The organism is Nonomuraea sp. NPDC050202 (assembly GCF_040656115.1).
In the GTDB taxonomy this organism is placed as follows: Bacteria; Actinomycetota; Actinomycetes; order Streptosporangiales; family Streptosporangiaceae; genus Nonomuraea.
Genome location: NZ_JBFALF010000016.1, coordinates 1 through 54779, shown reverse-complemented (window position 1 = coordinate 54779; position 54779 = coordinate 1). Strand labels below are relative to the sequence as shown.

General features: G+C 71.5%; 57 protein-coding genes, 1 pseudogene and 1 other annotated feature (1 of these 59 running past the window's edge). Of the genes and pseudogenes, 32 read left to right on the top strand and 26 right to left on the bottom strand.

The features are described from left to right. Positions 1–479: the 5' portion of a peptidase gene (locus AB0I79_RS34295; RefSeq protein WP_357882073.1), read on the bottom strand. Its footprint begins 580 nt before the window's first position; only the first 479 of its 1059 coding nucleotides appear in the window; its start codon is at positions 477–479; its stop codon lies beyond the left edge, outside the window. A gap of 322 nt (positions 480–801) precedes the next feature. On the opposite strand from AB0I79_RS34295, the gene AB0I79_RS34290 reads away from it, so the two are divergent. After that, positions 802–1422: a hypothetical protein gene (locus AB0I79_RS34290; protein WP_357882069.1), complete on the top strand. Its 621-nt coding sequence runs from the start codon at positions 802–804 to the stop codon at positions 1420–1422. Between the two features lie 305 nt (positions 1423–1727). Here AB0I79_RS34290 and AB0I79_RS34285 read toward each other — a convergent pair whose 3' ends face one another. After that, complete coding sequence (locus AB0I79_RS34285) at positions 1728–2933, bottom strand: serine hydrolase domain-containing protein (protein ID WP_357882066.1); 1206 nt, start codon at positions 2931–2933, stop codon at positions 1728–1730. A 162-nt stretch (positions 2934–3095) separates the two neighbouring features. On the opposite strand from AB0I79_RS34285, the gene AB0I79_RS34280 reads away from it, so the two are divergent. The 8 genes from AB0I79_RS34280 to AB0I79_RS34245 all read left to right on the top strand — a co-directional run bounded on the left by AB0I79_RS34280 (position 3096) and on the right by AB0I79_RS34245 (position 13159). After that, a complete protein-coding gene (locus tag AB0I79_RS34280) occupies positions 3096–3674 on the top strand; it encodes a hypothetical protein (protein ID WP_357882063.1) in 579 nt (192 codons plus the stop codon). A gap of 23 nt (positions 3675–3697) precedes the next feature. Further along, positions 3698–4858 carry a histidine kinase gene (locus tag AB0I79_RS34275; RefSeq protein WP_357882060.1) on the top strand — a complete coding sequence of 387 codons (1161 nt, stop codon included), beginning with the start codon at positions 3698–3700 and terminating at the stop codon, positions 4856–4858. Next, on the top strand, positions 4855–5523 hold the full coding sequence (locus tag AB0I79_RS34270) for a response regulator transcription factor (protein ID WP_357882057.1): 669 nt from the start codon (positions 4855–4857) through the stop codon (positions 5521–5523). The genes AB0I79_RS34275 and AB0I79_RS34270 overlap by 4 nt, the downstream gene beginning before the upstream one ends. Before the next feature lie 147 nt (positions 5524–5670). Beyond that, entirely contained in the window at positions 5671–6891 is a 1221-nt protein-coding gene (locus AB0I79_RS34265) for a trypsin-like peptidase domain-containing protein (protein ID WP_357882055.1), read from the top strand. 197 nt (positions 6892–7088) lie between these two features. Next, entirely contained in the window at positions 7089–9182 is a 2094-nt protein-coding gene (locus tag AB0I79_RS34260) for a PQQ-dependent sugar dehydrogenase (protein ID WP_357882052.1), read from the top strand. Between the two features lie 11 nt (positions 9183–9193). Continuing rightward, positions 9194–10093 carry a sugar phosphate isomerase/epimerase gene (locus AB0I79_RS34255; RefSeq protein WP_357882049.1) on the top strand — a complete coding sequence of 300 codons (900 nt, stop codon included), beginning with the start codon at positions 9194–9196 and terminating at the stop codon, positions 10091–10093. A gap of 110 nt (positions 10094–10203) precedes the next feature. Continuing rightward, entirely contained in the window at positions 10204–11007 is an 804-nt protein-coding gene (locus AB0I79_RS34250) for a glycerophosphodiester phosphodiesterase family protein (RefSeq protein WP_357882046.1), read from the top strand. Between the two features lie 283 nt (positions 11008–11290). Next, entirely contained in the window at positions 11291–13159 is a 1869-nt protein-coding gene (locus tag AB0I79_RS34245; protein WP_357882043.1) for an MFS transporter, read from the top strand. On the opposite strand, the gene AB0I79_RS34240 is transcribed toward AB0I79_RS34245, so the two are convergent. Beyond that, positions 13134–14699, bottom strand: coding sequence for an ATP-binding protein (locus tag AB0I79_RS34240; protein WP_357882039.1), 1566 nt, complete (start codon positions 14697–14699; stop codon positions 13134–13136). The genes AB0I79_RS34245 and AB0I79_RS34240 overlap by 26 nt on opposite strands. A gap of 204 nt (positions 14700–14903) precedes the next feature. After that, positions 14904–15095 (bottom strand): FxSxx-COOH cyclophane-containing RiPP peptide, encoded by a 192-nt coding sequence (gene fxsA, locus AB0I79_RS34235; protein WP_357882036.1) that lies wholly within the window; start codon positions 15093–15095, stop codon positions 14904–14906. Positions 15096–15390: 295 nt separating this feature from the next. Between fxsA and fxsT the strand changes: the two genes are divergently transcribed. Continuing rightward, entirely contained in the window at positions 15391–17853 is a 2463-nt protein-coding gene (fxsT, locus tag AB0I79_RS34230) for an FxSxx-COOH system tetratricopeptide repeat protein (protein ID WP_357882033.1), read from the top strand. 4 nt (positions 17854–17857) lie between these two features. Here the strand turns inward: fxsT and AB0I79_RS34225 are convergent, their stop codons facing one another. Next, on the bottom strand, positions 17858–19075 hold the full coding sequence (locus tag AB0I79_RS34225; RefSeq protein WP_357882030.1) for an FxsB family cyclophane-forming radical SAM/SPASM peptide maturase: 1218 nt from the start codon (positions 19073–19075) through the stop codon (positions 17858–17860). A 240-nt stretch (positions 19076–19315) separates the two neighbouring features. Between AB0I79_RS34225 and AB0I79_RS34220 the strand changes: the two genes are divergently transcribed. Next, positions 19316–19693: a helix-turn-helix transcriptional regulator gene (locus AB0I79_RS34220; RefSeq protein ID WP_357882028.1), complete on the top strand. Its 378-nt coding sequence runs from the start codon at positions 19316–19318 to the stop codon at positions 19691–19693. Positions 19694–19746: 53 nt separating this feature from the next. Here AB0I79_RS34220 and AB0I79_RS34215 read toward each other — a convergent pair whose 3' ends face one another. Continuing rightward, positions 19747–20715, bottom strand: a complete 969-nt coding sequence (locus AB0I79_RS34215; protein ID WP_357882026.1) for a zinc-binding dehydrogenase — start codon at positions 20713–20715, stop codon at positions 19747–19749. A gap of 114 nt (positions 20716–20829) precedes the next feature. Between AB0I79_RS34215 and AB0I79_RS34210 the strand changes: the two genes are divergently transcribed. Beyond that, a complete protein-coding gene (locus AB0I79_RS34210; protein WP_357882022.1) occupies positions 20830–21786 on the top strand; it encodes a D-alanine--D-alanine ligase family protein in 957 nt (318 codons plus the stop codon). Between the two features lie 5 nt (positions 21787–21791). Further along, positions 21792–23156: a UDP-N-acetylmuramoyl-tripeptide--D-alanyl-D-alanine ligase gene (gene murF, locus AB0I79_RS34205; RefSeq protein ID WP_357882683.1), complete on the top strand. Its 1365-nt coding sequence runs from the start codon at positions 21792–21794 to the stop codon at positions 23154–23156. A 1-nt stretch (position 23157) separates the two neighbouring features. Here murF and AB0I79_RS34200 read toward each other — a convergent pair whose 3' ends face one another. From AB0I79_RS34200 to AB0I79_RS34190, 3 genes are all read right to left on the bottom strand, one after another. Then, on the bottom strand, positions 23158–23853 hold the full coding sequence (locus AB0I79_RS34200; RefSeq protein WP_357882019.1) for an aspartate/glutamate racemase family protein: 696 nt from the start codon (positions 23851–23853) through the stop codon (positions 23158–23160). Between the two features lie 63 nt (positions 23854–23916). Next, a complete protein-coding gene (locus AB0I79_RS34195) occupies positions 23917–25068 on the bottom strand; it encodes an MFS transporter (protein ID WP_357882016.1) in 1152 nt (383 codons plus the stop codon). A gap of 47 nt (positions 25069–25115) precedes the next feature. Beyond that, positions 25116–25580 carry an Rrf2 family transcriptional regulator gene (locus AB0I79_RS34190; protein ID WP_357882680.1) on the bottom strand — a complete coding sequence of 155 codons (465 nt, stop codon included), beginning with the start codon at positions 25578–25580 and terminating at the stop codon, positions 25116–25118. Positions 25581–25693: 113 nt separating this feature from the next. Between AB0I79_RS34190 and AB0I79_RS34185 the strand changes: the two genes are divergently transcribed. Both AB0I79_RS34185 and aroQ read left to right on the top strand, forming a co-directional pair. After that, the gene (locus AB0I79_RS34185) at positions 25694–25858 is read left to right on the top strand and encodes a hypothetical protein (protein ID WP_357882013.1); all 165 of its coding nucleotides are present in this window, start codon (positions 25694–25696) and stop codon (positions 25856–25858) included. Between the two features lie 158 nt (positions 25859–26016). Continuing rightward, the gene (gene aroQ / locus AB0I79_RS34180) at positions 26017–26745 is read left to right on the top strand and encodes a gamma subclass chorismate mutase AroQ (protein ID WP_357882010.1); all 729 of its coding nucleotides are present in this window, start codon (positions 26017–26019) and stop codon (positions 26743–26745) included. Between the two features lie 471 nt (positions 26746–27216). Here aroQ and AB0I79_RS34175 read toward each other — a convergent pair whose 3' ends face one another. Further along, a complete protein-coding gene (locus AB0I79_RS34175) occupies positions 27217–28839 on the bottom strand; it encodes a protein kinase (protein ID WP_357882007.1) in 1623 nt (540 codons plus the stop codon). Positions 28840–28870: 31 nt separating this feature from the next. Then, positions 28871–29527: a TetR/AcrR family transcriptional regulator C-terminal domain-containing protein gene (locus AB0I79_RS34170; protein ID WP_357882004.1), complete on the bottom strand. Its 657-nt coding sequence runs from the start codon at positions 29525–29527 to the stop codon at positions 28871–28873. A gap of 346 nt (positions 29528–29873) precedes the next feature. Here AB0I79_RS34170 and AB0I79_RS34165 point away from each other — a divergent pair, with 346 nt between their 5' ends. Then, positions 29874–30083 carry a hypothetical protein gene (locus AB0I79_RS34165; protein ID WP_357882001.1) on the top strand — a complete coding sequence of 70 codons (210 nt, stop codon included), beginning with the start codon at positions 29874–29876 and terminating at the stop codon, positions 30081–30083. 148 nt (positions 30084–30231) lie between these two features. Next, entirely contained in the window at positions 30232–31065 is an 834-nt protein-coding gene (locus AB0I79_RS34160) for an SAM-dependent methyltransferase (protein WP_357881998.1), read from the top strand. Between the two features lie 9 nt (positions 31066–31074). Here the strand turns inward: AB0I79_RS34160 and AB0I79_RS34155 are convergent, their stop codons facing one another. Continuing rightward, the gene (locus tag AB0I79_RS34155) at positions 31075–32301 is read right to left on the bottom strand and encodes a cytochrome P450 (RefSeq protein WP_357881995.1); all 1227 of its coding nucleotides are present in this window, start codon (positions 32299–32301) and stop codon (positions 31075–31077) included. Between the two features lie 113 nt (positions 32302–32414). Between AB0I79_RS34155 and AB0I79_RS34150 the strand changes: the two genes are divergently transcribed. Beyond that, positions 32415–33254 (top strand): helix-turn-helix transcriptional regulator, encoded by an 840-nt coding sequence (locus AB0I79_RS34150; RefSeq protein WP_357881992.1) that lies wholly within the window; start codon positions 32415–32417, stop codon positions 33252–33254. A 44-nt stretch (positions 33255–33298) separates the two neighbouring features. Then, positions 33299–34054 carry a glucose 1-dehydrogenase gene (locus AB0I79_RS34145; protein WP_357881990.1) on the top strand — a complete coding sequence of 252 codons (756 nt, stop codon included), beginning with the start codon at positions 33299–33301 and terminating at the stop codon, positions 34052–34054. On the opposite strand, the gene AB0I79_RS34140 is transcribed toward AB0I79_RS34145, so the two are convergent. After that, entirely contained in the window at positions 34044–35327 is a 1284-nt protein-coding gene (locus tag AB0I79_RS34140; RefSeq protein WP_357881987.1) for an acyltransferase, read from the bottom strand. The genes AB0I79_RS34145 and AB0I79_RS34140 overlap by 11 nt on opposite strands. A gap of 158 nt (positions 35328–35485) precedes the next feature. On the opposite strand from AB0I79_RS34140, the gene AB0I79_RS34135 reads away from it, so the two are divergent. Then, positions 35486–36232, top strand: coding sequence for an SDR family oxidoreductase (locus AB0I79_RS34135; RefSeq protein ID WP_357881984.1), 747 nt, complete (start codon positions 35486–35488; stop codon positions 36230–36232). A 118-nt stretch (positions 36233–36350) separates the two neighbouring features. Here AB0I79_RS34135 and AB0I79_RS34130 read toward each other — a convergent pair whose 3' ends face one another. Further along, positions 36351–36710 carry a hypothetical protein gene (locus AB0I79_RS34130; RefSeq protein WP_357882677.1) on the bottom strand — a complete coding sequence of 120 codons (360 nt, stop codon included), beginning with the start codon at positions 36708–36710 and terminating at the stop codon, positions 36351–36353. Here AB0I79_RS34130 and AB0I79_RS34125 point away from each other — a divergent pair. Continuing rightward, positions 36595–37017: a TetR-like C-terminal domain-containing protein gene (locus AB0I79_RS34125; protein ID WP_357882674.1), complete on the top strand. Its 423-nt coding sequence runs from the start codon at positions 36595–36597 to the stop codon at positions 37015–37017. The genes AB0I79_RS34130 and AB0I79_RS34125 overlap by 116 nt on opposite strands. A gap of 12 nt (positions 37018–37029) precedes the next feature. On the opposite strand, the gene AB0I79_RS34120 is transcribed toward AB0I79_RS34125, so the two are convergent. Next, on the bottom strand, positions 37030–37629 hold the full coding sequence (locus tag AB0I79_RS34120) for a helix-turn-helix domain-containing protein (RefSeq protein WP_357881981.1): 600 nt from the start codon (positions 37627–37629) through the stop codon (positions 37030–37032). Positions 37630–37740: 111 nt separating this feature from the next. On the opposite strand from AB0I79_RS34120, the gene AB0I79_RS34115 reads away from it, so the two are divergent. Together AB0I79_RS34115 and AB0I79_RS34110 are read left to right on the top strand one after the other, a co-directional pair. Then, positions 37741–38760, top strand: a complete 1020-nt coding sequence (locus tag AB0I79_RS34115) for an aldo/keto reductase (RefSeq protein ID WP_357881978.1) — start codon at positions 37741–37743, stop codon at positions 38758–38760. 30 nt (positions 38761–38790) lie between these two features. Continuing rightward, the gene (locus tag AB0I79_RS34110) at positions 38791–39663 is read left to right on the top strand and encodes an LLM class flavin-dependent oxidoreductase (protein WP_357881975.1); all 873 of its coding nucleotides are present in this window, start codon (positions 38791–38793) and stop codon (positions 39661–39663) included. A 114-nt stretch (positions 39664–39777) separates the two neighbouring features. Here the strand turns inward: AB0I79_RS34110 and AB0I79_RS34105 are convergent, their stop codons facing one another. After that, entirely contained in the window at positions 39778–42936 is a 3159-nt protein-coding gene (locus AB0I79_RS34105; protein ID WP_357881972.1) for an amidohydrolase family protein, read from the bottom strand. A gap of 267 nt (positions 42937–43203) precedes the next feature. On the opposite strand from AB0I79_RS34105, the gene AB0I79_RS34100 reads away from it, so the two are divergent. Next, the gene (locus AB0I79_RS34100) at positions 43204–43854 is read left to right on the top strand and encodes a DUF4386 domain-containing protein (protein WP_357881969.1); all 651 of its coding nucleotides are present in this window, start codon (positions 43204–43206) and stop codon (positions 43852–43854) included. Between the two features lie 14 nt (positions 43855–43868). Next, positions 43869–44465: a hypothetical protein gene (locus AB0I79_RS34095; protein WP_357881966.1), complete on the top strand. Its 597-nt coding sequence runs from the start codon at positions 43869–43871 to the stop codon at positions 44463–44465. A gap of 11 nt (positions 44466–44476) precedes the next feature. Here AB0I79_RS34095 and AB0I79_RS34090 read toward each other — a convergent pair whose 3' ends face one another. From AB0I79_RS34090 to AB0I79_RS34075, 4 genes are all read right to left on the bottom strand, one after another. After that, positions 44477–45382 (bottom strand): type II CAAX endopeptidase family protein, encoded by a 906-nt coding sequence (locus AB0I79_RS34090; RefSeq protein ID WP_357881964.1) that lies wholly within the window; start codon positions 45380–45382, stop codon positions 44477–44479. Between the two features lie 137 nt (positions 45383–45519). Beyond that, positions 45520–45792, bottom strand: coding sequence for a hypothetical protein (locus tag AB0I79_RS34085; protein WP_357881962.1), 273 nt, complete (start codon positions 45790–45792; stop codon positions 45520–45522). A gap of 225 nt (positions 45793–46017) precedes the next feature. Further along, positions 46018–46143, bottom strand: a complete 126-nt coding sequence (locus AB0I79_RS34080) for a hypothetical protein (RefSeq protein ID WP_357881959.1) — start codon at positions 46141–46143, stop codon at positions 46018–46020. Between the two features lie 333 nt (positions 46144–46476). Beyond that, complete coding sequence (locus tag AB0I79_RS34075; RefSeq protein ID WP_139637865.1) at positions 46477–46683, bottom strand: cold-shock protein; 207 nt, start codon at positions 46681–46683, stop codon at positions 46477–46479. 280 nt (positions 46684–46963) lie between these two features. Here AB0I79_RS34075 and AB0I79_RS34070 point away from each other — a divergent pair, with 280 nt between their 5' ends. The 3 genes from AB0I79_RS34070 to AB0I79_RS34060 all read left to right on the top strand — a co-directional run bounded on the left by AB0I79_RS34070 (position 46964) and on the right by AB0I79_RS34060 (position 49385). Continuing rightward, positions 46964–48208: a cytochrome P450 gene (locus AB0I79_RS34070; protein WP_357881956.1), complete on the top strand. Its 1245-nt coding sequence runs from the start codon at positions 46964–46966 to the stop codon at positions 48206–48208. A 319-nt stretch (positions 48209–48527) separates the two neighbouring features. Continuing rightward, positions 48528–49025, top strand: a complete 498-nt coding sequence (locus AB0I79_RS34065) for a DUF5994 family protein (protein ID WP_357881953.1) — start codon at positions 48528–48530, stop codon at positions 49023–49025. Positions 49026–49061: 36 nt separating this feature from the next. Continuing rightward, entirely contained in the window at positions 49062–49385 is a 324-nt protein-coding gene (locus tag AB0I79_RS34060; RefSeq protein ID WP_357881950.1) for an STAS domain-containing protein, read from the top strand. Between the two features lie 110 nt (positions 49386–49495). Here the strand turns inward: AB0I79_RS34060 and AB0I79_RS34055 are convergent, their stop codons facing one another. The 3 genes from AB0I79_RS34055 to AB0I79_RS34045 form a co-directional block, all read right to left on the bottom strand. Further along, positions 49496–49909: an ATP-binding protein gene (locus AB0I79_RS34055; RefSeq protein ID WP_357881947.1), complete on the bottom strand. Its 414-nt coding sequence runs from the start codon at positions 49907–49909 to the stop codon at positions 49496–49498. A 248-nt stretch (positions 49910–50157) separates the two neighbouring features. Beyond that, complete coding sequence (locus AB0I79_RS34050; RefSeq protein WP_357881944.1) at positions 50158–50823, bottom strand: hypothetical protein; 666 nt, start codon at positions 50821–50823, stop codon at positions 50158–50160. Positions 50824–51011: 188 nt separating this feature from the next. Then, positions 51012–51497, bottom strand: a complete 486-nt coding sequence (locus AB0I79_RS34045; protein WP_357881941.1) for a hypothetical protein — start codon at positions 51495–51497, stop codon at positions 51012–51014. A gap of 5 nt (positions 51498–51502) precedes the next feature. On the opposite strand from AB0I79_RS34045, the gene AB0I79_RS34040 reads away from it, so the two are divergent. Next, entirely contained in the window at positions 51503–51811 is a 309-nt protein-coding gene (locus AB0I79_RS34040) for a tyrosine-type recombinase/integrase (RefSeq protein ID WP_357882671.1), read from the top strand. Positions 51812–52015: 204 nt separating this feature from the next. Here AB0I79_RS34040 and AB0I79_RS34035 read toward each other — a convergent pair whose 3' ends face one another. From AB0I79_RS34035 to AB0I79_RS34025, 3 genes are all read right to left on the bottom strand, one after another. Then, entirely contained in the window at positions 52016–52405 is a 390-nt protein-coding gene (locus AB0I79_RS34035; RefSeq protein WP_357881938.1) for a type II toxin-antitoxin system VapC family toxin, read from the bottom strand. Continuing rightward, positions 52402–52647, bottom strand: coding sequence for a hypothetical protein (locus tag AB0I79_RS34030; RefSeq protein ID WP_357881935.1), 246 nt, complete (start codon positions 52645–52647; stop codon positions 52402–52404). Before AB0I79_RS34030 ends, AB0I79_RS34035 begins: the two co-directional genes overlap by 4 nt. A 116-nt stretch (positions 52648–52763) precedes the next feature. Further along, on the bottom strand, positions 52764–53438 hold the full coding sequence (locus tag AB0I79_RS34025) for a histone-like nucleoid-structuring protein Lsr2 (RefSeq protein WP_357882667.1): 675 nt from the start codon (positions 53436–53438) through the stop codon (positions 52764–52766). Between the two features lie 123 nt (positions 53439–53561). On the opposite strand from AB0I79_RS34025, the gene AB0I79_RS34020 reads away from it, so the two are divergent. The 3 genes and pseudogenes from AB0I79_RS34020 to AB0I79_RS34010 all read left to right on the top strand — a co-directional run. Beyond that, positions 53562–53882, top strand: a complete 321-nt coding sequence (locus AB0I79_RS34020; RefSeq protein WP_357881932.1) for a transposase — start codon at positions 53562–53564, stop codon at positions 53880–53882. Then, positions 53840–53953, top strand: a sequence feature (AL1L pseudoknot). It overlaps the preceding gene by 43 nt. After that, entirely contained in the window at positions 53879–54670 is a 792-nt protein-coding gene (locus AB0I79_RS34015; protein WP_357882664.1) for an IS3 family transposase, read from the top strand. Its footprint overlaps the feature before it by 75 nt. The genes AB0I79_RS34020 and AB0I79_RS34015 overlap by 4 nt, the downstream gene beginning before the upstream one ends. Continuing rightward, positions 54598–54779, top strand: a pseudogene (locus AB0I79_RS34010) (IS30 family transposase); the annotation flags it as partial. The gene AB0I79_RS34015 and the pseudogene AB0I79_RS34010, both read left to right, overlap by 73 nt.

Sequence of the window (54779 nt, the reverse complement as noted above, 5' to 3'; positions counted from 1 at the left end):
ACGGCCGAGCCGGAGCACGAGGAGTTGCGGCCGTCGGCGGTGGTGAAGAAGACCCGGCCGGTGGTGCGCACGACCGCGCCGGCGTCCGTCCACTGCAACCCAGGGCTGTTGGGCACCAGGGACCGCCGCGCGGCGGTGACCGGCGTGGTGCCGCCGACCGACCAGGCGGCGCCGCGGGTGGTCCACGGGCTGCGGCGGGTGGTGGTGGCGCCGCGGGTGGCCCACGGGTCGCCCTGGGACGGCCCGCGCGACTGGGTACGCCGCGGCGCGGGCGCGTCGAGGGGTTGTGCCGCGAGCATGCGCCGCGTGGTCCAGTACTGCGAGACGGTCCTGCGCTCCGCCTGCGAATCCGTTGCGGTCCAGCCCGCGGGCCTGGGGTCGAGCCCGTTCGCGGCCCCGGCCTGCGCGGCGCCCGCCGGCACCAGGGCGCCTGCCAGGGCGAGGGCGACGGTGGAGAGCAGGCTGACTCTGCGGTGCATTGCATACCTCCCGAAACCCGGAATCTGCCGTAGGGAGGTACGTAGGGACGGCGCCATCTTCCTCAACGCCTACGCAAACGGATATATCGCCATCACGGGGTGAAGTCGCCATATTGCGCAGCGTCACATGGGGAAAATGGCGTTGCTTTACGCAATTACGGTCCGATATTGACGCTCTTTCACCGGCTCTTTCCCAGTACGGGAAATTCGGATTCGGCGTGGCGTTGTCATCTCGCTCGCGGCAACTGTAAGCATCGTACCGGTCTGGCGACTATGGGTCGCATTCCGAAAGGAACGGTAAATGTTCACCCCAATGAGAAAAATGGCGAAGCCCGCCGCACGCGGCATTCTCGCGGCCGTGCTGGCCGTCACCATGGCGCCGGCGGCGAGCGCGGGCGACAAGGACGACGGCCCCGACCACCACAAGTTCGACCGCGGCTTCGTCGACCACCATCACGATGACGACGGCGGCAGGAACTGCAGGCCGCGTACCTTCTTCCGGATCCACCAGATGTCGCCGCGGAATTTCTTCGTGCCCCGCACCCGCTACATCGACGGCCCCGGCGGTTCGATGACGGTGTCGGTCACGCGCGAGCACGAGGTCACCGCCTTCCTGGAAACGGAGAACGAGGCCGAAAAGGTCATCGACAAGGGCGAAGTGATCTTCAATCTGCGCCGGCTCGGCCTGCCGCACCTCGAGGAGCGGCACATGGTCTACAGCGGGCACGAATACACGCAGGAGATCAGCGACGGCATGTACGGCAACATGTGGTACCGGGTCTTCGGTTACCGCGTGGGCTGGTCGGCCTGGAACGTCCTCGGCACCTGCGAGCGTTTCAAGGTCAGCACGGGCATCGCCAACGTGCCCTCCCGGGTGGAGGGCTGGCGCTACTGGGAGACCAAGCACCCGATGTTCAAGCGCCGCAAGCTGTCACACAAGTAGGAAGAAACCCCAGGTCAGAGGGTTTCGTGGCCGCCTTGCGGGTAGGGTTGCGGGTCAGTCCGGCTGCGCCGGGCGCGCGGCCGTCCGGCGCGCGACCCGAGTCCGTTAAAAGGGGGACATCATGGCCGCGATGCAGCGATATCTGGGTTTCTTCTCGTTCTTCCGGATTCCGGGACCGGAGCCGACTCCGGGCAACGGCGGAGCCGGCGGTGGTCGCGCCCGCAGGCGTCGGCGTCGGCGCCGCTGAGCGAGCGCCGTCCGAGATGTGAGGGTGTTCGTCGGCCCTCACATCTCCCGGTCGGAGGTCAGGAGAAGGAGGCCACCACGATGCCGAGCGTGCGCCCGTTCTGGCCGGAGGCCTTGGCGTCGGTGGAGTTGACCGAGTAGACCAGGGTCCTCGACAGGTCCCGGGTCGCACCGACCCCGGTGGCGTAGCCGTAGCGGGACCCCGTCTTGCCGTACCCCACGATCCCGCCGGGCAGCACCATCCTGCTCATGCCGGAGGTGTAGGTCGCGGGCTGGTTGCCGCACTCGTCGAACATCGTCACGTCCGGAACGGTGAACATGGGCTCGAGCTGGGCCGGCGGCACGACCTGGCCGGCGAACAGCGCCTTGACGAACTTCTCCAGGTCCGCGGCCGTCGAGATCAGGTCGCCCGACGCCCAGGTCGAGGTGACGCTCGTCCTGGTCATGTCGACCACGTGCCCGTCGCCGTAGCGGATGGCGTTCTCGAAGCCCGCGGGCACGCTCTGGTAACCCTGGTGGTGCGGGCCCTTGATGGTGGTCGAGGTGCCGGGCAGGTAGCTGTTCCGCATGCCGACCGGGCGCAGGATCCGGTTCGTCACCTCGTGCTCGTACGCCCGCCCCGTGACCTTCTCGATCAGCAGGCCCGCCACGAACGTGTTGACGTTCAGGTAGTGCTGCCTGGTGCCCGGGGTGAACTCGATGGGGTTGCGCACGGCCTGGGAGACGTACTCCCGCGGGGTCCACTTCTGGAACCTGGTCTCGTAGACGTACTCGAAGCCGCCGGGCAGCTCGGGGGCGGGCAGGCCGCTGGTGTGGTTCAGCAGCTGGCCCACCCGGATCCGCGGGTAGGAGGCGGGCAGCAGGCCGGGCAGGTGGTCCTGGACGGCGTCGCCGAGCGAGAGCCTGCCCTCGGCGACGAGTTGCAGCACGACCGCGGTGGTGAACATCTTGGTCACGCTGCCGGCGCGGAAGCGTACGTGCTCCGCGGCCTCGCGCCGCGTCCTCAGGTCGGCCACTCCGCTCGCGCCACTCCACGAGCCCTTCGTGCCGCCCACCCGGACCACGGCCGCGGTGGCGTCGGCCGCGGGCAGGTCACCGATGGCCTTGCCCAGGGCCGCCTGGTCGATCGGCGGGATCACGGCGTCGGGGTCCGGCTCGACGACGGTGGGCGACGGGCAGGGCCGAGGGGTGGGCGTGGCCGCCTGGGCGGGCGCCGCCACGAGGACGGTGGCCAGGGCGAGGCAGGCGGCTGCGGTCTTCAACAAGGTGATCTCCTCAGTGCTGTGGGAACGACGGCAATCCTGCTGGGCGGCACCCCCGCCGCGGATCGCCGACGCGACCCATCTCTCCTCCCTCCCGCGAGGGAGCCCGCGAATCCCTCGCACCGGCGATGCCCGGCGGCCCTCCACGGGCCGAGGATTTCCGCCATGAACTCCCGCTTCGCCTTCATCGCCGCGCCCCTGCTCACCTTCGCCTACGGGGTGATCCGCATCATCGACGGGTTCGACGGCAGCCGCGGCCCCGGCCTCGCCTGGACCGTCGGCCACCTCGCGTTCATGGCGGCCCTCGTCCTGTTCGCCCAGATCTTCTGGCGCCTGCGCGCCATGGCGGGCCGCGACACCCTGTCCACCGTGAGCGCGGTGGCCGGGACCGCCGGCATCGTGACGCTGCTCGCGCAGTTCGGGATCGACATCGTGGTCGGGTTCATGGCCGCCGACCACGACGGGATGGGCGTGCTCTTCGACCAGGTGCAGAGCGTGCCGGGGGTGTCGCCGGTGGTCTACGACGGCGGCCCGTTCCTGTTCTACCTGGCCCAGCTCGCCCTGGTCCTGCAGCTCGCGGTCATGCGCCGGGTCAAGGCGTGGATGCCCGCGCTGGTGCTGCTCGACCTGGCCCTGCCGTTCATGGACAAGGACCTCATCCCGCTCGGCGCCCTGTGCCTGCTGATCTCGTTCGTGCCGCTCGCGCGCCGGGAACCCGCCCGCCACGCGGTCGCCGTCGCGTGAGACGGAGGGCACAATTGGGGCTTATGTCCGAGTCACGGTTGGTCGCGCGGTTCCGCCGCTGGTACGGCGGCCTGCCCACGACCCTGGTGGACGGCGCGCTCGCGGCGCTGGTGCTGGCCGTGCAGCTCTGGCCGTTCCTGTCCCGTGAGAACCCGCACGGCGGGCCCTGGCACTGGTGGGGATACACCGTGGTGGTGGTCTCCGCCGTGCCGCTGATCTGGCGGCGCCGCGCGCCGGTGATCGTGCTGCTGGCCGTCTGCATCCCCACAGGCTTCTACGACCTGGTGGAGGAGGTGGCCTCGCAGCCCATCTGGTACACGGGCCTGGTGGCCCTCTACACCCTGGCCGCCTACTCCAGCAGGTGGAAGCGGTGGATCGCGTTCGCCGTCACGCTCGGCGGCGGCCTGCTCATCGTCGGCTCGGCCGAGTCCGGGGTGCGCGGGACCGTGCAGTTCGTCGCCGCGTACGCCATCGGCCGCGCGGCCGCCGCCTCCCGCGCCCACGCCGCCGCGCTGGAGGAGCGCGCCGTGCGGCTCGCCCGCGAGCGCGAGATCGAGGCCGAGCGCGCCGCCGAGCGGGAGCGGGCCAGGATCGCCCGCGACATGCACGACATCCTCGCCCACGCGGTCAGCGTCATGGTCGTCCAGGCCGAGGCCGGTCCGGTGGCGGTCACCTCGAACCCGGCCAGGGCCGTGGCCGCCTTCGACGCCATCGCCGGCGCCGGGCGCGACGCCATGGACCAGCTCCGCCGCCTGCTGAAGGTGCTCAAGGAGGAGGAGGGCCCGCGCGGCCCGCAGCCCACCGTCGACGGGCTGCCCGCCCTCGCCGACCAGGTCCGGGCCACCGGGCTGCACGTGACATACTCCACCACGGGCTCGCCCCGGCCGCTGTCACCCGACACCGAGGTGGCCGCGTACCGCATCACCCAGGAAGCCCTCACCAACATCGTCAAGCACGCGGGCGCCACCCGTGCCGGCATCGCTCTCACCTGGCAGGACCACGCACTCATGATCGACATCACCGACGACGGCCGTGGCCGGGACCCCGGGCTCCCGTCGGGCGGCAACGGCCTGATCGGCATCCGGGAGCGCGCCGCCGCGTGCGGCGGCACCGCCGAGCTCGGCCCGCGCGCCGGCGGGCCCGGCTTCCAGGTGCTCGTCCGGCTTCCGCTGGCGGCGTCGTGAGCATCCGCGTCGTGGTGGCGGACGACCAGGAGCTCGTCCGCGCGGGGTTCAGCATGATCCTCGACGCCCAGCCGGACATCGAGGTCGTCGCCGAGGCGGGAGACGGGCTCCAGGCGATCGCCGCCGTCCGCGAGCACCGGCCCGACCTGCTCCTGCTCGACATCCGCATGCCCGTCATGGACGGCATCGAGGCCGCCCGCGCCGTCTGCGCGGACGGGGACTGCCGGGTCCTCATGCTCACCACGTTCGACCTGGACGACTACGTCTACGACGCGCTGCGGGCGGGGGCCAGCGGGTTCCTGCTCAAGGACGTCAGGCGCGACGACCTGGTGCACGCCGTACGGGTGGTCGCGGCCGGCGAGTCGCTGCTCGCCCCCTCGGTCACCACCCGGCTCATCGCCGACTTCACCGCCCGCGCCGCCCCGCGCTCCGTCGCGCCGCCGTCGGAGCGGCTGGCGGTGCTGACCGGGCGGGAGCAGGAGACGCTGCGCATGATGGCCAGGGGGCTGTCCAACGCGGAGATCGCGCGGGAGATGGTGGTCAGCGAGCACACGGTGAAGACGCACGTCAGCAACGTGCTGGCCAAGCTGGGGCTGCGCGATCGGGTGCAGGCGGTGATCGCGGCGTACGAGACGGGGCTGATCGTCCCAGGCGACACCCACTGATTTCGCGGAATTTTCCCGGCGCGCTGATCACCGCTGCCAGCACCGATAAGGCGGAGATCAGCGGGTGCGGATAACCGGGCAATCCGGCTTAGTCGGTGTTTACGCACCATGGCTCACTCTTGTGTCATCGGGACTCTAGGAGATGACATGGACGCGAACGAGCCTCGCACCGGCGGTTGGAGCCAGTTCGGTGACACCCCGCCTGCCGCCGGAGGGTTCACCCGGCCGAACCCGGTGATGCCGCCGCCTCCGCCGCCGAGGCGCGCCGGGTTCATGCTGACCCGCAAGGCGATCGCCGGGCTGGCGCTGGCCGCCGTGGCCGGCCTGTCGGCGGCGGCGCTGGGTGGCGGGGCCGTGGGCGCGTACCTGGCGGGGGCGAACCCGCAGCCCGTGGCGACCACCACCGCGAGCAACCCGAGCCCGGTGTTCCGCACCGCAGCCGACCAGTACACGGTGGCGCAGGTGGCGGAGAAGGTGCAGCCGTCCGTGGTGATGATCCAGGGCCAGACGAGCGAGGGCTCGGGCGTGGTGCTGTCGCAGGACGGATACATCCTGACCAACAACCACGTCGTCTCGGGGCAGAACGGCGGGCTGACGGTCAAGTTCAACGACGGCAAGACGGCCAAGGCGACCGTGGTCGGCACCGACCCGGCCACCGACCTGGCCGTGATCAAGGCCGAGGGCGTGTCGGGGCTGGCCAAGGTGGCGCTCGGCGACAGCGACCAGCTCAAGGTGGGCGACGACGTGCTGGCCATCGGCAGCCCGCTGGGCCTGGACGGCACGGTGACCTCGGGCATCATCAGCGCGCTGGACCGTACCGTGACCTCCGGGAGCGGTCAGCCGGAGCAGCAGCTCCCGCCGGGCTGGGGCGGGCAGGGGCAGCGGCAGGAGGAGACGACCACGCTCGGCGGCATGATCCAGACCGACGCGGCGATCAACCCTGGCAACTCCGGCGGCGCCCTGGTGAACGCGGCGGGAGAGCTGGTCGGCATCAACAGCGCGGTCGCCGCCGACGGCGTCAACCTCGGCTTCGCGATCCCCGTGAACACCGCCAAGCACGTCTCCGAGCAGCTCATCAGCAAGGGCACGGTGAGCCACGCGTTCCTGGGCGTGAGCGTCACCGACGCCAGCGGGGACGTCTCCGGCGCGCTCATCCGGCAGGTGACCAAGGGCAGCCCCGCCGAGAAGGCCGGGCTGCGGCAGGGGGACCTGATCACCAGGATCGGCGAGACGCCGGTCCAGGGCGGGGACACGGTCGTCGGCCAGGTGCGCGGCTACAAGGTCGGCCAGCAGGTCGTCATCACCTACCAGCGTGACGGCGAGGAGAACACCGTCACCGTCACCATGGAGCAGCAGAAGCAGCAGTAGCCCGCGCGCTGCCCATCACCCGAGATCGCCTCCGCCCGTACGGGTGGGGGCGATCTTTGTCTGGGCACTTAGTCCGATCCGAGGCGGAAGATGCGCGGATCGGTGGCGATGAGACCCTCCTCGATCGGCGTAACTCGGGTTACATTCACGTTAATTTGCCCTCTCTTATCCCCCCGAGTAGACGGAAGGAGAGAGGCATGAGTGCGAGAACCGTGATGACAGCCCTGACCGCTGCGGCGATCCTCATGCCGGCAGCCGCCGCACAGGCGGGCGTGGCGGCGCCGCCGCCCGACTCCCAGTTCCAGAAGGTCACGCTCAACGACAACCCGGGCGAGCCCATGGACCTGGCGGTGTTACCCGATTCCAGGGTGCTGCACACGACCAGGAAGGGCGAGGTCTGGCTGCACGACCCGAAGACCGGGCTCAACACGCTGGCCGCCGACCTCGACGTCTACGAGCACGACGAGGACGGGCTGCAGAGCGTCGCACTCAGCCCCGGCTTCGGCAAGGGCTCCAAGAAGGACGACTGGGTCTACCTCTACTACTCGCCCCCGCTGAACACCCCGGTCGACGACCCCGCGACCCCGGACGTCAACGAGGGCGACGCCCCGTTCGCCGGCACGCCGGCGGACTTCGCGCCCTTCAAGGGCCTGATCAGGCTGTCCCGCTTCCGCTGGAGCGGCACGACCATCGACCTGCGCAGCGAGCAGCGCATCCTCGACGTCCCGGTGGACCGGGGCATCTGCTGCCACGTCGGCGGCGACATCGTCTTCGACGCCGCCGGCAACCTCTACCTGTCCACCGGCGACGACACGAACCCGTTCCAGTCCGACGGCTTCACCCCGATCGACGAGCGGGCCGACAGGAACCCGGCCTTCGACGCCCAGCGCAGCGCCGGCAACACCAACGACCTGCGCGGCAAGGTCCTGCGCATCAGCGTGCGCGAGAACGGCTCGTACACGATCCCCAGGGGCAACCTCTTCAGGCCGGGCACGGCGGGCACCCGGCCGGAGATCTACGCGATGGGCCTGCGCAACCTGTTCAGGATCGAGCTGAACCGGCGCACCGGCGAGCTGTACGTCGCCGACTACTCGCCCGACCAGCAGGAGGCCGACCCGGCGCGCGGCCCGGCGGGGCACGGCAAGTGGACGGTGGTCCGTAGGGCGGGCAACTACGGCTGGCCGTACTGCGCGACGGCGCGGCTGCCGTACGTGGACTACGACTTCGCCACCGGCGCCTCGGGCGCCCCGTTCGACTGCGCGGCGCCGGTCAACGAGTCGCCGCGCAACACCGGCCTGCGCCGGCTGCCGCCGGTCGTGCAGCCGGACGTGTGGTACTCGTACGGGCCGTCGCAGGAGTTCCCCGAGCTGGGCACCGGCGGTATCGGCCCGATGGCGGGACCGGCCTACGACTTCGACCCGTCCGACACGCGCGGCCGCACGGCCGTGGGCTGGCCGCGGTACTACGACGGCGTCCCGCTCTTCTACGAGTGGACCCGCGACTACGTCAAGGCGTTCCACGGCAACGGGAGGCGGATCGAGCCCGTGCTGCCCTCGTTCGTCTTCGACAACCCGATGGACCTGGAGTTCGGCCCCGACGGCGCGCTCTACGTCCTCGAGTACGGCGACGGCTTCTTCAGCGAGAACCCGGACGCCCAGCTCGCCCGCATCGACTACATCGGCAACACCGGCAACCACACGCCGATCCCGGTCGCGCAGGCCTCGGCGACGAGCGGCCTGGCCCCGCTCACCGTCAGCTTCACCAGCACCGGCACCAGCGACGCCGACGGCGACCGGATCCGCTACGCGTGGGACTTCGACGCCGACGGCCGGGTGGACTCCCGCAGCCCGAGCGGCACGCACACCTACACGGAGAACGGCATCTACCAGGCCACCCTGCGGGTCACCGACCCCAGCGGCAGGTCGGCGGCCACCTCGGTGCGGATCGTGGTCGGCAACGCCGCGCCGGTCGTCGAGCTGGTGCGGCCGGTGGCCGGCCAGCCGTTCGCCTTCGGTGACCTCGTCGAGTTCGAGGTACGCGTCACCGACGACCAGGCGGTGGACTGCGCGAACGTGACCGTGGACTACATCCTCGGGCACGACGACCACGGCCACCCGCAGACCACGGCCCGCGGCTGCACGGGCTCCATCCAGACCACCGTGCCGAGCGGCCACGACCCGGAGACCGACGAGCTCACCGGCGTCTTCGTGGCCACCTACACCGACCCCGGCACCGGGGGCCTGCCCCCGCTGACGTCCAGCACGCAGGTCGTGCTCGAGCCCACCAGTTAGGAGACACCCTCATGTGTTACGGCTACGGCCCCAGCAGGCGCTCCCTGCTCGCCGCGGGCCTCGGGCTGGGCGCCGCCGCCCTGGCCGCCGCGTCCCCCGCCGCCGCGGCGACACCGCCGCACCACCACGGCGGCAGGGAGCGCGTCCCTCCTGGCCAGATCAGCATCCAGCTCTGGACGGTACGCGACGACCTGGCCCAGAACTACGACACCACCCTCACCTACCTGGCCGAGCTCGGATATCCGAAGGTCGAGCTGGCGCTGGGCTACTTCGGCCGCACGGCGCGGCAGTTACGCGACTTCCTCGACGGGCTCGGCATCGAGGCCAGCTCCAGCCATGACGGCATCAGCCCCGACGACGCCGCCCTGGAGACGAAGATCGAGAACGCGCTGACGCTCGGCCAGACCTACATGGTCGTGCCGTACCTGGCCTCGGACAGCCTGGACGAGTGGAAGGGCTGGGCCGAGCGGATGAACGTCGAGGCGCAGGCCGCCCGCAAGGCCGGGTTGCGCTACGGCTACCACAACCACGCCCACGAGTTCACCACCGACCTCGGCGGCGGGGTGACCCCCTGGGACGTGCTCACCTCCGAGCTCGATCCGCGCCTGGTCCACCTGGAGATCGACATCTACTGGGCGGTCACCGGCGGCGTCGGGCGCGGGGCCAGGGACCCGGTGAAGTTCGCGATCGACGTCATCAGGCGGGCGCCGCAGCGGGTGCTGCAGTACCACGTCAAGGACCGGCACCTGGACGGTGACATGGCCGACCTGGGCACCGGCACGATCGACTTCCGCCGGGTCTTCGACGCCCACCGGGTCAGGGAGTACATCGTGGAGAACGACACCCCCGACGTGACGCCGAGGCAGACGTCGGAGGTCGGCTACCGCTACCTGCGCAAGATCCGGTTCTAGGGGGTCGCCGAACCGTTAAAGAGTTCGTGCTGACGTCACCGACACGCGGTAGAAAGCGGTCGTCTGGGAACTTTCCTCCACACTGAGACATATGGGGCCTGGGGGGAAGTATGTACCACTCGCTCGGTGTCGTCGTCACCGCGATCATCACCGCCGTGCCGCCGCAGGTGGACAACATCGCCCACCGCGGCGGCTCGGCCAACGCGCCGGAGAACACCATCGCGGCGTGCGCCGTGGCCAGGGCCCACCGGGCCGACGTGTGCGAGTTCGACGTCCAGCAGACCAAGGACCACCGGCTCGTGCTGATGCACGACGAGACCCTGAGCCGGACCACGAACGTCGAGAAGATCTTCCCCAGGCGGAAGCCGTGGCGGGTCTCCGACTTCACGCTCGCGGAGATCCAGCGGCTGGACGCGGGATCGTGGTTCTCCCCGCGCTTCCGCGGCGAGGGTGTGCCCACGCTCAGGCGGGCCCTGGAGGCCACGCGCGGCACCGGCACCGGGCTGCTGCTGGAGATCAAGCACTCCCCGCGCAGCCCGGACATCGACCGCCGCGTGGCCGCCGAGCTGCAGGAGGAGCGCGAGTCGTGGAGCCCGGAGCGGCTGACCGTGCAGGCGTTCGGCTGGCCGTCGATGCGGGTCCTGCGCGACATGGTGCCCGGCCTGCCCATCGCGCTGCTCGGCAAGCCCGCCGCCGGCAGGCTCGCCGAGGTGGCCAGGTACGCCGACGGCCTCACCGTTCCGCACGCCGGGCTCACCGCCCGGTACGTCAAGAAGGTGCACGAGCGGGGCATGCGCGTATACACCTGGTCGGCCGACCGGCCCGCCCTCATCCGGCGGCTCGTCTCGTACGGCGTGGACGGCATCATGACCAACCGGCCCGACCGCCTCCAGGCCGTCGTCCGGCGCGGGTGACGCCCGCGGCCTAGGCTGGGAGGTCCACCCGTGAAAGGCGTTCTTGCATGTTGTGGCCTTGTATCGCCGACGGTCACGGTAACGTGCCTCAACGTGCGCGACAGCCGTGCGGAACAAATGCCGTCCCATGGGTGAAGCGTGGAACGTGCCAGGCCAGATCTCCAAGCGTGACCGGTGCGATCCAACCAAGACGCAGACGCTCCCGCCGTCCGGCGGTGGCGCGTCCTTCCATGCACGCCAGCCGCGCAGTGTCCTGCGCGTCGCCTTGGGAACAGGGATAGAGGTGGCCGAAAGCACCGAAAGCGCGCAACCGGGCCATGTTCCCGGCCTGGCGGAGAGGCGGGACCTCCGGCTCCTGTGGACCGGCTCCACCGCCTCGCAACTGGGGAACATGGCCTCCACGGTGACCGCACCACTGCTCGCGCTCACGCTGACCAGCTCGCCCGTCTTCGCCGGATGGGTGGCCGCCGCCGGCACGCTGCCGCGCATCCTGCTGCACCTGCCCGCCGGGGTGCTGGCCGACTACTCCAACCGGCGCCGGGTGATGGTCGGCAGCATGCTCGTCCGCGCGGCGCTGGCCGTGCTGATGGTCGGCTGCCTGCTCGTCGGCCAGGGCGGCGACGAGGGCATCGTGTACCTCCTGCCGCTCGTCAGCGTCGCGCAGGGCATCTGCGTGGTGCTCTACACCACGGCGGAGACGACGGCCGTGCCCTGGCTGGTGCGGCGCGAGCGGCTGGCCAAGGCCATGGCGGGCAACGAGGCCCGCACCCACGTGGCCGGGCTGCTGGGCAGGCCGCTCGGCGGGTGGCTGTTCGAGCTGGGCCGCTGCTGGCCGTTCCTGCTGGACGTCGCGACCTCCGTCGTGTCGGCGCTCACCCTGCTGAGGATGCGGAACAAGCGGTTCGCGCGGGCCGCGGCCGGGCGGCCGCTGCGGGCGGCGTGGCAGATCCGCGCGTTCTGGCGCGGCCTGACCTTCCTGCGGCACGAGGAGTTCCTCGCCCGCGTCATGATCGTCTGCGCGCTGGCGAACTTCGCCTTCCAGACCCTGGGCCTGACCCTGGTCCTGCTCGCCCACGAGCGGCACCTGTCGCCCCTGGTGATCGGCCTGCTGATCGCGGCCTCGGGGCTGGGCGGGGTGCTGGGCTCGCTGATGGCCCCGCGCATGCTGCGCAGGATGAAGCCGGCCCGGCTGATCGTCGCGGGCGTCTGGGCGTGGTTGCTGCTGAGCGCGTGCCTCACCGTGGCCGACCACGGCTCGCTCCTGTACGTCGCCGCCGTGCTGCCCGCCGCGTGGGGCGGGATCGGGTTCATCGGGGCGCACATCAACGTCGCGCTGGTCCTCTACCAGGCCTCGGGCGTGCCGAAGAGGCTGTTCGGCCGGGTCACCAGCGTGATCCGGTTCTTCTCCGGCAGCACCGTGCCGCTCGGCGCCCTGGCGGGCGGCTACCTCCTCGCCCTGCTCGGCACGGAGGGCGCCGTCGTCCTCGTGGCCGCCGTGGTCGGCGTGCTGGCCCTGGCGATCTCCGCGCCGCGGCGCCCGTCATCCGTCCGCCGCCGGCTCCGCCGGGAGCGGCCGGGCGACGGGGCCGGGCACGGGAGCGGGGAGCTCCCTGGCCACCTCGTGGAAGAGGTCGTCGCTCAGCGCATGGAGGCTGCCCTGCAGGCTGGTCTGTATCGCCGCAGGAGCCTCCGCGGGCACCGAGGTGGACCACGCCTGAAGGTAGGCCTCGTCGACTGCCCGGCTCAGCGACTCGATCCTGTGGTGGACCCGCGGCGGGCACAGCGGCCGCAGCCACGCGACCGCGACGCTGGCCGCCAGGTACTCCACGCGTACCTGGCGGAGCTGCTCGGGCCGGTCCTCGCCGCCGAGGCGGGCAAGGCTGTTGCCGCGCATGTCCAGGGAGATGCGCACGGCGAGGCCGAGCTTCAGCACCGCCGCCTGCGCGTCCGCGAACGCCGCGAGCAGCTCCTTGACCTGTGCGTCCTGCCGGAGCGCTTCCCGCTCCTCCGCCGCCGCCGCACGGTCCTGCCTGATCTTGTTCCGCTCACTGATCATGTAGAAGCCGGCGCCGGACAGCGCGGCCAGCACGGCGCTGCCGCCGGTGATCAGGGTGAGCAGTGCGGTTTCACTGATCAGCGATGCCTCCTGTGAGCGCCTGGCCGAGGCCGGTCCGTACGACCGGGTCGTTCGGGATCCTGCTGACGGCCGCCATCATGTGCTCGATGGCCGTGCTCCGCCTGCCCTGGGCGAGCGAGATACGGCCGACCGCGGCGAGCATCCAGCCCACGGAGGCGCAGTCGTTGAGCGCCTCGTACAGGGTCGCGGCGGCGAGGTAGCGGGCGACGGCCTCGTCCAGCGAGCGCTGCTCGTAGCAGAGGTTGCCGAGCAGCGACTCGATGTCGGCGCGCACCCGCATCTCCTTCGGCGGGCAGACGCGGGCGGCCTCGCGGGCCAGCCGCCCGGCCCGGCCCGGCTCGCCCGCGGCGCGGGCGCGCACGGCGGCGCACAGCAGCGCGGCCGGGTCCGGCGGGAGCGAGGGCCACTGCCCGGGGTCGAGCCCGCGCAGCGGGGCGAGCAGGCGCCGCCGGCGCAGGTCGGGGCCCGCGCTGTGCCGGGCGTCCGTGATGAGGTGGCGGTCCTCCAGCGAGTGCAGGAACGCGCCGGTGATCTCGGCGGCCGGGGCCGTGCCGGTCCTGCCCCGGTGCAGGACGGTGCGCCGCAGCCAGGCCTCCAGCTCGCGCGGCGACAGCTCGTGCTCGGCCGCGGCGGCGGCGAGCGTCCTGCCGCACCAGTCGGCCAGGGCACGCTCGACCTCGGCCCGCAGGCTCGCCGGGACGAGGTGGTCGTGGCCGGGGGGATCGCGCCACAGGTGCGCCCCCGCCACCTGCAGGAGCAGGGGGTCGATCGCCCGGGTCAGCCGGCTCACGCGGCCGCTCTCGTCCCTGACCGCGCGCAGCTCCTCCAGCAGCTCCTCGACCTCGGCGGGCGGGAGGCGCAGCCGCATGGCCTGGGCGGAGCGGCTCACGACGTCGGTGGCGGCCTCGGGCGTCAGGGGCCTGAGGTGGTACTCGGCGCATTCCGGCCGGCCGGCGTCCTTCACCTCGTGGCGCAGGTCGTCGAGGTAGTCGGAGCGTACGGCCAGGAGCAGGCGCAGGTTCGGCCGGCGGGCCAGCGCCTCGAAGAGCTCGTCCAGCAGCCGGCGGCGGTGCCCCTGGTGCGGCTCCTGCCGGCGCAGGAACGCCTCCGCCTGGTCGACGGCGGCGAAGATCGGGGCCGGCTCCCCGTCGCTGTCGAGGGTCTGCCTGCCGCGGACGAACTCGCCGACCGACAGCTCCGCCAGCCGCCCCGGCGACTCCTCCGGGTCCCAGGACGACAGCAGGGTGAGCACGTACGGGTTGTGGCCCGGCAGGGCGGCGGCCGGCCAGACCTGGCACGAGGTGGCCCGGCCGAGCGGCAGCACGTTGGCGTTGTCGGCGCGCAGCTTGGGGATGAGACCCGCGCGCAGCAGCGAGGTCTTGCCCGCGGCGGCGTCGGAGTGGAGGATCGTCAGCCGGTTGCGCCGCCACAGCCCCCGCAGCAGCCGGATCTCGTCGGACCGTCCGAAGAAGAGGCTCTCGTCATGAGCGGTGAACGGCCGCGGGCCGATGAAGGGGCTGCGTCGCCGCCGCAGTGCCGCGGGTATTCCTGCCATGGGGAGACCTCGCTAACCGAGGAGCTGACATATCGCGCCGCCGGGCCGGGGAACGACCCGGTACGCCACGGTGCGAAATCAAATATCGCCCGGGCCGAAACGCAATGATGTCTCATTCCGCACCACATTCCCAAGGTACCGCACGTTGATGCGGAGCACTTGCCGGGCGCGGCCGTTTCGGACCCCCGAAATGAATGTCGGCGGTCAGTTCTCCGCGCGCGCGGGAGGCGTGCTGTTGTCGAATGCCGCGTACACGTCCTCCTGCTCCCGGCCGTGCTCGAACAACTCGCGCAAGGCCGTGCCCAGGGCCGAGTCGCCGAGTTCGCGCAGGTGGACGGGGGAGAGTGCGGAGACGTCGACCAGGTCGCCCTGGCGTACGGAAAGCTGCGGTCGCATGAGCGCTCCCTCGTGGCCATGAGTCGCCGGCGGCGGCCCCGCCCCGTTGAAATTGATCAGGACTTTCGTGGAGCCATTAATCCGGTGCTCTCAGTCTTCGTCTGACTCTACCGCTGCGGGGCCGGTCCGGACGGTTAGGATGGTGCTCGTCATCATTACTTCCCCATGCCTTTGCGGTCGCAATCCATCGAACGAAAACGTCATCGGGTCGAGTGGACGGGAGGCGGAACGCGTGATGGTTTCAGAGCCGTCCACCACGGAGCGGTCACCACGTGATTTTCCGACGGTGTGGAAAGTGCCCCCGCGGAACAAGAACTTCACCGGGCGGGAGACCCTGCTCAACAGGCTGCACACGGGCATCGGCGACAACGTCACGGCGGTGGTGCCGCACACCCTGCACGGCCTGGGCGGCGTCGGCAAGACGCAGATGGCCATCGAGTACGCCTACCGCTTCCGCGACAGCTATGACGTCGTCTGGTGGATCCCCGCCGACCAGCCCGGCCTGGTCCGTGCGACCCTGGCGCAGCTCGCGCCGAAGCTGGGCGTGCCCGACGCCACGACGGCGGGCATCGAGGACGCCGCCAACGCCGTGCTCGACGCCCTGCGCAGGGGCGAGCCGTACGCCCGCTGGCTGCTCATCTTCGACAACGCCGACCAGCCCGAGGACTTCGGCGAGCTCATCCCGCCGGGCCCCGGCGACGTCCTGGTCACCTCGCGCAACCACCGCTGGGCCGGCGTCTACGAGACGATCGCCGTGGACGTCTTCCCGCGCAAGGAGAGCATGGAGTTCCTCGCCAAGCGCGTGCCGTCGGTCACGGTCGAGGAGGCCGACAGGCTGGCGGAGGCGCTCGGCGACCTGCCGCTGGCGCTGGAGCAGGCGGCCGCCCTCCAGGTCGAGACCGGCATGTCGGCGCAGGAGTACCTGCGCCTGTTCGAGCAGCACGCCTCCAGCCTGCTGGAGGAGGGCAAGCCCCGGGAGTACCCCTGGTCGATGACGACGGCCTGGCGGCTGTCGGTCACCAAGCTGCGCGAGCACCTGCCGGAAGCCATGGAGCTGCTGCGCACCTGCGCTTTCTTCGGCCCCGAGCCCATCCCGCGCGACGCCTTCCGCCCGGTCAAGGGCCCGGTGCGGCCCGAGCTGGCCCAGCTGCTCGCCACGCCCATCCGGCTGAGCAAGGCCATCGCGACGCTGGCGCGCTACGCGCTGGTGCGCATCGACCCCGACGAGCGCACGCTCCAGGTCCACCGGCTGATCCAGGCGCTGCTGAGGGAGGAGCTGCCGGCGCCGCTGCAGGACGAGATCCGCTCCGAGGTGCACTCCCTCATCGTCGAGGCGGCCCCCGCGGGCGCCGACATCCCCGCGAACTGGCCGCGCTACCAGGCGCTGCTCGCCCACGTGGACCCGGCGGAGATGGCGCAGAGCACCCGGGCGGACGTCCGGTCGTTCGCGCACGACATGCTGGGCGCCCTGGCCTCGTCGGGCGACTACCGCACCGCCAGCAGGTACGCCGACGCGTTCGTGCGGCAGTGGTCCCGCGACTCCGGGGCCACGGACCCGGACGTGCTGCGGGCGCAGCGCGTCAAGGGCGACATGCTGCGCGAGTTCGGCCGCTACGCCGACGCGTACGAGCTCAACACGGCGACGCTGGCCACGATGCGCGAGGCGCTGGGGCCCGACCACCGCGAGGTCCTGATCCTGCTCAACGGCATCGGCGCCGACCTGCGCGGGCGCGGCCGGTTCATCGACGCCAGAGAGCACGACAAGGAGTCGGTGGAGCGGCACCGGGCCGTGCTCGGCTCCGACGACGTGCAGACGCTGCGGGCGATCAACAACCTGGCGCTCGACTACGGCCTCACCAGCGACTACCGGGCCTCGCAGGCGCTGCTGGAGGAGGCGTACCGCGCGGCCCAGGCCAACGAGAGCAGGGTGAGCAGGGGCACCTTCCTCAACCTGTGGGCCAGCCTGGCCCGGTCGGTCAGGCAGTGCGGCGACTACAACGAGGCGTGCGACGTGGGCAGGGACGCGCTCGGCTACGGGCGGCAGCATCTCGACGCCGACCACCCGCGCGTGCTCCTCGTGCAGAAGGACCTGGCCATCGCCCTGCAGCGGGCGGGCGAGCGGGAGGAGGGCCTGGAGCTGGCGCGGGACGTGCACGGGCGATACGTGCGCATCTACGACCTCAACCACCCGGGCACGCTGGCCGCGGCCACCTGCCTGGCCAACTCCCTGCGCAGCAACGACCTGGTGGAGGACGCCTACAGGCTCGCCAAGGACACCATGGACCGCTACGCCAGGGTCTACAGCTCCGAGCACCCGTACCACCACGGCTGCATCAGCAACGTGGCGCTGCTGGAGCGGCTGCGGGGCGAGCCCGCGCTGGCGTACGAGCTGAACGAGCAGGCGCTGGCCGGGCTGGAGGCCAGGTTCGGGCGCGACCACCACTACGTGCTCACCGTCGCGGTCAACCTGGCCGGCGATCTGGCCGCGCTGGGCGAGTTCGACCGGGCCTGCCGCCTTGGTGAGGAGTCGCTGCGGCGGCTGCGCGGTCTGCTGGGCGAGCACCATCCGGCCTCGCTGGCCGCCGCCGCCAACCTGGCCACCGACCTGTCCGCCGCCGGCCGGGGCGACGAGGCCAAGCGATTGTTCGACGAGACGATGCGGCGCTACGAGGAGACGCTCGGGCGCGAGCATCCCGACGCGCTGGCGGCGGCCGAAGGGCGCCACCTCGACCTCGACTTCGACCCGCCGCCGATCTAGCCGCTCAGCCGGGAGCGCCGGTCAGGAGCGCCACGTCATCGGCCACGAGCCGCCGGATGTGCGTGATCAGCCGGTACAGGTCGCGGCAGTAGACGGAGGGGTTGCGGAAGCCCGCGCCGGAGCGGTACCGGTGCGGATAGAGGCCCCCGCCGCAGACGCGGGCGATCGCGCACGAGGAGCAGCGGGCCGACAGCGCCTGCTCGCCGATCTGCCGCGCCGCCACCGACGGCAGGAAGAGCGCCGTGTCGAACGAGTCGCGCAGCACGTGCAGCATGGTCACCGTGGCCCCGTCGTAGGCCGACTTCAGCGTGTCCACCTGCTCGATGCTGCCGTCCGTCTCCACCACCACGACCGCCACCGGTGACAGGCCGATCGCCTCGCTGCGCGACGGCCGGCCGAGGAGCAGGCGGATGATCTCGCTGAACAGCCGGACCTGCGTCTCCTGCGCCGGGGCCTGGTACCAGCGGTCGAAGACGGCCACGAGCCAGTCGCCGTACGGCGTGCCGTCCCGCGACCAGCCGGGCGGCGGGGTGTCCCAGTTGCCGTGCGGCAGCAGGAAGTCCACCACCGGCGGGCCGAACCGCAGCAGCGCCTCGTACGTGACGACCGGGTCGCTCGCCAGGTCCAGCGTGCACAGCAAGCCGCTGAACAGGTGCCGGTACGCGGGCGCGGTCAGGCGTTCCAGCCCGGCCCGCACCTCGGCGTAGGTGCCGGTGCCCTGCGCGCGGCGGCGATGGCGGTCGTGCCCCTCCTCGTCGCCGTCCAGGCTGACGCCCACCCGCACGTCGAGCTCGGCGAACAGCCGCAGGAACGCCTCGTTGAGCAGCACCCCGTTGGTCTGCGCCCGGACGGTCGCCGTGACGCCGTCGCCGAGCTCGGCACGCAGCCGGTTCACCGCGTAGCGGGTGTGCTCGACGCCCGCGAGCAGCGGCTCGCCGCCGTGCAGGACGATCTCGACGTTCCGCATGCCGTGCGCCTCGGCGTGCTCGGCGACGCGCGCGGCCACCCGGTCGATCGTCGCCTTGGACATGCGGCGCGGCTGGCCGCGCCAGCCCTGGTCGGCCATCTCGTAGACGTAGCAGTAGTCGCAGGCCAGGTTGCAGCGGCTGTGCAGCTTCAGGATGAACTGCCGGAACGGCGTCGGCCGCCACCCCGACTCCAGCAGGGTGCCGACGTCGAGGCCGGCCGGCCATTCGAGCTCGCGCCGGGCGTTGTTTCCCACGCTGATCAGCTCCTGATGGCGAGATGCGAGCGCAGCGGCGGCTGAGGGCTCGGCGGCAACGGGGATGCCCCGGATCCGAGATCGGCAAACGCCGGGCTGGTAGCCGCCACATGGACAACGACCGGGCAGGAAACGGTCATGACTCTGGCCAGCCCGCCGTGCCACGCTCCGATGCACGTGGGGAGCGCGGGGCCCGCCTCGGCAGCGCCGCGCCCGCCCGGGCCGAGACAAGGAACGGATGTGCGTTTGGACTACCGCTGGCACCTGCGGAAGGTGATGGCCGTCCGCGGCATGTACGCCACCACGGACCTGCGGCCCCTGCTCGCGGAGCGGGGGTTCCGGCTGTCGCAGAGCCAGGTCTACCGGCTGGTCGCCGAGCGGCCGGTGCGGCTCAACCTGCACGTGCTGATGGCCCTGCTGGACATCCTCGACTGCTCGATGGAGGAGCTCATCGAGCCGGTCACGGCCGGCCGGAGCCCGGCAGCCGAGCCGGGGCCGGCTGCCGGGCACGCGTCCGAGAGGGAGGCCGGGCCCGTCCCGCCGCAGGCTGGGCACGCGTCCGAGGATGCCGGGCCCGCCCCGCAGCGGCCTGGCCAGGCGCAGGTCCTCCCCGGATGAGGAGCCGGGGGGCCGGCCGCGGCGAGGCGGCTCGGGCGCGGCACGCCGGCCCCTCAGGGGATCAGCAGCGTCTTGCCGAGCGTGGCCCGCTTGCCGATGGCCGCGTGCGCGTCGGCGGCCCGCTCCAGCGGGAACGTCTGGCCGATCACCGGCCGCAGCCGCCCGGCGGCGCCCTCGGCCAGCGCCCGCACCGACAGCTCGTACGTGGCCGCCGGCGACGGGAAGGCCGCGCCCATCGGCACCAGGGTGACGCCCCGCCCGGCCGCCTCCTCCTCGGGGATCGACGTCATCGTCCCGCTGCCCGCCCCGAACGCCACGAACCGCCCGCCCCGCCGGACCAGCTCGAACGCCGCCCGCCCGATGGTGCCGCCCGCGGGATCGGCGGCCACGTCCACGCCCGCGCCGCCGGTCGCCTCGCGTACCCGCTCGGCCCAGTGCGGCTCGGTGTAGTCCACGCCCACCTCGGCGCCCCGGCTCAGGGCCAGGTCCAGCTTGGTCTTCGAGCTGGCAGCGGCGATCACCCGCGCGCCCGCCTGCCTGGCGAGCTGGATCAGCAGGCTGCTGACGCCGCTGGCGGCGGCCCCGATCAGCACCCACTCCCCGGCCACGGGCGCGAGGGCCCGCGCGACGCCCAGAGCGGTGCGCCCGTCGTTCAGCAGGCCGACCGCGTCGCGCAGGCCGAGCCCGTCCGGGATCGGGATGAGCAGGCCGGCGTCGACCGCCACCTTCTCCGCATAGCCGCCCGAGCCGCCGGTGGTGCTGGCCACCCGCTGCCCGACCAGCGCGGCGTCCACGCCGGGCCCCGCCGCCACGACGGTGCCCGCCACACCGTTGCCGGGGATGACCGGCAGCGCGGGCAGCGGCATGGGCGCCGAGCCCGACCGCACCTGCGTCTCCACGTACGTGATCCCGATCGCCGCGGTCTCGATCAGCACCTGTCCCGGACCTGGCACGGGATCCGGCGTCTGCTCGACCCGCAGCACCTCGGGCCCGCCGAACTCCCTCAACCAGACAGCGCGCATTCTTGGACTCCTTAGACTCTCGGGCAGAAAATGGGCAGTGAATGGCCTGGGAAGCGATCAGCCGGACAACCCAGAATCACCGGGTTGGTTCCCGGTGAGGAAGGCTGATCGACCATGAGTGAACGCCTGCGCGTCGCCGTGCTGGCGGGAGGGCCGTCTCCCGAGCACGAGGTCTCGCTGCAGTCGGCGCAGGCGGTGCTCGACACGTTACCGAAGGACCGGTACGACGCGATCCCCGTCATCATCGACCGGCACGGCAGATGGCCGCTGGACCTGCGCCGCGACGTCGCGGACGTGGTCTTCCCCGTGCTGCACGGCCCGTACGGCGAGGACGGCGTCATCCAGGGCCACCTGGAGACGCTGGGCCTGCCGTACGTGGGCTGCGGTGTCCTGGCCTCGGCCGTGGCGATGGACAAGAGCGCGATGCGGCGGGCGTTCCTCGCGGAGGACATCCCCGTCACGCCGCACGTCTGGTTCACCGAGCACGACTGGCGCACCACGATCGACCCGTGGAGCCTGGTGAAGCCGCTCGACTGGCCGATGTACGTCAAACCGGCGAACATGGGCTCATCCATCGGCATCTCCCGCGTCACCTCCGTCGAAGAGCTGCGGGCGGGGGTGGAGCTGGCCCTCACCTACGACCGGGTGGTCGTCGTGGAGCAGGGGGTCGAGGCACGCGAGCTGATCTGCGGCGTGCTCGGCGACCATGACACCCCCGAGGCCTCGGTGACCGGTGAGCTCCACGTCCACGGCGACTGGCTCGACTACGAGGCCAAATATCTCAGCCACTCGGAGATCGCCACTATTCCCGCCGCGCTGCCCGGCCACGTGGCCGAGGAGGTGCGCGAGCTGTCCCTGCGCGCCTTCCGCGCGGTCGGCGGGTACGGGCTGTCCAGGGTGGACTTCCTCTACGAGGAGGAGACCTGCCGCCTGTACGTGCTGGAGATCAACACCATGCCCGGCTTCACCCCTCGATCGGTCTTCGCCAGGGCGTGGGAGGCCAGCGGGGTCCCGTACCCGGACCTGCTGGGCCGCCTCATCGACCTGGCGCTCGCCAGGAGCGGCTCGTGATCCCGATGACGCTGGCCGAGATCGCCCAGGTGCTGGGCGCCGGCCTGCACGACGTGCCGGACCCGCACGCGCCGGTGACGGGGCCGTCGGCGGTCGACTCGCGCGAGGTGCGGCCCGGCGGCCTGTTCGCCGCCACCGCCGGCGCCCGCGTGGACGGCCACGACTACGCGGCCAGGGCCGTGGCCGCCGGTGCGGTGGCCGTGCTGGCCGCCCGCCCCGTCGGGGTGCCCGCGATCGTGGTGAAGGACGTGCAGTCGGCGCTCGGCGTGCTCGCCCGGCACGTGCTCGGCCGGCTCGGCCCGACCGTGATCGCGCTGACCGGCTCCGTGGGCAAGACCACGACCAAGGACCTGCTCGCCCAGGTGCTCGAACCGCACGCGCCGACGATCTCCACCGACCGCTCGTTCAACAACGAGCTCGGGCTGCCGCTCACCGTGCTGCGCGCCGACGCCGGCACCCGGTACCTGGTGCTGGAGATGGGCGCGGGCAGGAAGGGCGACCTGACGTACCTGACCGGGATCGCACCGCCGCGCCTGGCCCTGGTGCTCAACGTCGGCGCCGCGCACGTGTCACGCATGGGCGGCGGGCTGGCGGACGTGGCCGCCGCCAAGGGGGAGCTGGTCGAGGCCCTCCCGCCGGACGGGTACGCGCTGCTCAACGCCGACGATCCGTACGTCGTCGGCATGGTGTCGCGCACCAGAGCCCGGATCGTGCTGTACGGGCAGTCGCCTGGCGCCGCCGTGCGGGCCGAGAAGGTGACGCTGGACGAGGCGGGCAGGGCCGCGTTCGACCTGGTCACCCCCGCGGGCCGGGCCAGGGTCGAGCTCGGCCTGGTCGGCGCGCACCAGGTGGCCAACGCGCTGGGCGCCGCCGCGGCGGCCGTCACGCTCGGGCTGCCCGCCGACGGGATCGCCGCCGCGCTGAGCGCGGCCACGCGCCGCTCGCCGGGCCGGTTCGAGATCACCGAGCGGCCCGACGGCGTCACGGTCATCGACGACGCCTACAACGCCAACCCGGAGTCGATGCGGGCCGGGCTGCACGCGTTCAAGGCGCTGGCCGGACGCCGCCGCACGGTCGCGATCCTCGGCGGGATGGGGCAGCAGGCCGACGCCTCGCCCGCCCGGCACGCCCAGGTGGGGCGGCTGGTGGCCGAGCTGGGCATCGACGTGCTGATCACCGTGGGCGGCGGGGACGTGCCGGCCATGGCGCACGAGGCGCGGCTCTCCGGCCCGGGCGTCGCCGTTCACCCGAGCGAGGACGTGACGGGAGCGATCGCGCTGGCCAAGGAGCTGATCGAGCCGGGGGACGTGGTGTTCGTCAAGGCGTCCAGCGAGTACGGGCTGGGCGCCTGCGCCCGCGCGCTGCGCTGACTCAGCGCTCTCCCAGGGCGAACCCGGCTGCCGCCTCCGCGTGCAGCCGGGCGCTCGGCAGCACCGGGATCGCGGTGTCCTTGTCGCTGATCAGCAGCTCGATCTCGGTGCAGCCGAGTATCACGCCCTCGGCCCCCGCGTCCGCCAGCTCGGCGACGATCTCCACGTAGGCCTCCTTCGAGGACGGCCGGAGCACCCCGCGCACCAGCTCCTCGAAGATCACCCGATGCACCAGCTCACGCCGCTCGCGCCCGGGCACGACCACCTCGAAGCCGTACGCGGCCAGCCGGTCGCGCAGGAACGGCTCCTCCATGGTGAACCGGGTGCCCAGCAGCCCGACCTTGCGCCACCCCCTGGAGACGACCTCCGCGCCCACGGCGTCGGCGATGTGCAGCACGGGCACGCCGGTGCCGCGTGTCACCTCCTCGCACACCCGGTTGAAGGTGTTGCTGCAGATGAGCAGCAGCTCGGCGCCCATGCGCTCCAGCTTGCCGCCCGCGTCGGCCAGCATCGTGCCCACCTCGTCCCAGCGGCCGGCGAAGATGAGGTCCTCGACGGTCGTGTAGTCGACGGACCAGATCAGGCTGTTGGCGGAGTGGCTGCCGCCGAGCCGTTCGCGTACCCGCTGGTTGATGATCTGGTAGTAGATGATCGTCGATTCCCAGCTCAGCCCGCCGATGAGCCCAATTGTGCGCATGGCGGCAGGTTAGAGGCGGCGCCTGCCCATTTCGCAGGCCGAAAAGTGTCCAGTTTCCGCAGATCAGCGTGGGCGGCGGGTGGCGGCCAGGTAGAGCAGGCATGCGACGGCCAGCGCCGCGCTCACGCCGAGCGCGACCGGCGCCCCCACGGGCAGCAGCAGCCCGCCGAGCGCCGTCCCCAGGGCGATGCCGAGGTAGAGCACGGAGCCGTTCAGCCCCACGACCACGGCCGCCTCCTGGGGCGCGGCGGAGATCAGCCGCAGTTGCTGCGCCGGTGTCTGGAACCAGGTGCTCGCGCCCCAGGCCGCCATGAGCAGCGCGGCCACCGGCAGCACGTGCGGCCCCGTGCCGGTGGCCCAGGTGAAGGCGCCCAGGGTGAGGGCGAGCGCCGCGTACCCCACGGCCAGCACCCGGACGGGGCCGTACCGGTCGGCGGCGCCGCCCGCGACCAGGTTGCTGGCGAAGGCGCCCGCCCCGTACAGGAACAGCAGCCACATCTCCGACTCCGGCGTGGCGCCCAGCGTGTGCAGGAGCGGGACGGCGTAGGCGTACAGGCCGTAACTGGCCATCATGCCGAGCATGGTCAGCGGCAGCACCGCGACGACCCCCGGACGGCGCAGCGCGTCGAGCCGGGCGCGCAGGGGGACGCTCGGGCTGCCGGGCAGGGCGGGCAGGACGGCGATCACGCCGGCGGCGCAGAGCGCGCAGAGCGCGGCGACCAGCCCGAGCGCGACCCGCCAGTTCAGCGTCCTGTCGGCCAGGTTGCCCAGCGGGACGCCGAGCGCGGTGGCCACGGTCAGCCCGCCGACCACCACGGCCAGCGCGCGGGCCCGCTGCCCGGGCGCGGCCATGGAGGCGGCGACGGCACCGGCGTTCGGGGTGAACGCGGCGGCCCCGGCGGCGGCCAGCACCCGGGTGACCATCAGCACCGGGTAGCTGGGCGCCAGCGCGGACCCGAGGTTGGCCAGCGCCAGCACGACGAGCGCGGTGGTCAGCAGGGCCCGGCGCGGCACCCGCGCCGTGAAGGTGGCCAGCACGGGCGAGAGCACCGCGTACGCGACGGCGAACACGGTGGCCGACTGCCCGGCGGTGCTCTCGGAGACCTGTAACGACCGGGCCATCGCCGGCAGGAACCCGGCCACCACGTACGCGTCGGTGCCGACGGCGAACGTGCCGAGCCCCAGCACCAGGGTCCTAACCGGGATACGAGACATCCTCATTCCTGTCCTGAGAAGACCGCCAGACGGCGGGGGAGGGGTGATCAGCCGCGCATGCGCGCGTAGTTGCGCCGGGTGCGCTCACCCGAGGGGGCCGCGTCTGCCATGAGGTCGGCGATCGTCTGCCGGGCCAGCTCCCGGCGCCAGGCCAGCTCGGCCCGCCGCATCGCCATGGAGATCCCGCAAGGGCGGCGGAACTGCCCGCCCTCCGCGCCTGCGCCGCGCTGCCGGATCTCGACGCAGCGGAACGCCTCCGCGGCCCCCTCCAGCGCGGTCACCACGTCCATCATGGTGATCTGCTCGGGCGGCCTGGCCAGCGAGAAGCCACCCCTGGCGCCGGGGGTGGAGGCGAGGATCCCGGCCTTGGTCAGGGCCTGGAGCCGCTTCTTCAGGTACTCCTGCGGGAGGTCGAACCAGGCGGCGAGCTTGCGGATCGACACCGGCCCCTCATCCCTGAGCCAGCCCAGGGTCACGCAGCAGTGCAACCCCCACTCGACTCCTTCACCCATCTGCACAACCGGGATAATACACATCCCGAATAGCCAGCGCGCGTCGTTGCCGATGTTCGCCCACTCTCGGGTTATGGTGCATAACGGTAAGTAGTCGAGAGGTGGGGGCAAAGATGGCTCAGAACGATGGCGTCCAGAATGTCGTGAGCTCGATCAACGACTTTCTCCAGCAGGCCGTCGACCGTCAGGACGTGCCGCAGGACATCCGCGACCGGGCCGAGCGCCTGAGGGCGAACCTGTCGCAGCTGTCGGGCGGCTCGTCGGCCATGTCGATCTAGCCGATCGCAGTCCGGAAGGCGGCGGTCTTCGCCCACGTGCGGGCGGGCCGCCGTCTCGCATGTCAGCCGGCCCTCAGCGTGGACACCGCGGCGGCCACCGGGGTGACCGTGCCGCCCGGGCCGAGCTCGAAGGTCTGCCCGTCCTTGGGGGAAGAATCATGACCATTGTGGTGAGGTCCGCGTCACTGGCGGTGGCCATGGTGCCGATGGTGCTGCTCGGCCAGGCCGCCGCCCGCGCCGACCGCACCGGCGGCGGTGCGGTCGCGGCCACAGGCGTCGCCGTGCCGGTTGCCGGCGCCCAGGCGGGCGGGGGCGTCGCCGTGCCGGTTTCTGGAGATCGGGCCGGTGGGGGCGTCGCCGTGCCGGTTCCCGGCGATCGGGCCGGGCTGGTGGTGCTGGTGGAGCTGACCGTGCGGCGGTTGCTGCTGGCCGACGAGGTGGCGGCGGCCAAGCTCGCCGACGGCCGCCCGATCACCGATCCCGTACGCGAGCGGCGCCTGCTCGACGCGGTCGCCGTCCTGGCGGCCCGGGCCGGGCCCGCGCCGGAGGACGCGGTGCGGTTCTTCCGGGCGCAGATCGAGGCGGGCAAGATGGTGCAGCGCGGGCTGCACGCACGCTGGCGGGCGCACCCGGAGCTGCGTCCCCGGCGGCACCCCGACCTGGCGGCCGAGGTGCGCCCACGGCTCGACCGGCTCACGCCCACGCTGCTGCGCCTGCTCAGGCAGACCTCACAGGTACGCGCACCCGCCGGCCGCTGCTGGGCCGGGCTGGCCGCGGCGCGGCTCGCCGTCGAAGCGCGTACCGGCCTGGACCGGCTGCATCGCGACGCCCTCGACGCCGCCCTCGCCCCGCTCTGCGACCCCGCTCAGGCCGAGCGCGTCACCTGATGGCGGGTCCGGGGCGCGGAACACCACGTGCTCGTCCCACTCGGGGGAACGCGCGTACAGCTCGGCGGCCTGCGGGTGGCCGGGCGCCCGCGACCGGAAGCGTAGGGGCGCGTGGGCACGGGCAGGCGGAGGACCACGGCCGCGGATGCCGCGACGGGCGCCGGCCCCTCGGCGGGCGCGGGCTCGGCGGACGCCGGTTCGGTGGGTGCCTGTTCAACGGGTGCCGGTTCGGTGGCTTCGGGTTTTCGGGCGCCGGAGGGAGGAGGCAGTAGCACGTCCTCCAGCAGTTGCATGAGCATCAGACCGATCAGAGCCGCCACCGGGATGGCCAATGCCGCGAGGATGATCGTCACCTCCTGCTGTGGCGCCGGGCGGCCGTTCGGATGTGACCGCCTCGTTCACGTTCCGCCAACGAGCGGCCCCTACCGCACCAGAACCGGACTAAACGGGCCTGGTGGACTCGGCGTGCGGTCAGGACAGATTGCAGGTGGCCGTCATCATCCACGGGTTCTCCGGCGGCACGCCCACGGCCTGGTCGTAGGCGGGGTACTTCCACGCGCACAGGTCCGACACCGTGACCTCCGCGCCGCCGTCCGAGCACTTCATGCCGGACCAGCCGGCGCCGAACGTCATCGTCTGCCCCCGCGCCTTGCAGTACGCGCCGAAGTCGTTCCACGTGACCGTGCCCGTGGTGGGCTGGAGTGACGGCTTGGGGGAGGGCTGCCGGCTGCTGGTGGCCTTGCCGGCGGGCGACCTGCTGGCCGTGGGCTTGGGGGTGGTCGTCCTGGGTTTCCTGGTCGAGGTGGTGGGGCTGCTGCCCGGCGTCGCGTTCTGGTCGCGGGCCGGGGTCGCCGACTTGCGGGGCGTCTTCACCGGGGACGCCGGAGCGGGGCCGGCCGTCGCCTTGCCGGGCGACGTCGTGGCGAGCAGCTCGTACGCGGTGGGCGCGGGCGAGGGGGTGGACGCCGGAGCCGAAGGCGCGACGGAGGTCGGCGGTACCAGCGCCTCCTGCCGCTGGGCCGTGGCGGGCGCCAGGGCGTACACGCCGATGCCGACGCCGGCGGTGACGATCAGTGCCGCGCTGACCGAGGCGACGGCGAGCATGCGGCGGCGAGCGGTGTCGCCCGCGAGGGTCTGCCGGGCAGGGAAGGACCCGCTCGTGGCGCTCACGGCGGGGAAGGGCCCGCTCGTGGGGTTCCCGGCGGGGAAGGGCCCACTTGTGGCGTTCCCGGCGGGAACGTGTCCCGCGGGGCCATCGGTCGTGACGCCCTGCCAGGTCGGGACGGGCAGGGCGCGCAGGCGCTCGACCACCTGGGCGGCGGTGGGCCGCCGTACCTGGTCCTTGGCCAGGCACTCCTCCAGCAGCCGCCGCAGCCGCCCTTCCACCCCGCCCAGATCCGGCTCGCTGTGCAGCACCGAATGCAGGGCCGCGGGGATGGAGTCGCCGGGGAAGGCCCGCCGCCCCGTGGCCGCGTAGTACATGGTCGCGGCCCAGGCGAACAGGTCGGCGGCCGGCCCCACGTCCTCGTCCGCGATCTGCTCGGGCGCCATGTACGCGGGGCTCCCGATGGGCTGGCTGCTGGCGACCGACTGGCTCAGGTCCAGGGCCTTGGCGATGCCGAAGTCGATCACCACCGGCCCGTCGGGCCCCAGCAGCACGTTGCCCGGCTTGAAGTCCCTGTGCACCACCCCGGCCGAGTGGATCGCGGCCAGCGCCGTCGCGGTGTTGATCGCCAGCCGCTGCAGCGCCGCGGCGCCGCGTGGCCCGCTCTCCCTGACCGAGTCCTGCAGCGAGGGCCCGTCCACGTACTCGCTGACGATGTACGGCCTGGCCCCCACGAACCCGGAGTCGAGCAGCTGCGCCGTGCAGAACGGCGCCACCCGCTTGGCGGTCCGCACCTCCCGCAGGAACCGGGTCCTGGCGGCGTCGTCGGTAATGAGATGCGAGTGCAGCAGCTTGACCGCGACGAGCGCGCCACCCGGGCCGCGACCCGTGTACACCACGCCCTGACCGCCCGCCCCGAGCCGGCCCTCCAGGCGGTACGGCCCGACCTCGGCGGGGTCTTCCGGGAGCAGGCTCATCGGCTCGGGCACCGGTTCTCCTCGACGTCGTGCTCGGCGGGGTTCAGGACGGTGTCCCGGGGACCAGGAGCGGCCGGCCGGGCGGAAGCTGGGCGACCAGCCCCTCGGCGGCCGCGGAGATGGTGAACACGAAGAAGTCCTCCGGGGTGTGCGCGGGGATGCCGGCGGTGGCCTGCCGCATGAGCGCGGAGCCGGCCATCACCGTCAGCGCCTCGTCGATGGCCGGGGTGCCGAGCAGGCTCGCCCGCCACTGCTCGGCCACGGTGGCGCCGATGGCCACGGTGGCCATCGCGGAGGAGAGCGCGACGGCGGCGGCCGGCTCGTAGCCGCGCCGGCCCAGGGCGGTGACCTGGTGCTCCAGGAGCCGCAGGCCGGACGGCCCGCGCGGGAACAGCCGCTGCATGTACTCGGCAGTCCCCGGATGGCTGAGCGTGAAGCGCCGCAACTGCATGGCGAAGCCCGCCAGGTGCGCGGCGGCCGGCTCGGTGGGGTCGTCGACCAGCGTCAGCTTGTCGAGGATCGCCTCGCCGACCAGCCGCTCCAGCGCCGACCGGCCGGCCACGTGGCGGTAGAGCGCCGCGGTCGTGACGCCGAGCGCGTCGGCGACGCTCTGCATGCTGAGCCGGTCGAGGCCGATGCGGGTGCCGGCCTCGACCACGTCACGAAGCGTGAAGCTGGCCGTGCGCCCGCCGGTCTTCATGGGTGAGCCCCCTAAGTTACGGTGCCTAACTTAGAAGAATGATCAGCCCGGGCGCAAGAAGCCGGCCGGCTTCCTGGAGGCCCCGCCGCCCGGACGGCATAGGGTGACCCGGTGAGCAGCTCGACGCAGCCGGGCGACGTGGTCCGGCGGCTGGTGCGCATCGGCGAGCGGCAGGGCCTCGACGTGGCGTCGTTGCTGCGCCGCACCGGCATCCAGGCCGGCCGGGAGGGCTGCGCCGACGTGACGCTCACCCAGGTGGCGGAGCTGACCCAGGAGTTGTGGATCCTGACCGGGGACGAGCTCTTCGGCCTCGGACCTCCCGTGCCGCTGGCACGTTCCGCCGCACGTGTGGCTGGCCACGCGGGACTACGGGTCGTCCACCGCCGACCGGGTGCGCAAGATCCTCGAACGCGGGCTGCGCGGCCACTGGCCGGCCCCCGACGACCTCGCCGCCCAGTTCAACGTGAGCACCCAGCACCTGCGCAGGCTGCTGCGCGCGTTCAGGCGGGCCTTCCGCCGCTGGACCGGCCACCCGCCCGGCGCCTACCGCTCGTGAGCGATCGGCCGCGCCACCCACCACGACGGGCATGATGCCCTCGCCCCGCTCGATGAAAGTTTCACGTGAAGCTGTGGCATGAGAGACATGCCCGTTATGCTCGCGGCACGCATCGATGCCGATCACTGGGCCACGGCGGAAGGTGACCATGAGCGAGGCGTCCCCCGAGCGGATCTGGACCCATCAGGACCCGGACTACCTGCCTCCGGAGATCGACACCAGCAAACCCAGCATCGCCCGCGTCTACGACGCGTTCCTGGGCGGCAAGGACAACCTCGCGGTCGACAGGGCCATCGCGATCGAGGGCATGAAGCACTTCCCCGACGGCGGCGGTGGCGCGCGGAACAACCGCGCGATGTTGTTCAGGGGCGTGAAGTTCATGACGGAGCAGGGCATCGACCAGTTCCTCGATGTCGGCTCCGGCCTGCCCACGATGGACAACACGCACTCCGTCGCCCAGCGCATCAACCCGGACGCCCGCGTCGTCTACGTCGACAACGATCCCATCGTGCTCGCCCACGCCCGGGCGCTGCTGCAGACCAACGGCAACACCCGGGTCATCACCGCGGACATGCGCGAGCCCGACGCGATCTTCGACCACCCGAAGGTGCGGGGTTTCCTGGACTTCTCCCGCCCGATCGGGCTGCTGCTGGTGGCCGTGGTGCACCACCTCGGCGACGACGAGGGCCCGGCGGAGCTGGTGGACACCTACAAGTCCCGCCTGGCCCCAGGCAGCTACCTGCAGCTCACGCACTTCTGCTCGTGCGCGCCCGAGGTGCGGGCGCTGGAAGGGGTCCTGCTGTCGATGCTGGGCACCGGCAGGGCCCGCGACCTGAAGGAGATCACCCGCTTCTTCGACGGGCTGGAGCTGGTCGAGCCGGGCGTCGTGCACCTGCCGGAGTGGCGGCCGGACGGGCCGGTCAAGCAGCCTCTCGACCTGGCCGGCAACTGCATCGCGGGCGGCGTGGGCCGCAAGCCCTGATCCGCGGGTTCACCATTCGAGCCGGAGCGCGAGCGGGCCCCGGTGGTCGAGCGTGCCGCGGTACTCGATCCGCTGATCCGGTACGAGCCTGAGGCCGGGCAGGCGCTCGGCGAGGAGGCGCAGCGAGATCTCGACCTGGCGGCGCGCCAGGCCCGCCCCGGGGCAGTAGTGGGGGCCCTGGCCGAAGACCACGTTGGCGTGCGGGGGCCGGGTGATGTCGAACGTCTCGGCCCGCTCGAAGGCGTCCTCGTCCCGGTTGGCGGAGGCCAGGCAGAGGGCGAACTCGGTGCCGGCGGGGAAGTCCCGCCCCCCGACCTCGGCGTCGGTGGTCGACACCCGCAGGAAGATGTGCGTCGGGGTGTCGTAGCGGGCGATCTCCTCGGCGGCGTTCGGCGCGAGGTCGGGCCGCTCGCACAGCAGCCGCCACTGGTCCGGCTGCGAGAGCAGGTGGAGCATGCCGTTGCCGAGCAGCGCCGAGGTGGTGATGTGGCCGGGCAGGGCGACGCTCAGGACCAGGCCCACGAGCTCGGCCTTCTCCTCGAAGGACAGCGGCCCGTCATCCGGGGCGAACGCGGCGACGTAGGAGCTGATCACATCGTCGCGGGGCGCGGCGCGGCGCTCGGTCACGTACCGCTCGATGAGCCGCTGGAAGCGCACCCACGCCTGGGCGCAGGCGAGCTGCTCCTCCTCGGACCTGAACCGGTGCCCCATCGAGACGGCCGCCGCGGCCCGGCTGTCGTCCCCGAACGCCGTGCTGTCCTCCTCCGCGAACCCGACCAGCCTGGCGATCACGTCCACGGGCAGCCGGTTGGCGTACCCGGCCATGAACTCGACGCCGCCGTCCTTGGCGAAGCCGTCGATGAGCCGGGAGGCGCGTTCGGTGATGTAGGGCTCGATCGCGGCGACCCGTTCCGGGGTGAGCGCCGCCGCCGCGGGCGCCCGCCGCCGCCGGTGCTCCTCGCCGTCCATCGTGATGTACGAGCCCCGGTTCGGAAGGCCCTTCTCCAGCTCCGCGAGGAGCGCCGGAGGGAGCGGCGTGTACGGCCGCAGGGTGTTGGCCGAGGAGAAGCGGCTTCCGTCACGCAGGATCCGGCGCACGTCGGCCATCTTCGTCACCACCCAGGCTCCGATCGCCGGGGAGTAGAACAGCGGCTCCTCGCGGCGGGCCCGCGCGTAGAAGGGGTAGGGGTCGGCGTGGTGCTCGTGGAGCGGTTCGTACAGGTCACCCAGCGACATGCCCATCACCTTCACCTGGAAGCCCGGAGCCCGGAGCCCGGAAGCCGGAAAGCCTGAAAGTCCGGAAGATGGCAATTGCCCTGACTATAACCCGGCGCCGGTTACCGTGGCGTATGACCAGCGAGACCCCTGAGGCGCGCCGGCACCGCCGCGAGCAGCTCCGCGACTTCCTGCGTGCCTGCCGGGCGCGGCTCACGCCCGGCGACGTCGGCATGGTGGCCGCGGGCCGGCGCAGGACGCCGGGGCTGCGGCGCGAGGAGGTCGCCGTGCTGGCCGGGGTCGGCGTGTCCTGGTACACGTGGCTGGAGCAGGGCCGCGACATCAATGTCTCGGCCGAGGTGCTCGACGCGATCGGCCGGGCCCTGCGCCTGACCGAGCCCGAGCGCGCCCACCTGTACCTGCTGGCCGGCCTCAACCCGCCGCGCCCCGGCGGCGGGCCCGGCGCCGAGGTCACCCCGGAGCTGCGGCGCCTGCTCGACGCGTGGACGCCGCGACCGGCGATCCTGCGCGACAGCCGCTGGAACCTGCTGGCGATCAACGAGGCGACGCGGGCGGTGTTCGGCTACGACGACCTCGATCACAACTGCCTGGTCTCGTTCTTCACCAACGCCCGCTACCGCGGCATGCACGTGCAGTGGGACTCGGTGGCGCCGGCCGTGGTCGCCGCCTTCCGCGCCGACGCGGGGCACGCCCCCGGCGACCCCGAGTTCGGCCGGCTGGTGGCCGACCTCAGCTCGGTGAGCCCCGACTTCGCCGCGCTCTGGGCCCGCCACGAGGTGGGCGCCCCCGTACAGGCGGTGAAGGCGGTGCGCCACCCCGCGGCCGGTGACCTGTTCTTCGAGATGACGACCCTGACCGTGGCCGACCGGCCGGACTGGCACCTGGAGCTGTACAACCCGCTGCCCGGCACCGAGGAGCGCCTGTCCAGGGTGGTGGTGGCAGACCCAGGCTGAGCACGCACTGTCTCGCCCGCGAGCCGTTCGGCAGGCTGAACCCCATGACGAAGACACGTTTCGACGGCAAGGTCGCACTCATCACCGGCGGCACGAGCGGCATGGGCCTGGCCGCCGCCCGCAGGCTGCTCGCCGAGGGCGCGCGGGTGGTCATCACCGGCAGGGACAAGGCCCGCCTGGACGCCGCGCTGGACGACCTGGGTGGCGGTGACCGCGTCCTGGCCGTACGCGGCGACGTGGCGGACCTGGCCGACCTGGACACGCTGACCACCGCGATCCGCGACCGGTACGGGCGGCTGGACGTGGTGTTCGCCAACGCGGGCGTCGCCTCGTTCGGGGAGGTCACCGAGGCCGAGTTCGACCGCATCGTGACCATCAACTTCAAGGGGGTGTTCTTCACCATCCACAAGACGCTGCCGCTGCTCGCGGACGGCGCCGCGATCGTGATCAACGCGTCGTGGACGCTGCACCGCGGCCTGCCCGGCGCCTCGATCTACGCGGCGACCAAGGCGGCGGTGCACAACCTGGCGCACACGCTCGCGGCCGACCTGGCGCCGAGGGGCATCCGGGTGAACTCGGTCAGCCCCGGCTACATCGAGACCCCGATGTTCCACGACAACATCTCCGCCGAGGCCGAGGCCGCCGTGCTCGCCGCGGTTCCCGCCGGTCGCCTGGGCACGGCCGAGGACGTGGCGGGCGCGGTGGCCTTCCTCGCCTCGGACGAGGCCTCCTACGTCAACGGGCAGGACCTGGTCATCGACGGCGGCCTGGTCGCCACCGCCTCCGGGCTCACGGGCTGACCCTCGTCCGCGCCCGGATCAGGCGGCGGCCGAGCTCCTGAGCCGGCAGCTCGACGAACCGGTAGGTCAGGGTGGCGACGGCGACGACGACGGTCGCCAGCCCCAGCGACCAGGCGATCCGCCCGGGCAGCCAGACCTCGCCCGGGTACGGCACCAGCCGCCGCAGCACCTGCACGACCAGGGGATGCAGCAGGTAGACGGAGTAGCTGATCAGCCCGAGGCGCACGAGCAGAGCCGACGGCCGCCGCAGCAGCCGGAAGGCCACGAAGGTCAGCCAGGCCGCCGCCACGGCAGCCGACCAGCTCCACCTGAACGCCACCGCCTGCTCGTCGGACATCCCCCAGCCGGGGCCGAACCAGAGCGCGGCGCCGACACACACGACGGGCACCAGCCCGACCACCCACCTCGCGCCGCGGTGGAGCTGCCCGTGGTCCAGCCGGTGCAGCGCGGTTCCGGCGAACATGGTGGCCACGATGGCCAGGCTCTGCCAGGCCCCGATCCGGCTGTTGGCGCCGAGCAGCACGACGGCCGGCACGGCCAGGGCGGCCGCGCCGCACAGCCGTACGCGATGGCCGCCGCCGAGGACCGCGGCGAGCCCGGCCACCAGCACGGCGGTCACGATCAGCACGACGGCGTCACCGCCGAGGGCGCGGGACAGGGCGCCGGCCGGGAGCAGCCCGCCCACGAGCACGGCCGCCATCACCACGACGAGGGTGCCGGTGGTGCGCGGCCGGTGCGGCGCGACGACGAAGATCGCTGTGACCAGGAGGTAGAACACCATCTCGTAGGAGAGCGTCCAGAACACATTGACGACGCTGACCACCTGCATGAAGTCCTGCAGCATCGTCAGGTGGGCCAGGGTGGCCGCGGCCGGTCGCTCGCCGAGCTGGGCGGGCAGCTCCGAGTACACCCGCAGGAGGCCGAACCCGGTCCCGGCGACCGCCGCGACGAGCCACAGGGGGTAGAGGCGGAACAACCGGCCGATCCAGAACCCGGTGACGCTGCCGCGCCGCTCCAGCGAGGCCGGCACCACATAGCCGCTGACCAGGAAGAACACCATGACCCCGTACTGGCCGAAGTCGAACCACGGGCTGACGGCCGCGCGGACCTCGGGAAAGAGGGGATCGAGCAGGTGCTCGAAGAGCACGGCGAGCACGGCCAGGCCGCGCAGGGCGTCCAGCCAGGTCTGCCTGCGTGGCGGCGGGGGAGGCCGCGTCCGGACGCCGGCCCGCGGCCCGCCGTCGCCCTTCAGGGCGGCCAGGTTGATGGACACCCGGTCACGTTAGGGGGCCAACCTGAGCGAATGCTTAGAGTAAGACCAGGTCAGATGGCATCTTGTCTTGCACGAAACCTATCGTGAATATTCCTTTCCGCGGGATGTCCATGGCCTGTCGCGCTGCCTAACCTCCTAGTGACGAGGGAGGTGCCGTCATGAAGATCGTGGTAATCGGTGGGACCGGACTGATCGGCTCGAAGCTGGTGGCCTGGCTGGAGGAGCAGGGGCACGAGGCGGTGGCGGCCTCGCCGAAGACGGGGGTGAACACTCTCACGGGGGAAGGGCTGGCCGAGGCGCTGGCGGGCGCGCACGTGGTGATCGACGTGTCGAACTCGCCGTCCTTCGAGGCCGCCGAGGTGAGGAGGTTCTTCGAGACCTCCACCGGCAACCTGCTCACGGCCGAGGCCACGGAAGGCGTCGGCCATCACGTCGCGCTGTCGGTGGTGGGCACCGGGCGCACGCCCACCAACGACTACTTCACGGCGAAGCGCGCCCAGGAGCAGCTCATCGAGAATTCGGGCATCCCGTTCTCGATCGTGCATGCCACGCAGTTCTTCGAGTTCGTCCGCGGCATCGCCGACGAGTCCACCCAGGACGGCCAGGTACGCATCGCGCCCGTCCTCTTCCAGCCCATCGCTGGTGACGACGTGGCCGAGGCGGTCGGCCGGGTCGCGGTGGGGACGCCGTTGAACGGCGGCGTCGAGGTGGCCGGGCCCGAGCAGTACCGGATGGACGAGTTCTTCCGCGAGGCGCTGGCCTCCTACGGCGACCCGCGCGAGGTGGTCACCGACCCGCACGCGCGCTACTTCGGGACCGAGGTGACCGAGCGGGCGCTGGTGCCGGGCGAGGGCGCGGCCCTCGGCCGGATCCGCTACCAGGACTGGCCCGGCAACAAGCCCTGACGGCGCCGGATCGCCGGGCGGCCCGGGGCCGGCGGCATGGGCGCCGTGCACGCCGCGGAGGTCGTGCACCGGGACGTGATGATGTCCGGGCGAGCGAGAAGATCACCAAGCCCGCCGATCAGGCCTCGGCGGCGGCCTTCAGGTCGTGCAGCCACGCTTCGAGGCCCGCGCCGAGCGCCGCGGTCGCGGTGGGGACGTCCGCTTCGACCTGCGCGCCCGTCCAGGTCTCCTCGGTGTGCACGCGGACCCCGCCCTTCACCTTGGTGAACGTCCACAGGTGGACCCCCTTGTCGATGCGCAGCCCCTGGCCGATCGCGGGCCCGGTCCACAGGATGCAGGAGCCGCGCTGGAGCTGCCGGACGGTGGAGGTGATCTCCAGGGTGGTGGCGGGGGTGGTGGGCGTGGCGGGCGCGGGGGTGGTCCAGCGGAACCGCGAGCCCTTGCGCAGAGCGCCGTGGTCGAGCCGCTTCGCGGTCAGGACGGGGGACTGCCAGGCCGGCCAGCGTTCGACGTCGGTCTGCAGCTGGAAGACCCTGCTCGACGCCTGCGCCCCGCTGCGCGCGGACGGCCCGGCGACGCCGTTCGACGGGCACCTGGAAGGGCACCGGCAGTGGGCGGGGGAGCACCCCGCCCCTCCCGCGGCCCTGCGCCGCGCCCTGACCTTCTGGACCCGCCTGCACGGCGTGCTGTCGCTGGAGCTCGCCGGCCACTTCGCCGGGATGGGCTTCGACGCCACCCTGTTCTTCGAGTCCGAGCTGCAGGAGCTGCTGGCTTCCGGAACGTGATTCCGGAAGATCCTAGCGGGGCTGTCGCAGGCCGTCGATGAGCAGCCCGACCAGGCGCCGCGCGTCGTAGCGGGGATCGTTGTCCGCGCCGATGCACAGGTTCCCGACGCCGCGCATGAGCTCGTACGCCTCCAGGTCCGGGCGGATCTCGCCGGCGTCGGCCGCGGCCGCCACGAGCCGGGCGCACACGGGCAGCAGGCGGTCGAGGAAGTAGGCGTGCAACTGCTGGAAGCCGGCCTCGTCCGACTGCAGCACGGCGGCGAGCCCGTGCTTGGTGACCAGGAAGTCGACGAACAGGTTGATCCACCGCCCCAGCGCCGCGTGCGGGGTCGGGCTGCTCTCCAGCAGGACGGGCCCGGCCTCGGCGCAGGCCTCGATCTGGTGCCGATAGACGGCGATGATGAGATCAGCCCGCGTCGGGAAGTGGCGGTAGATCGTGGCCACGCCGACTCCCGCCCTGGCCGCGATGTCGCGGATCGGCGCCTCGACGCCTGAGGTCACGAAGACGGCCGCGGCGGCGTCGAGCAGCGTCCGCTCGTTGCGCCGGGCGTCCGCCCGCTTGCGCGGCGCCGCCTGCCCCGTGCCTGCTGTGCCTGCTTCGTTGTCGTGCACGCGCCGCATCCTCCACTCCGCACTTGCTAAACGGAACACGGTTCCCTATCGTGGCGGTTAACGGAATCGCGTTCCATTTATCCATGATGCCAGATCAGGGAGAACACAGCCATGCAGTACCGCACGCTGGGCCGTACCGGTGTCCAGGTCAGCTCCCTCGCGCTCGGCGCGATGAACTTCGGCGCCATCGGGCGCACCCCCCAGGACGAGGCCACCGCCATCGTCGACGCCGCCCTCGAGGCCGGCATCAACCTCATCGACACCGCCGACATGTACGGCGCCGGCGAGTCGGAGGAGATGGTCGGCAAGGCCATCGCCGGCCGCCGCGACGACATCGTCCTGGCCACCAAGGCAGGCCTGCCGATGGGACAGGAGCGCAACCACCAGGGCGGCTCGCGCCGCTGGCTGGTCACCGAGCTGGACAACAGCCTGCGCCGCCTCGGCGTCGACCACGTCGACCTCTACCAGCTCCACCGCTGGGACCCGGCGACCGGCGACGAGGAGACGCTGTCGGCCCTGACCGACCTGCAGCGCGCGGGCAAGATCCGCTACTTCGGCTCCTCGACCTTCCCCGCCTACCGCATCGTGCAGGCCCAGTGGGCCGCCAAGGAGCACCACTTCGGGCGATACGTCACCGAGCAGCCCAGCTACTCGATCCTGCAGCGCGGCATCGAGTCGCACGTCCTGCCCGTCACCGAGCAGTACGGCCTCGGGGTGCTGGCGTGGAGCCCGCTGGCCTCGGGCTGGCTGACGGGCGCGGTCCGCGAGGGCCGGGAGATCGCCACCCACCGCTCGGCGTTCATGCCCGAGCGCTTCGACCTGTCCATCCCGCTCAACCGCGTCAGGCTCGACGCGGTCGAGCGGCTGGCGAAGGTCGCCGACGCGGCCGGTCTGACGATGATCCAGCTCGCGCTCGGCTTCGTCACCGCCCACCCCGCCGTGACCAGCGCGCTCATCGGCCCCCGCACCCTGGACCACCTGCGCTCCCAGCTCGCCGCCGCGGACACGGTGCTGCCCGCCGACGTCCTCGACGCCATCGACGAGCTCGTCGCACCCGGCGTCGACCTGGCCCCGCACGAGAACTTCGACACCCCTCCCGCCCTGCTCGACCCCGCGCTGCGACGCCGCTGAGCGTCCCGCGGCAGTGAAAGGACCAGCGCCATGCCGCACGACCCCCGCCCCAGCTTCGGCATCATGACCGCCCCCTCGCAGGTCGACTACCAGGACGTCCTGCGGGTCTGGCGCGAGGCCGACACGATCCCCGAGATCGAGCACACGTGGCTGTTCGATCACCTCATGCCGATCCACGGCGACCCGGACGGGCCCACCCACGAAGGCTGGACGCTGCTCTCGGCCCTGGCCGCGCAGACCCGGCGGCTGCGCGTCGGCGTGCTCGTGACCAGCAACCGGTTCCGGCCGCCCGCGATGCTCGCCAAGATCGCCGCGACCGTCGACATCGTCTCCGGCGGACGGCTCGACTTCGGCATCGGCGCCGGCTCCCGGCCCGGCCACCCGCTGGCCCGCCGCGAGTACGACGCGCACGGCCTGCCGTACCACGACGCCGCGCACGCCGTGGGCAGCCTCGCCGAGGCCTGCACGGTGATCAGGCGGTTGTGGACCGAGACCGAGCCGTTCGACTTCCAGGGCAGCTATGTGCGGGTGACTCAGGCGTACTGCAACCCCAAGCCCGTCCAGCGCCCGCATCCGCCGATCGTGATCGGCGGGCGCGCCGCCTCGACCCTGCGCGTGGCCGCCGAGCACGCCGACGTCTGGAACGTGCCCGGCGGCGACCTCGACGATGTCGTGCGCCGCAGCGCGATGCTGGACCGCTACTGCGCCGAGATCGGCCGGGACCCCGCCTCGATCGTCCGCTCGATCCACGTGCCGGTCTCCTACGAGCAGCCCGCCCGCACCCGGGAGGCCATCGCGCAGTCGCTCGACGCCGGCTTCCGTCACATCGTCCTCGGGCTGCCGTCGCCGTTCCCCGAGGGCGTCGCACGGTGGGTCGCCGACGAGCTCATCGCCACGTCATGACGCCCTGGCCGGCGCGGCGCCGTCGGCAGCGCCGCCCGCCTCGGTCCAGGTGGCGGCCTGCGGCGGGTGGGCCAGGTGCCGCCCAGGAGCAGCACCCGCATGCTGCCCGCCCGCCTACTCGTCGTGGCAGCAGGAGACGCGAGCCCTGCCCAGCTCGCCAGGGTCGTTCCACCAGTAGGCCGCGGTGCTCGCGTGCGCGGGGACAGGGTCCCTGACCTTTCCGGACGGCGCCGAGGCGGCGGGGGCGGCCTGGTCGGTGGTGGTGGCGGACGGGTACGGCGCGAGGAGCTGCTCGACGGTGTGGTGCCTGCCACCGACGAGGACGGCGGTGACGTTGGCGGCGTCCTCGATGCGGGTGAGCGGGTCGCCGTCGACGATGGCCAGGTCGGCGTACATGCCCTTGCCGATCCTGCCCAGCGGCTGGCCGAGGTGCTCGCCGGGCACGCTGGTCGCGGCGGTGAGCGTCTCCAGCGGGGTGAGGCCGTACTTGACCATGGCGCGCAGGTTCATGTGCAGGCTGACCGCGACGTGGTCGATGGGCGCGTCGGTGCCGACGGTGACCACGCCGCCCCCGCGGATCATCGCCACGAGCTGGGCGACCTGGTTGGCCAGGTTCCGCAGGGTGACCTGGATCGCCGCCGGGTCGGCGTTCTGGGCCGTGGCGACCGTTGCCCTCAGCTGTGCCATCCGCCAGTTCGGGTAGAGGCGGCGGACGCGTTCGTCGGCGGCCAGCGAGCTGTCCTCCCGGTAGAGGGCGGTGGAGTTGAACAGGGTGGGGGTTCTGGCCATCTTCGAGGCGTTGAACATGGCGATGACGTCCGAGTAGGCGGAGCCGACGTTCGTGACCGTGCGCGAGTAGCCGAACCGGCTGGTGGCGCCGATGTGCTCGGTCTGGTCGCCGCCCATGGCGATCGCCGGGTAGTGGTAGTGCGAGGTCACCGGCCTGCCATGGCGGTGCGCCCAGTCGATGACCTCCCTGTGCCAGGCGACCGGCAGCCGCACGTAGCACTTCATCAGGTCGTAGTCGAGGTCGGCCGCCCGCTCCAGCTCCAGCCGCAACTGGTCGTGGGTGAACGTCGGGCGCATGAAGTTGTAGTAGACGCGCGACCCGTCGACGGCCTCGCCGGTGCCCAGGTAACGCGGCGCGAGCCGGGCGCCGGACTGCACCGACTCGCGCTCCTCCACCATGTGGTACGCGGGCGAGCCCGGTGAGCGGGTCGTGGTGATGCCGAAGGCCAGCCAGAGCGGGCCCTGCCGCGAGCCGTACGCGTAGCCCTGCATCTCGCGGTGGTGGTGGATGTCGATCAGGCCCGGCATGACGAACCTGTCGCTCGCGTCGACCAGGGTGCCGGGGCGCCCGTCCCGGTGCGGCTCCACGGCGGTGATGCGCTGGCCCCGCACGATGATGTCCACGTCGCGGGCGACGGTCGCGGAGACACCGTCCCACACGCGGCCGGCGTGCACCACGACCTGCTCGGGGCCGGGGTCGTTGCGCCAGGTCAGGCGGAGCGGGACGGTGCGGGCGGAGCCGCCGCCGACGCGTACGCTCCTCAGCCGCCCGCCGTTCAGGTAGAGGAGGGTGGCGGAGTCGCCGGCCCAGACGGGGGCGTCGGACACCTCGCGGGTGACCTGGCGGGCGCGGCCGGTCGGGCGGCCGGTGCCGTCCACCGGCAGCACCCAGATCAGCGACTCCATGGCGAAGGCGAGCATGGTGCCGTCCGGCGACCAGACGGGGCCGTCGTCGCCGCGGGTCTGCAAGGAGCGGTGCGGCGCGGGATCGACGTACGTGCCGGCGCCCGTGGCCCGGTCGACGAGCAGGATCTTGGACAGTCCCTCGCGGTAGCGCCGCGAGTACGGCACGACGGCGGCCAGCGCGATCGTCCTGCCGTCGGGGGACCAGGTCGGCCGGCCCGGCTCGAAGGTGGCGTTGAAGATCTTCTGGATGTCGCCGGTGGCGACGTCCAGGATCCACAGGGCGCCGTCCTGGTCCAGGTAGGCGATCTCCCTGCCGTCAGGTGACCATCTGACGGACAGGGCGGCGGAGTCGGTCAGCCGGGTCAGCTGCCGGTCGTCGCCCGTGGCCAGGTCGCGGAGCCAGATGTTCAGCGTTCCCGTACGGTCGGTGACGAACGCCAGGCTTCGCCCGTCCGGGGAGAAGTCCGGGTCGGCCTTCCACCAGCGGTCGCGGAAGAGCGGGCGGGGGGCGCCACCGATCCGCATCAGGTAGATGTCGTTGAGCGCGCGGAACGCCACCGTGGACCCGTCCGGTGACACGGCCGGGCTGCCGATCCCGACGACGGGGAACGAGCCGGGCGCGTCGAACACGCGGGCCTTCTTCTGGTACTTCGGGGTCGTGGTGGTCAGCGCGGCGGTGAAGCCGACCGTGCCGGCGGCGGCGGAGCCGAGGCGGCGGGTCCTGATGGCGCCGGCCGAGGTGTAGAAGTAGCGCCCGTCCGGGGCGAACCGGGCCCGGAACGGGAAGACCTCCTCGCCCGTGACCAGGGTGCCGGTGGTGCTCGCCAGCTCGTTCATGCCCGCGCGGAACAGGTGGTAGGCGAGGTCGGTCCCGTTCGGCAGCCAGGACGGCTGGTGGATGACCTGGCCCGCGGGGACGGTCACTGCGGTGCTGCGCGCGCCGGTGGCGACCTCGACGACGTCGATCCTGGTGTCGGCGACGACGAAGGCGAGCCTGGTGCCGTCGGGTGACCAGGCCGGCTCGTACTCCTCGCTCGGGGTGTCGGTCAGGGCACGCGACTTGCCGGTGGCGAGGTCGAGCAGGTGGATCCCATAGCTGCCGCCGGCGTCGGAGGAGTAGGCGACGGTGCGGCCGTCCGGGCTGTAGCGGGGCTCGCGGTGGTCGAACGGGCCCCTGGTCAGCTGCCTGATCGCGGAGCCGTCGGGCCGGATCGTCCACAGGTTGAAGGCACCGTCGCGGTAGGACTGGAAGACGATGCCGGAGCCGTCCGGGGACCAGTCAGGCTGGGCGATGTCGTACAGGTCGCTGGTGAGACGGCGGGCGGTGCCGCCCGAGGCGGAGCAGACCCACAGGACGCCGAGCAGGTCGAAGGCCAGCCGGCGGCCGTCGGGCGAGGGCGCGACGGCGAAGTCGGTGCCGGTCGCGACGGAGGTCCTGCCTGCCGCGCCGGCCCTGGCCGGAGCGGTCGCGACGGGGGTGATCGCGGCGGTGAGAGCCGCGGCGGCACCGCCCGCCAGGACGGCGCGGCGGCTCGGGCGGGACATCGAGCCGGCCGAGTCAGGAGCGTCAGGTGACATCGGGACTTCCCTCCACGCGCTTGACCCGGATCTTCGTCTACGGCGTGCATACGTTGGTCAGGAGGATCGGTCAAGGGGGAGCTCCCGGCACCGTGATGGGCTACGCGCGCGGCGGCCCCGACAACCCCCCGCACGAGCATGCCGTTCGCCTCGCCTCGCGGCGCTGGAGCAGCCGTTCGCCTCGATGGCCGGCTCTTGCGGCCTTACACCTGTAAGGAGTAGCTTCCTTACGACCGTAAGGCTGGCCGGAACGCATGAGGATTCGCCATGAAGACAGACAGGCTCGCGGGCGCGCTGGTGATCGTCGGCATGATCGCCGGCGTGCTGAGTGTCGTCCCCGTTCTCGAGGAGCCGGATTATCTGGCTCTCGTTCCCGCCCACCAGAGCCAGATCATCGTCGGCGCGATATCGCAGTTCATCATGATCCCCGCCTATGTCGGATTCGCGCTGTGCCTGTATCCGGCCTTGCGGTCGGAAAGCGCAGCGCTCGCTCCAGGCTTTCTCGGACTCAGGCTGGTCGCGGCGACGTTCCAGTTGTCAGGCGTGATCGTCCTGCCCTTGTTCCTCGTGCTGGGCCAGGAACACGCGTCGGCCGCACCCGGCACCGAGGCGCTGGGCCAGTTGCTGCGGACGGCCCGCGACCTGGTGAATCACGTCGCGCTGATCCTCGCGCTCGGCCTCGGGGACCTCCTGCTGTTCCGCATCCTGCATCGGTCGCGACTCGTCCCGCGCTGGTTGTCCGTGTGGGGATTTCTCGGCACCGGAGCGGCCATTCTGGCGAGCCTTCTGGTGCTTTCTCAGGCGACCGGCGTCGTCACGCCGCTTTATCTGACCATAAACGCACCACTGGCCCTGCAGAGCGTCGTCCTGGCCATCTGGTTGATGACCCGAGGCCTGACCCCCCGCGGCTCGCGATGACTACGCTGATCGCCATGGGAGACGGTGAGGCGAATCTGCGCCTGGACGACGTGACCTCGGCGCTGGAGACCACTCTCACCGCCCTGAGCGCTTCGGGGAGAACCCCGCAATATCGCGTGGGCGGCACGAGCGCGGCTCTCCTGCAGGGCGTCCCTCTTCCTGCCGGCGATGTCGACCTCCTGGCGGCCCGGCGCGAGGACGTGCACCTGATCGCCGCCGCCCTCTCCTCCTTCCCCTGCCTGCACGCGGCCTCCTGGCTCCCCGGGAGCGCGCAGTACTTCGCCAGGTACGACGTGAACGGGGTGCACCTGGAGATCAGCACCGTCGAGCGGGAGACCGACTCCGACGGGATGGAGTGCGTCGGCAACGGCCCGTGGCGGCACTACGTGCTGATCACGTGCGGCTCGTACCGGGTTCCCGTGGTCCGCCTGGAACTGCGGCTGGCCACGGAGCTCCTGCGCGACCGGCCCGACCGGTACGAGCCTCTCCTCGACCACATGGCGGCGCAGGGCTTCGACCCCGATCTCCTGGCCAGGGCCATGGCCGCGCACGATCTACCGGCGGAACGGCGCCGCATGGTGGCAGACCGGCTCGCCTCCGGCCCCCGGTAGGGCCCGATGGCTCAGTCCTGGAGGGCGGGACGGTAGCCCAGCCGGCCGCGGGTCGCGACGAGCACCAGGAAGGCCGCCGTGGTGCCCGCCAGCAGGGTGACCTGGCTCGCATGATCAGGGCCGGCGATCGACGGGAACATGTCCGAGTAGGCGATCGACATGAAGTTGTTGACGCTGACGTGCAGCAGCATGATCAGCGGCAGGCTCTGCCCGGTCCGGTTGAACACCCAGGTGACGACCACGCTGAACATGCAGGTGAAGGCGAGGAACATGCCGACCCTCTCCCAGGTGACATCCGGCCACCCGCCCCACTCGCTCAGGAACAGCGGCAGGTGCCACAGGCCCCACAGCGGACCGAGGACGGCGGTGGCGCCCAGCGGGCCGAGCCTGCGCTGCATGCGCGCCAGGGCGAAGTCCCGCCAGCCGGGCTCCTCGGCCAGTCCGGTGGTGACCATCTGGAGCAGCAGGCCGGGCACGTACGCCGCCAGCACGGCGACGGGCGGCATGCGGACGTCCCCCTCGCTCACCGCCATGCCGGTGACGATGATGGCGGCGGGGACGCCGAGGGCGGTCACGAGGTACCAGATCCAGCCGACCCGCCACTTGGTCATCCGCCCGATCCACCGGCGGATGCCTTCCTTGCCCTCGGTGACCCTGGTCACGACGTAGGCGGCGAAGATCGGGCCGAGGTAGGCGCCCGGGAGGACGCCGAGCAACTGCGTGGTGCCGAGCAGGGCGGGAAAGCCGAAGCCCAGGATCCCGAGGCCGTTGGCCGACAGGATGTAGGGCAGCCAGGCGACCCAGCTCAGCAGGTTGGCCATGAGGAAGAAGCTGACCAGGGGGCGGCGGCGGATGAGACCACGCAGCCCGTTCTGACCTGGAGGGTGCTCGGTGACCGGCCGGCTGTGCACTGCCATATCAGTTCCTTGGGGGAGCGCTTGTCTGACAGCGCTCAGCACATCAGCGGCGGGCCGTCACCGTCGCTCCCGCCTGCGCCCCAAGGGTGGTAGAGCCAGGGGTACCAGCGCGCGGCCGGAGACCACGGCCGGGCGCGTCAGAAGCGGGTGGCGCGTACCTCCGTCACGGTGAAGTCGTCGACGGCGCCCCGGCTCTGGAGGAGGAAGCCGACCAGGCCCGCCACCGCCTCCACGCCCTGAGCCGCGTGTGCCTGCCCGGTGAGGAGGAAGACCAGGGGCGTCGAGGGCTGGTCGAGGGAGAAGTGGCGGCCGTGGCGGTGCACATCGTGCAGGACTTTGATGGGGATGGGCCGGGGGGAGGTGAACCACACCACGGCCGCCCACAGCGGCAGGGCCGCGTCGGGGGCCATCGCGGCGCGGTAGCACGGCACGCAGCCCTGTCCGACATGTTGCCCGTGGGGACACGTCCATCGGGCTGTCTCAGGGTGGTGGGACTGGTCGCCCATGCCGAAGATCGCGGTTTCGACCACGCGACGGTGCGTGCTGCGTACGCTGGGCTCGCTGATGATGATGAATCCTCCCGAACTGTCGCAGGGCCGACCGGCGACGAGAGCACCGGGGAGGCGCGGTGCTCGTCACAGCTTCACGAGTTTGGCGTACGGTGAGGCGATTCGATACGTGGCCGCGCCGAAATCGATGAGAACAGCGTCATCCTGATCGACCGCGAGAACTCGGCCGAGGCCGTATTTGTCATGGCTCACCCGGTCTCCGGCCGCAAACTGCTCGATAGGCGCGGGAGGTATTTCCGGAGTGTTGAAAGGGCTGCCCGGAGGGCGTCGCCGGGCAGCCGGCGAAGTACGTCTCATTGGGCAAGTATGCGCCTCGCCGGCGAATAAATCGACCCCGAGGCGAAATGTGGCGCATCCCGTCCGGGCTCGATCCGGGCGTCCGGGGCACGGGCGCCGAGGTCCGCGCGACGCGGACGGTCGCGGCCGGGCCGCGGGCGCCGGGGTCCGCGCGAGGGGCGCGGGCATGGTGGCGACCGGAAACCGGGCCCGCGCCTGAGCGCGGACCCGGCCTCGTGATGTGCCAGGTCAGGCGGCGACGATGTTCTCCGCCTGCGGGCCCTTCTGGCCCTGGACGACATCGAAGGACACCTTCTGCCCCTCGGTCAGCTCACGGTAGCCACCGTTGGCGACGATGTTGGAGTAGTGGGCGAAGACGTCGGCGCCGCCGCCGTCCTGCGCGATGAAGCCGAAGCCCTTTTCCGAGTTGAACCACTTGACGGTGCCGGTGGCCATGTCGATCTCCTTCAGACAGTGCCGGGAAAACTAGAGAATTCACACCTCGTGAATCTCGTGCCGCCGCGATGAGCCCATCCGGAAAAGCCGGAAAACAGAAACGCGCCCATAGATCCAATCTATCAGGCGCGCATAAAGTCTTTATGGGTACCATAACTGCAACGCACCTCAGGCTAGCACACTTTCCGATGATCCTCGCTCAGGAGAGCCCGTGTCGCCGCCACCGCGTGAGCCGGGGGTGCCCAGGAGACCGCCGGGGGCGGCCCCTACCTTGAGGATCATGACCGCCGAACACGCGGGCCTCATGCTGGCCGACCCCGTCGCCTACACCGACGAGACCAGGCTGCACCAGGCGCTCGCCCTGCTCCGCCGCGAGGACCCGGTCCACCTCGTACGAAGCCCCGGCTACCGGCCGTTCTACGCCGTCACCCGGCACGCCGACATCATGCGGATCGAACGTGACAACGCCCTATGGCTCAGCGCGCCGCGGCCGCATCTCCTCAGGAGCGACCACGAGGACCTCGCCAGGGAACACGCGGCGGACGGCGTCGTGCTGAAAACCCTGGTGCACATGGACGACCCGCAACACCGGGTGGTCCGGGCCATCGCCGCGGACTGGTTCCGGCCCAAGGCCATGCGCGCCATGGAGACGCGGATCCAGGAGCTCGCGCGCCGCTACGTGGACCGGATGGCCGCTTACGGCGGCGAGTGCGACTTCGCCACCCAGGTCGCGGTGCACTACCCGCTGTACGTGATCCTCTCGCTGCTCGGCCTGCCCGAGTCCGACTTTCCCCGGATGCTCAAGCTCACTCAGGAGCTGTTCGGCGGCGACGACCAGGAGAACAGGCGGGGCGGCAGCTCCGAGGAGCAGTTCTCGGTCCTGCTGGACTTCTTCGCCTACTTCCAGGAGCTCACCGCGGCCCGCCGCGCCCACCCCACCGACGACCTGGCCTCCGCCATCGCCAACGCCACGGTGGACGGCAAGCCGCTCGACGACCTGGAGACGGCCTCCTACTACGTCATCATCGCCACCGCCGGCCACGACACCACCAGCTCCACCGTCGCCGGCGGGCTGCACGCCCTCATCGAACACCCCGGCCAGCGGGCCCGGCTGCTCGAGAACCCCGGCCTGCTGCCGCTGGCGGTGGACGAGATGATCCGCTGGGTCACCCCCGTCAAGCAGTTCATGCGCACGGCGTCGGCCGACACCAGCCTGCGCGGCGTGCCGATCCGCGCGGGGGAGTCCGTCCTGCTGTCGTACCCGTCGGCCAACCGCGACGAGGAGGTGTTCGCCGACCCGTTCACCTTCGACGTCGGCCGTGACCCCAACCGGCACCTCGCCTTCGGGTTCGGCGTGCACTACTGCCTGGGCGCGGCGCTGGCCCGGATGGAGCTGCGGGCCCTGTTCGCCGAGCTGCTGCCCCGCCTGGACGACATCGAGCTCGCAGGCCGCCCGGAATGGACGGCCACCACCTTCGTCGGCGGCATCAAGCGCCTGCCCATCCGCTACAAGCTGCGCACCTGACACGCCCTCCCGCGACCCCCTGCGGCCGCTCGCCGGCCGGCCCCACCCTGGCCCCGCCCTGGCCCAACCCTGGGCCAACCCTGGGCCAACGCGACCAGCCTGACCAGCCGCAGGACGCGAACGCACAGCACGGCTGACCTCCATCGAGAGGTAGACTGTAAGTACCGAGGACTATTGAGCGTTGGCAATCAGGTCTGCGTCGCCCCCGGCGAACCACCACCGGTCCCACGGAGGGACCCGGACAGGCCAGGCGATCATGATGCCGACACTTCTCTCCCGGCCCGCACCGCTCAGCTCTGCCTCGTCCGCGATCCCCCGGGTGGATTGCACGCTGAGGCTCCGCCTCTACCCGGCGCTGGATCGCCGCGCCGTGGTCGACGGAGCCTGGTGGCCATACTCCCGTGACGCGGCCGCCGAGCTGCCCGGTCTCATCACCGCCGTCGACCGGCTGCTCGGCCGCGTCACGCTCCGCATCAGCCTGCACGGCGACGCGTGGCGCAGCGTCCCACGCCGCATCCCGGCACGCGGGCGCCAGGTCCACATCAACGGGCTCCGTCCCGTCGACCCGCGCCTGATCACTCTGTTCTTCGCGGCCGGCGAGCCCGTCGTCCTGCTGGTCATCCCGCCGGGCGCCGCCTTCGGCGCCGCGGCGGCCAAGCTCCGGGTGACCATTCGCGACACGGCCGGCCTGACCGTTGACGAGAGCCGCCTCCTCACGCGCCAGCCGCCCGACCTCGATGCGCGGGCGTCGGCCGCCGGCTCTGCCCGGCGGCCGAACGGGGGCGGATCGATCACCGACAGCAGACATGACCCCTGACCAGCCGAAGGAGACATTCCATAAAGGAGACATCCCATGACCGTCATCGACACCGCCCCGCTCGGCGTGGCCGGCCCGTCCAAGCCGACCATCGTCCATCTTTCCGGCGAGATCGACCTCTTCACCAGCGCAGCGCTTCGCAGGCAACTGATGAGCACGCTGCACTACAGCACGAGCGTGCTCATCCTTGACCTGTCGCAGGTGTCGTTCTGCGACGCCGGCGGCCTGGCCGTCGTGGTCGGCATCCAGCGCCGCGCCCGGTCGATGGGCATCACCGTCGTCCTGAGGGCGCCCCGCCCGTTCATGTCCCGGCTGCTGCACATCACCGGCCTGGACCGCGACCTGCCGATGGTGGTGTGAGGTGCCTCGGCGGCCCGGCAGGGCGAACGCGTACAGGTGCCGCAGCAACCAGGAAACGGGCGCGTCACGCCTCGACCGGCGGATCCCGCCCGGACCCGGTTCGCGCGGGATCAGCCCGGCAGACGGAAGGAGACCCGCAACACGGTGCCTTCCGCGCCGCCGGTGATGGCGACCTCGTCGGACAGCCGGCGGATCAGCCACAGACCGCGCCCGTCGGTGCCGTCCAGCGAGGGCAGATGGGCGCCGTTCGGCATGCCCACCTCGGCGCCAGGCCCGTCGTCGCTGATCTGGCAGCACAACATCGTCCCGTTGCGCCACAGTCGCAGCTCACCCCGGCCACCGCCATGGCCGACCGCGTTCACCGCCGCCTCGTGTACCGCCAGGACGAAATCGTCCCAGCGCCCACCGCTCAGCCCGGCCCGGGCCGCCTGGATGGACACCGCGTGCCGCAGCAGGGGCAGCCCGGCGTGGCCGAACCGGCACGTCAGCAGCAGGCGCCGATCACCGTCCGGCAAGCGCGTCATCCGCCCGGCCTCCGCTCACGCCAGGCAGGTCGCCGGCGACCAGCAGCGGGCGCCGCTGCCTGCTGACCGCCGTGACGCGGTCACCGCCGCTACGGGAGTGCCTCTTCAGGATTGTCTCGGCCGCCAAGCCAAGGGACGGTCCGCCGGCCACCGCCATCACGGTCCTTTGCCATGGAACGGGACCGCCAGGGTCTGGGGCAGCCAGTGCTTTCCTCCATCATGCCCCTCGCCCGCCCGGCCAACCACCGTCAGCGCCCGATCCCCGGAGCCGGCGGTTGTGATCGCCCCGTGCTCGGTCGTCGCCGCGACCGTCCCAAGGCGGTCTGCCCTCGGCCTCGCGCTGCCCTACACGTAGGGATGCAGATGCTCCGTCGAGCCGACCAGCGGCGTGCGGCCGTAGGCCGCGCGTGACAGGTGAACACCGGTGGCCCGCTCTGCAAGAGCCAGGGCCGCCGAGGCGGGTTGTCAACGAACCCCGGTTCGTCTCCGTTGAGGTGGAGCCCAAGGTCGACGACGTCGGCCCGAAGGCGATCGGGGTCCGCGCCCTCTCGGAACCGAAAGCTGTACAGGCTGAAGGTCGTGATCAGATCACCGTTCTCATGGAAGGAGAAGTCGGCTCCCTTGATCGTCATGCGCACGGTGGCGGCGGCTGCTCCTTCGGACAGCAGGTCGGCTCCACAGCGGAGGACGCCACCCCACCCGTACTCCACCAGGACCGTTCCGCCCTCGGCCCGGTACGCCGCGACGCCGAACCCCTCCCCGTCCAGAGGGCTGCCTGGAACCACGTCGATCCGTCGCAGAGCATCTCCGGGAGGCACGTCCCGCACAAAGCCGACGCAGAGCCAGGTATCGCCCACGCTGTCGGTGAACTCCTGATAAAGCCACTCGTAAGTGGCTGCCAGCACCTTAACCATGCCCGTGTATCTCCCGAGGCTCGACAATCAGGGCGATCTTTCTCGGCCTGATCGTCCTGGAACGTACGTCGATGGAGCCAACTCGTTCGACTCGAGGTCCGGCGGGAGCAATCCGGGTGCGGCGCCCGCGCGCATCAGAGCGAACATCGCACGCTACGCACATGACCTGCCCGATGGTTGGGCGTCCGTCAGCCGACCTGTGAGTCCCACCAGCGTGGCAAGTCGATGTCCGGTGAGTCCGGGCTGGTGAAGTGGAACGGCACACCGAGGCTGCGGGCTACCGCCTCGCCCTTCTCGAGAGCCTCGATGGCTTCGGGCCACGGTGGCACCTGACCGTTGATCACGCGCAGGTCGCTCCCGTGGCGAATCGACGTCAGTGGCCGCTCGTCGAAGCGGTGATGGTGCCTGCCCGGGCGGCGCACGATCGCGACGAGTACCACGAACCAGCCCTGAGTATCTCCGTCCCATGGAGCCTCGATCGCGCCCACCGGCTCGCTGAGCGCACGGGCCGCCTCGATCAACCGGTGGTTCTGCACAGGCGGGCTCTCAAGGTCGACCAAGCCTTGGCCGGCGAGCCAGGCGGATCGCTCCGAGAACATGACCTGTGCTTCATGTAGATCGGGCGAAGGATCAAGCCCGCCTTCGGACCGCAACAGCCTGATGGCCGCGATCAAGACGCCTGCCAGGACTGGGACGAACGGAAGAAACTCCTGCGCCTGGCCGAAGTCGAGAAAGACGAATCCACGACGCTCGCCACACCGTCGCGACACTCCTCATCGAGCAGGGTGTGGACCAGCGTTGTTCAGGCATCCTCGGCCACTCACAACTGACCACAACCAAGCGCTACGCCCACATCACGGCCACACTCTCGACCGAAGCAGCAGCCCGCATGGGCCGCGCACTTTGGGGATGTCTGCAACCGAAAATGCAACTGGGCGGGCTTCCGGATCATGAAGATCGGGGAGTCCGCCCAGGTCGTTGTGGGTAGGGCGCCCGGGGCTCGAACCCGGAACCTACGGATTAAAAGTCGCAGTTCTCAATGTCGCCCACTATCGAATCGTGTCCTGTTGTGTCGCGATGTCATGCGTTGTCCGCCCGTAAAATGTCCAACCATGCCGTCCGGTGCCATGCCGTATCGGGTGCCGACGAGCATTCGACGAGCAACCACGGGAGGAATGGCATCCCTTTACTGTCAGGGCAGTGCGGGGGTGATGTCGGTATTCGGGAAGTCCTCGCCTTTGAAGAGCAGGGGCTGGTCGAGGTCCTTGGCTAGGGCGTAGGCGAAGCAGTCTCCCATGTTGAGCTTGGCCTTGGAGTTGTTGCCCTTGCCGTAGGTCTGGTACGCCTGGCGCGCGATCCTGGCCTGATGGGGTGTTACTGGCTCGATAATGAGGCCCATCTCGTCAACGAGTGTGTCGAAGGCGTTGCGCATGGCATCGCCGCGGTTGTCTGCCACGATGGCCGCTTCGACGTAGTTAACAGCCGAGATGCGACACACGGCTGCGGCGATGGCGTGGGCGAATGGGGCGGCCTCGGGCTCACCGTTGATGACGGCGATGATGGCGCTGGAATCGATGATCATGCGGGAAGGCCGGTGTCCGGGTCGTATAGATCATCAACGGACAGTCGATCCCGACCGAGGTGGGTTCGCATACCGGCGGCGACATTCAAGATGCGTTCGGCTCTGCCAGCGGCTTCGGAACGGCGTTCCAGCGCATCCAGACGGCGTTCGAGCACTTGAGCGGCATGCTGGGTTTCCTCGGCCAACCGGATGACCCGGCGGGCGAGGTCATGAATGGGCTCGTGTTCGAGGTCCACGCTCACCGTCGCTCGACTCCCTCCGTGGCGGCGCATGTGTTGCACCTTCAGCGTAACTGGTGGTCGATCCTCGCTCACGCCGATGGGCAGTATCCGTCCGAGCCACACGGGTTCTCGTCGAGTCACGGGTGCTTCTCGGGCAGGGTGCCAGCGGCGGCATGCCAGGCTTCCCAGATCTCGGGGCGGAGTCTGCCGCGGTCGGCTACTGAGAGTCCTTGTTCGCGAGCCCATGCGCGCACCCGCGATGCGGTCGGCTGCTGGTCGCTTGGCCGTGTGATCTCTGGTGGCATCCCTGGCGGGGAAGGGGGCGGGGGAGTGTCGGTGGTCGGTGGGCGCTCATCTGAGCCGGATGCTGTGGTGGTGAAGCCGAGGCGGGTGAGGGTGCGTCGCCGCTTGCCGTACATGCGTTCCAGCTGTGGGACTTGTGCGTCCAGATAGTCGTGCACCTCGACGTCGTGTTTGGCGGCAGCTGCTCGCATGATCCGGCCGACCTGCTGGATCACCTTTCCTTTGAACGAGATCGGCATCGCGAGGAACAGGGCATCCAGCCGGGGCAGGTCGAACCCCTCACCTGCGACCTTGTCGATGGCCACCAGCACCAGCGGGCCTGCCTCGGCATCGGCCAGGCGGGTGCGGACGTGGTCGCGTTCTGCGGCGCTGAGCTGCCCGTGCAGAAGCGTCGCTGCCACGCCCCTGTCCTCCAGGGCCGCGGCCAGGCATTGGAGATGTTCCATTCGATTGGTCAAGAGCAGGCTGTTCCGGCCCCGGCTCGCCGCGTCCGCGACGTCGACGGCGATCTGAGCGGTCCGAGTCGCGTTCGCGGCCAGTTCGCCGTAGATAGCTTGGAATGAACCGCGCCGGGTTTGTTGGAGGCCCTGAAGCCAGCATGATCGTGCTGGCGGAAGGGAGAATCACACGCGATGCCAGCCCCCAGGAAGTACCCGCAGGAAGTACGTGAGCGCGCGGTGCGGATGGTGTTCGAGGTCCGCGAGCAGACCGGTAACGCGCCGGGCGCCATCGCCCGGGTGGCCCAGCAGCTCGGCGTCCACCGCGAAGCGTTGCGCGGCTGGGTCCGGCAGGCCGAGGTCGATGGAGGAAAGCGGCCGGGCACCTCGACAGCCGATGCTCAGCGGATCGCCGAGCTCGAGCGGGAGGTCCGTGAACTGCGCCGGGCGAATGAGATCTTGAAGTCGGCGGCAGCTTTTTTCGCCCGGGAACTCGACCCCCGACCGCCCAGATAGTCGCCTTCATCGACGCTCACCGCGACGAATTCGGCGTCGAGCCGATCTGCCAGGTGCTCGATCTCGCGCCGGCGACGTACTACGCGGCCCGCAACCGGCCGCGCTCGGCCCGTGAGCGGCGCGACGAGCAGCTGTCGGCCGAGATCATCCGGCTGTGGAACGACAACTTCGAGGTGTACGGGGTGCGCAAGATGTGGAAGGCACTCAACCGCCAGGGCGTGGCCGTGGCCCGCTGCACGGTCGCCCGGCTGATGAGCAGGTTAGGGCTGTCCGGCGCGGTCCGGGGCGATCACAAGCGCCGCACCACCATCGCCGAGCCGCTGTGTCCGCGCCCGGCCGACCTGGTCGAGCGGGACTTCGCCGCGCCGGCGCCGAACCGGCTGTGGGTGGCCGACCTGACCTACATCCACACCTGGGCCGGGTTCGTCTACGCCGCGTTCGTCATCGACGTCTACTCGCGGACGATCGTCGGCTGGCGGCTGACCGACCACCTGCGTACCGACCTGCCACTGGACGCGCTGGAGATGGCCCTGTGGCGCCGCGGCGGCCAGGCCGGCCCGCTGAACGGGCTGGTGCACCACTCCGACCGCGGCTGCCAAGGCGGATTCAACCGGTCGTCGCAACACCTTGATCACGGAGGTGTGCGATGGGCGGGAATACCAAGCTGGAGCGGGTGCCTGAAGGGGCGCGGAGGCAGTGGGCGGCGGACCGGGCGCTGCGGCCGCCGATGCGTTCGCCGGGTCGGCCTGAGCCCTCGCGCGCCGTGCAGCGGGACTTCTGGCGTCTGATCGCGACGGGGATGACAACGGTTGAGGCCGCGCTTCGGGTTGGCGTGTCGTGGCCGGTTGGGGTGCGGTGGTTTCGCCATGCTGGCGGCATGCCGCCGATCCGCCTGGA

Bases quoted from the DNA above. Each gene is read 5' to 3' on its own strand.
- AB0I79_RS34100 (WP_357881969.1), top strand. From the start codon at position 43,204: ATGAAGACAGACAGGCTCGCGGGCGCGCTGGTGATCGTCGGCATGATC.
- AB0I79_RS34035 (WP_357881938.1), bottom strand. From the start codon at position 52,405: ATGATCATCGATTCCAGCGCCATCATCGCCGTCATCAACGGTGAGCCC.
- AB0I79_RS34090 (WP_357881964.1), bottom strand. From the start codon at position 45,382: ATGGCAGTGCACAGCCGGCCGGTCACCGAGCACCCTCCAGGTCAGAAC.
- AB0I79_RS34170 (WP_357882004.1), bottom strand. From the start codon at position 29,527: ATGAAGACCGGCGGGCGCACGGCCAGCTTCACGCTTCGTGACGTGGTC.
- AB0I79_RS34275 (WP_357882060.1), top strand. From the start codon at position 3,698: ATGTCCGAGTCACGGTTGGTCGCGCGGTTCCGCCGCTGGTACGGCGGC.
- AB0I79_RS34160 (WP_357881998.1), top strand. From the start codon at position 30,232: ATGAGCGAGGCGTCCCCCGAGCGGATCTGGACCCATCAGGACCCGGAC.
- AB0I79_RS34085 (WP_357881962.1), bottom strand. From the start codon at position 45,792: ATGGCCCCCGACGCGGCCCTGCCGCTGTGGGCGGCCGTGGTGTGGTTC.
- AB0I79_RS34190 (WP_357882680.1), bottom strand. From the start codon at position 25,580: ATGGGTGAAGGAGTCGAGTGGGGGTTGCACTGCTGCGTGACCCTGGGC.
- AB0I79_RS34215 (WP_357882026.1), bottom strand. From the start codon at position 20,715: ATGCGCGCTGTCTGGTTGAGGGAGTTCGGCGGGCCCGAGGTGCTGCGG.
- AB0I79_RS34110 (WP_357881975.1), top strand. From the start codon at position 38,791: ATGCCGCACGACCCCCGCCCCAGCTTCGGCATCATGACCGCCCCCTCG.
- AB0I79_RS34115 (WP_357881978.1), top strand. From the start codon at position 37,741: ATGCAGTACCGCACGCTGGGCCGTACCGGTGTCCAGGTCAGCTCCCTC.
- AB0I79_RS34185 (WP_357882013.1), top strand. From the start codon at position 25,694: ATGGCTCAGAACGATGGCGTCCAGAATGTCGTGAGCTCGATCAACGAC.
- AB0I79_RS34265 (WP_357882055.1), top strand. From the start codon at position 5,671: ATGGACGCGAACGAGCCTCGCACCGGCGGTTGGAGCCAGTTCGGTGAC.
- AB0I79_RS34135 (WP_357881984.1), top strand. From the start codon at position 35,486: ATGAAGATCGTGGTAATCGGTGGGACCGGACTGATCGGCTCGAAGCTG.
- AB0I79_RS34255 (WP_357882049.1), top strand. From the start codon at position 9,194: ATGTGTTACGGCTACGGCCCCAGCAGGCGCTCCCTGCTCGCCGCGGGC.
- AB0I79_RS34240 (WP_357882039.1), bottom strand. From the start codon at position 14,699: ATGGCAGGAATACCCGCGGCACTGCGGCGGCGACGCAGCCCCTTCATC.
- AB0I79_RS34095 (WP_357881966.1), top strand. From the start codon at position 43,869: ATGGGAGACGGTGAGGCGAATCTGCGCCTGGACGACGTGACCTCGGCG.
- AB0I79_RS34150 (WP_357881992.1), top strand. From the start codon at position 32,415: ATGACCAGCGAGACCCCTGAGGCGCGCCGGCACCGCCGCGAGCAGCTC.
- AB0I79_RS34280 (WP_357882063.1), top strand. From the start codon at position 3,096: ATGAACTCCCGCTTCGCCTTCATCGCCGCGCCCCTGCTCACCTTCGCC.
- AB0I79_RS34020 (WP_357881932.1), top strand. From the start codon at position 53,562: ATGCCAGCCCCCAGGAAGTACCCGCAGGAAGTACGTGAGCGCGCGGTG.
- AB0I79_RS34105 (WP_357881972.1), bottom strand. From the start codon at position 42,936: ATGTCACCTGACGCTCCTGACTCGGCCGGCTCGATGTCCCGCCCGAGC.
- fxsA (WP_357882036.1), bottom strand. From the start codon at position 15,095: ATGCGACCGCAGCTTTCCGTACGCCAGGGCGACCTGGTCGACGTCTCC.
- AB0I79_RS34075 (WP_139637865.1), bottom strand. From the start codon at position 46,683: ATGGCCACCGGCACCGTCAAGTGGTTCAACTCGGAAAAGGGCTTCGGC.
- AB0I79_RS34250 (WP_357882046.1), top strand. From the start codon at position 10,204: ATGTACCACTCGCTCGGTGTCGTCGTCACCGCGATCATCACCGCCGTG.
- AB0I79_RS34210 (WP_357882022.1), top strand. From the start codon at position 20,830: ATGAGTGAACGCCTGCGCGTCGCCGTGCTGGCGGGAGGGCCGTCTCCC.
- AB0I79_RS34145 (WP_357881990.1), top strand. From the start codon at position 33,299: ATGACGAAGACACGTTTCGACGGCAAGGTCGCACTCATCACCGGCGGC.
- AB0I79_RS34050 (WP_357881944.1), bottom strand. From the start codon at position 50,823: ATGGTTAAGGTGCTGGCAGCCACTTACGAGTGGCTTTATCAGGAGTTC.
- aroQ (WP_357882010.1), top strand. From the start codon at position 26,017: ATGACCATTGTGGTGAGGTCCGCGTCACTGGCGGTGGCCATGGTGCCG.
- AB0I79_RS34200 (WP_357882019.1), bottom strand. From the start codon at position 23,853: ATGCGCACAATTGGGCTCATCGGCGGGCTGAGCTGGGAATCGACGATC.
- AB0I79_RS34290 (WP_357882069.1), top strand. From the start codon at position 802: ATGGCGAAGCCCGCCGCACGCGGCATTCTCGCGGCCGTGCTGGCCGTC.
- AB0I79_RS34070 (WP_357881956.1), top strand. From the start codon at position 46,964: ATGACCGCCGAACACGCGGGCCTCATGCTGGCCGACCCCGTCGCCTAC.
- AB0I79_RS34195 (WP_357882016.1), bottom strand. From the start codon at position 25,068: ATGTCTCGTATCCCGGTTAGGACCCTGGTGCTGGGGCTCGGCACGTTC.
- AB0I79_RS34260 (WP_357882052.1), top strand. From the start codon at position 7,089: ATGAGTGCGAGAACCGTGATGACAGCCCTGACCGCTGCGGCGATCCTC.
- AB0I79_RS34060 (WP_357881950.1), top strand. From the start codon at position 49,062: ATGACCGTCATCGACACCGCCCCGCTCGGCGTGGCCGGCCCGTCCAAG.
- AB0I79_RS34155 (WP_357881995.1), bottom strand. From the start codon at position 32,301: ATGTCGCTGGGTGACCTGTACGAACCGCTCCACGAGCACCACGCCGAC.
- murF (WP_357882683.1), top strand. From the start codon at position 21,792: ATGACGCTGGCCGAGATCGCCCAGGTGCTGGGCGCCGGCCTGCACGAC.
- AB0I79_RS34055 (WP_357881947.1), bottom strand. From the start codon at position 49,909: ATGACGCGCTTGCCGGACGGTGATCGGCGCCTGCTGCTGACGTGCCGG.